The organism is Bradyrhizobium sp. SZCCHNR1051, from assembly GCF_032489615.1.
Taxonomy (GTDB): Bacteria; Pseudomonadota; Alphaproteobacteria; order Rhizobiales; family Xanthobacteraceae; genus Bradyrhizobium.
This window is the reverse complement of sequence record NZ_JAUEYJ010000012.1, coordinates 1-56,482: the sequence shown is the minus strand read 5'-3', so window position 1 is coordinate 56,482 and position 56,482 is coordinate 1. Positions and strand designations below refer to the sequence as shown.

The following is a 56,482-nucleotide window of genomic DNA, read 5'->3' as shown; positions in this document are numbered from 1 at the left end:
GGCCATCGCCGAGGTCACGCTCTACAACGTCTATGAGACGCTGACCAAGATCAACGAGGACGGCTCGGTGTCGCCGCTGCTGGCCTCGAGCTGGCAGGCCTCGTCGGATCTGAAGAGCTACACTTTCAAGCTCGTCAAGGGCGTGAAATTCCAGAACGGCGAGGCATTCGATTCCGCCGCCGTGAAGTTCTCGTTCGAGCGCGCCGGCGCCGCGAACAGCACCAACAAGGACAAGGCGCTGTTCCAGGCGATGGAGGCGGTCAACGCGCCCGATGCCGAGACGATCGAGGTCAAGCTCAAATATTCCGAGCCCAACCTGCCGTTCCTGCTCGGACAGGCCACAGCCGCGATCGTCGAGCCGAAGAGCGCGCCGACCAACGCGACGCAGCCGGTCGGTACTGGGCCGTACACGCTGGGTAGCTGGGCCAAGGGCTCGTCCCTGAGCTTGAACAAATGGCCGGACTATCGCAACGCCGCAGCCGTGAAGCTGTCCAAGGTGACGATCCGCTTCATCTCCGATCCGGCGGCGCAGGTCGCGGCGCTGCTGTCGGGCGACGTTGACGCCTTTCCGCGCGGCACCACGGCGCGCACCATCGCGCAGTTCAAGTCCGACCCGCGCTTCACCGTGCTGATCGGCGGCTCAAAGGCGAAGACCATCGTCACCATCAACAACAAGAAGAAGCCGCTCGACGACGTCCGCGTCCGCCGCGCGATCCTTGCCGCGATCGATCGCAAGGCGATGATCGAAGGCGCCGTCGACGGCCTGGGTACGCCGATCGGCAGCTTCTACGTGCCGGGCTCGCTCGGCTATGTCGACACCACCGACATCAATCCCTACGACCCGGAGAAGGCCAAGAAGCTGCTGGCGGAAGCCGGCATCGCCACGCCGCTGCAACTGTCGCTGCGGCTGCCGCCGCCGGCCTATGCGCGCCAGGGCGGCGAGGTGCTCGCGGCTCAATTGGCCAAGGTCGGCATCGTCGCCAAGATCGAGAATCTCGAATGGGCGGCGTGGCTGTCACAGGTGTTCAACGGACCGCATGATTTCGACCTGACCATCGTCTCGCATGTCGAGCCGTTCGATCTCGTGAAGTTCACCGATAAGAACTACTACTTCGGCTATCAGTCCGAGGCCTTCGACAAGCTGTATCAGAAGATCGTCGACACGCCGAACGAGGCGGAGCGCACCAAGCTGCTCGGCGACGCCCAGCGCATGCTGGCAACGGATGCGGCCGCCGGCTTCCTGTTCCAGCCGCAGTGGATCACGGTGATCAACAAGAAGCTGAAGGGCGTCTGGAAGGACGTGCCTCAGTTCGAGAACGATTTCGCGAGCTGGTCGTGGGAATGATCGTGAGCCCGTTTTGCTTGGCTGCGAAATAATTCCTGCGCAATGCGGTGCCCTCTCCCCTTGTGGAAGAGGGCATCGCCGGTCCATCCATATGTGCGGTCGCGTGACGGGTATCTTTCCACGAACGACACCATTAATTCTACAGATCAGTTCGGCCATTCGATGGGCGTAAAGCGCATCTGCCGTCGTCGCATTTCAGCCTGAAGCTCCTGGGCGTATTGCTTGGCCCGGTCTCCGATGAGACGATAGGGTCCCCCGATCCGACTATCAGCGGCAACTTGCTTTCGGACACTCTCATAATAGGCCAACAGACTTTCGTCGGTTGAATTCTCAAATCGCATCGATGCTCCCCGAAACACAACCTTAGGTGTCAAATTTTGCCACTATCGCCGCTGCACAGCAGTGACATAGGTTAAGTTCCGTTGCCCAAAAAAAGTTCCTTGTGTGTTCCGGATTATGACCGAGCGAATTTTGCTCCGGAGCCCGGGGGGGGGGGAACTTGGGACCGCGGGCTGCGTAGAATTTGGGGTGTCGGCGTCGACCGAGCGCTCAGGAACCTGCCGGTTTCGGCAGCGGTCGCGCGCATGGGACGAACAACGGTTTCGCGGCAGACGCGGCCGAGCTGTCAAGAAGGGCGAGGGCTGCGATGCGCACCGAAGTTCTCGTCGTCGGCGGCGGGCCGGCCGGCCTGATGGCCGCGATCTATCTGGCGCGGTTCCGACGGGACGTCGTGATCATCGACAGCGGCGCATCTCGGGCAGCCCTGATTCCCCGCAGTCATAATCTACCTGGCTTTCCTGACGGCATTTCGGGACATGAGCTGCTCGCGCGGATGGAGCATCAGGTGGAGGACCTCCGCGTCCCGATCATCCGCGGCACGGTGACATCGCTCGACAGGACCGGCGCGGACGTCGTCGCGACATATGCTGACGGTGCAATCGCCGCGCAGCGGGTGATTCTGGCGACGGGGATCGTCGACAGGCAGTTTCCTCTTCCCGACTGGATCGAGGCGGTTCGCCAGGGTGAGCTGCGCTACTGCCCTGTCTGCGATGGCTACGAGGCAGCCGACCGCAAGATCGCGATCGTCGGTGCACTCGGTCATGCTGCAGGCAAGGCGCTGTTCATGCGTGTCTACAGCGCCGACATCACGTTGATCCCGAGCGATGACGCGCAGAACGACGCAGCGCGGGAGGAGCTGGCCGCGGCCGGGGTTCGCGTGATGCCGCCTCTCCGGTCGCTTCAGCGCCGGAGCGGTGCCATCGAGGCGGTGTTCGCAGATGGCGCCAGCGAACCCTTCGAGGTCATCTATCCCGCGCTGGGGGCTGAGGTCCGCTCGGAGCTCGCCATCCGGATGGGCGCGCGACACACGGCCGAGGATTTTCTGGAGGTGGACGCCAAGCAGCGCTGCGGCGTCGACGGGCTTTATGGTATCGGCGACGTCGTCACCGACCTACACCAGATCTCGGTCGCGTTCGGCCATGCCGCGGTGGCCGCCTGCCACGCACATCATTCGCTGCCGATGCGCTATGTGTAACCTTCCGGCAGGACAATCATGCGAAGTCGATCACAACCTCAGATCGCGCTATCCTGTGTTAACGCGTTTGGTGTTGATCTGTCGGACCTTGGCGCATGGACAGGAAATCGGCATGTTTGGCGGCGGCGTCAAGCTGCCATGAGGAAGCCGCACGCGATCCGACACGCCGCGACCTTTGGCTGCAGGAAGCATCGAAATGGACGGCGCTGGCGGGCGAGCCGGCTGGCAACGCGGTCATCGTCTGCGAACAGGGCGCCTCTGCGACCAAGGAAGCCCGCGGCTGAGTGCAGCTATTGCAGCGTCGGGTCGAGCCGGTCACGCAGCCAGTCGCCGATCACGGACACCGCAAGCGTGGTCACGACGATGATGATCGCCGGCGCCAGCATGATCCACGGCGCGCGCGTGAGATATTCGCGGCCATAGCCGACCATGTTGCCGAGGCTCGTCATCGGCGGCTGCACGCCGAGCCCGAGGAACGAGAGGCCGGACTCCAGCAGGATGACTTCCGGAAACACCAGCGTCATCGACACGATCAAGGTCGAGGCGATGTTCGGCAGGATGTGCTTGAGATACACGCGCTGCGGCGTCGCGCCGAGCTGGCGCACGGCGGCGGCGTAGCCTTGCGCATTGGCGGAGATCGCGAGCCCGCGCGCGATGCGCGCATAGCGCTCCCAGCCGAACAGGCCCATCAGCCCGATCAGGAGCGGCAGCGAGTTGCCGAAGAAGGCGAGCACGGCGAGCGCGAGGATGAGGAACGGCATGCTGGCCTGGAAGTCCGCCAGCATCAGCACTGCCTGCTCGACGAGGCCGCGGAAATGCGCGGCGAGAAAGCCCAGCGTGGTGCCGGCGACGGCGGAGATCGCGGTGGCGCCGAACGCGATCAGGAGCGAGATCCGGATCGAGACGATCAGGCGCGACAGCACGTCACGGCCGAGTTCGTCGGTGCCGAGCCAATGCGCGGCGTTGCCGGGCAGCGCCAGGCGATTGCGCAGGTCGAACTTGGTGAAGCCATAAGGTGCGAACTGGTCGGCGAAGACGGCCAGCAGCAGCATTGCCGCGATCCAGCACGCGGCGATCGTGACGGAGACGGGAACGTCGGGCCAGCTCAGCCGCCGCGCGGCAGGTGCCTTCATCGCAACGTCGGTCATGCCTCCGCTCCCTTGCTGCGCAGCCGCGGATCGAGCAGGCCGTAGAGAAAATCGACGATCAGGTTGGACGTCACCATCGTCATCGCCACCAGCAGCAGGATGCATTGCACGACGGCGAGGTCACGATTGGCGACGGCGACGACGAGCAGGCGGCCGACGCCGGGCCAGGAGAATACGCTTTCCACCACGACCGCGCCCGCGATCAGGCTGCCGACCATGAAGCCGAGGATGGTAACGGTCGGAATCGCGGCGTTCGGCAGCGCATGGTCGGTGATGACCCGGCGCCAGGGCACGCCCTTGGCTGATGCGGTCCGTATATAGGGCTGGCCGAGGATCTCGAGCATCGCGCTACGCGTGAACCGCGCCAGCACCGCAGCGCCGCCGAAGCCGAGCGTCACGATCGGCAGGATGGCATGATGCCAGGAGTCCTGCCCGCCCGACGGCAGCCAGCCGAGCTGGACGGCGAAGATCAGCACCAGAATCAGCGCCAGCACGAAGCTCGGCACCGTGAAGCCGGCCACCGCCGTGATCATCACGGCGCGGTCGATGGCTGAGCCGCGGTGAAGCGCTGCATAGATGCCGGCGGGAATGCCGAGCAACACTTTCACCAGGAACGCCGGGATGGTCAGCGCCAGGGTCGCCGGGATGCGCTCGATGACGAGCTGGATCGCCGGCCGGCCGTCGCGCATCGAGCGTCCGAGCTCGCCCTGGCCGATTGCCTTGAAGTAATCGAGATATTGCATCCAGATCGGATGATCGAGGCCCCACGCCTTGCGGAATGCGGCGATCACCTCGGGCGGCGCCTCGGGCCCCATGATCATCAGCGCGGGATCGCCCGACAGCCTGAGCACGATGAAGGCGAAGGTGACGACGAGTGCGATCGTCAGCAGCGCGCGCGACAGACGGATCGCGAAATAGCGCAGCATTACGCGGCATCCTGGGTCTGTGACTGCGGCCCCGTCACGAGATGGCAGGCCACCTGGCGCTGCTGATCCAGCGCGGTGAGCGCGGGCACCTCATTGGCGCAGCGGGCGGTCGCGCGGCTGCAGCGCGGATGGAAGGCGCAGCCGGAGGGGCGCGCGGCCGGATTCGGCGGGTCGCCGGTCAGCACGATGCGTCCGGAGCTGCGGCGGCCCGGCGCCGGCGACGCCGACACCAGCGCCTGCGTGTAAGGATGCTGCGGCCGCGCGAACAGATCGTCGGCGTTGCCATGCTCGACGATGCGGCCGAGATACATCACCGCGACCTTGGTGCTGATCTGCCTGACGACGCGCAGGTCGTGGCTGATGAACAGCATGGTCAACCCGAGCCGGGCCTGCAGATCGACGAGCAGGTTGACCACCTGCGCCTGGATCGAGACGTCGAGCGCGCTGACCGGCTCGTCGCAGACGAGAAAGTCCGGCCTGGTCGCCAGCGCGCGGGCGAGCACGATGCGCTGACGCTGGCCGCCCGACAGCGCGCCGGGATAGCGCCGGCCATGGCTGTCGTTGAGATCGACGGCGTGCAGCAGCTCGCGCACGCGCGCCTCGCGCTCTGGCTGGGTCCCGATGTCGTGGATGTCGAGCGGCTCGCGGATCTGCTCGGCGACGGCAGGCCGGCGGTCGAGTGCGCCGAGCGGATCCTGGAAGATCATCTGCATGCGCGCGCGCTGGGCGCGCCACGCCGCCGAGCCAGGGGCCGCGATCGGCGCGCCGCCGAAGCGCACGCTGCCCTGGTCGGGCGGCTCGAGCCCGAGCACCATGCGCCCCGTGGTGGATTTGCCGGAGCCGGATTCGCCGACGATGCCGAGCGTCTCGCCCTTCGCAATCGCAAAGCTCAAGCCGTCAACGGCGTGGACCGATGCAGGACGCCCGAACAGGCCGGACCTCATCCGGTAGGTGCGCGAGATCCCGTGGACCTCGACCAGCGGCGCGGTCATTCGGCGGCGAGCTCCACCGGCAGACGCTGCGGCCGCAGGCAGGCCACCGCGCGGTCCGGCTCGATCGGCGCCAGTGGCGGCACGCCGGCATGGCAGCCGTCGCCGGCAAAGGTGCAGCGTGGCGCGAAGGCGCAACCGCTCGGCAGGGCGCGGGGATCAGGGACCGTGCCGGGAATGGCCTGCAGCCGCCGCCTGATGCCATCGAGCGGCGGCAGCGCACCGATCAGGCCCTGCGCGTAGGGGTGCCAGGGATCATCGAACAGCCTCGTCGCCGGGGCGCGCTCGACGATGCGGCCCGCATACATCACGCAGACGCGGTCGCAATTCTCGGCGACGACGCCGAGGTCGTGGCTGATCAGGACCATCGCCATGTTGAACTCGCGCCGGATGGCCGACAACAGATCGAGGATCTGCGCCTGGATCGTGGCGTCGAGCGCGGTGGTCGGCTCGTCGGCGATCAGGAGGTCGGGCTGGCCGGCGAGCGCCATCGCGATCATGATGCGCTGGACCTGGCCGCCGGAGAACTCGTGCGGATAAGCCGACAGCCGCCGCGCCGCATCGGGAATGCCGACGAGATTGAGCAGCCTGAGCGCCTCGGCCCGCGCGGCCTCGCCGCGCAGCCCGCGATGCAGCGCGAGGCTTTCGCACAACTGGCGGCGGATCGTGAGCACCGGATTGAGCGCGCTGGCGGGATCCTGGAAGATCATCGCGATGCGGCGGCCGCGCACCTGGTCGAGCACCTTGCCATCAGCACCCAGCAGCTCGCGGCCTTCGAGCTTGGCTGATCCGGACACTTTCGCCTTGACCGGCAACAGGCCGAGCGCCGCGAGCCACGTCACCGACTTGCCGGATCCGGACTCGCCGACGAGGCCGACGGCCTCGCCCTTGCGGATGTCGAGATCGATGCCATGCAGCACGGGCGTGCCGTCGAAGGCGACCCTGAGGCCGGAGATGCTGACCAGCGGCGCCACGGCATCACGCTCCGTAGTTGCCGGTGCGGAAGTCCATCGCGAAGGCCGGCGAGGCCTTCCACTTGATCGACTTCGGCTTGGCGGTGAAGGTCGCGTTCTGGTGCAGCACCGTGTAGGCCGGGTCCTCGCGCTCGGCGATCTCCAGCATGCGGCGGAACGCCTTCTTGCGAGCGTCGCGATCTGTCGAGGTCTCCAAGAACTCCGACAGCCGGTTCAGCTCGTCGTTGCTCCATTCGCCGACCTGCTGCTGCTGGCCGTTGGGGCCATGCTGGGCGACCAGCGACGAAACCGGATCGTTGAACGCGGCCGAGTTGGACCAGTCGCGCACGGCGCGGGTCGGGCCGCGCTCCAGGATCTGCGACCAGTTCTCCTTGGTCTCGATCTGCACATTGAGGCCGACCGCCTGCCACATCTCGACCAGCACCTGCGCGGTCGCGACCTGGTTGGTGTAGTAGTTGTTCAGCAGGCGATAGGGGATCGGGTCGCCCTTGTAGCCGGCCTGCTTCAGCAGGTCCTGCGCCAGCTTGGGATCGAATGCTGGCACGCTCCAATCGGCGACGAACATGTCGCCGTAGAACTCCCACTGCAGGCCCTTCGGCACGCGGGTGCGGCCGGCCCACAGGCTGTCGACGATGGCCTGGCGGTCGATCGCATGGGTGAAGGCGCGCCGCACCAGGGGATTGGCGAGCTGCGGATGATTCTTGTCGAACACGGTCAGGCGGTGGTTGAGGATGGTGCCGCCCTGGACCTCGAACGCCGCATTCTTCTCGATGCCGGCGATCTGGTCCGGCGGGATGTCGCAGGCGAACTGATACTCGCCGGAGAGAAGCCCATTGATGCGGCTCGCGACCTCCGGCACTTCGAGGAAGCGGATGCGCTTCAGCGGCGGACGGCCGCCCCAATATTCATCGTGCGCCTCGAGCGTCAGCGACACGTCGGGCTTGAACTCGACGATCTTGTAGGGACCCGTCGTGATCGGCTTGCGCGCCCAGTCGAGGTAGCTCGCGGCTTCCTCCCAGCCGCGCCGGCTCATGATGTCCGAGCCGTAGCGCATCAGGCGGCCTTCGATGGTCACGTCAGGCGTCGCGTTGACGAAGCGCACGGTGTATTTGTCGATGGCATCGACGCGGACGAGATCCGGCCAGATGCGGCGGGCCACGCCGATGACGTCCGGCGGCAGCTCCTTGCCGGGGCGCGGCGCCGGGATCTTCTCGAATGCCTTGATGGTGCTGCGGCTCTTGGCCTCGCTGTCGCCGAACATGCGCTCGCGGCTGAACGAGAACACGACGTCCTCGGCCGTCATCTCGTCGCCATTGTGGAACTTGACGCCCTGGCGCAGCTTCAATTCGACGGTCTGGTCGTCGATGCGCTTCCACTCGGTGGCGAGGCCGGGAACGGCTTCGAGATTGCCGCGGAAGTTCTTGGAGATCAGGCCTTCCCACAGCGACGAGTAGAACACGCGCTCGCCGACATTGGACTGCTCGCGCAGCACGTCGAGCACGTTCGAGTTGGTCACCTTCTGCACGGCGATGGTGACCGAGGGACGGGTGTCGGCTTGCGCGATCGAGACGCGCGGCAGGATGAAGCTGCCGCCGATCGCGGCGCCGGCGCCGAGCAGGCCGCGGCGGGTGAGCTTGGTCATGGCAATATCTCTGTGGTCTGAGGTTGTCCGAGAAATGAGGATGCGTTGGCTTATTGAGCGAGCTCGAGCGAGGCGAGATACGCTGCGCCGGCCTTGACGTGATCATGGTTGCGCAGTTCGAGGATCAGGCGCGGGTTGGAATTGAGTCGGGCGAGCGCGCGGAACACGGCGACCCAGCGGATATTGCCTTCGCCCGGCGCCCAGTGGCGGTCGGCGTAGCCGTCGGTGTCCTGCAGATGGACATGGGTCAGCATGTCGCCGGCAGAATCGACGTAGTAGTCGACGGGCGGCGCGCCGGTCGAATGGTGCGCGTAGTTGGCATGGCCGGTGTCGAGCGAGACCCGCACCTTGCTGCTGCCCAGCGCCTTCGCCAGTCCAACGCGATCCTGCGGGTTCTTGTCCTCGATGTTCTCGATCACGATCTCGCAGTTGGCCTGCTCGGCAGAGGCGATGACGTCGGTCAAGGTCGCCCTGACACGCTCGATCAGCGCCTCGCGATTGTCCGGCAGCATGTCGATGTTGTTGGCATCCCAAGTCGTGTACGGCGAGTGGATCACCATCTGGGTGGCGCCGAGAAATTCGGCGACCTCGAGCCCCTGCAGCAGGCGTTTGGTCACGGCGCGGCGGATCATCGGGTCGTGACTGTCGATCTTGAAGCCCCAGAACGGGCCGTGGATGCCCAGCCGACCCGAGTGACCTGACAGCATCGACTTGATCTCCTTGGCGGTGCTGCGCCAGTCGCTGTCGAGAAGGTCCGCGCGGAAGAAGTCCTGGATCTCGAGATCGCGTTGACGTTGGAGCAGCCAGTCGCGATGAGCCGGAATGGACTTGACGGAGAGGGCGGCGCCGAGCACCGGCAGCGTGGTGGTCATGTCGAGGAAACCCTTTCGAGGAAGCCCTTGGCCTGCGTGAGACCCGGCAAGCGCTAGCGGAGTTCGATGACGCTCCCATGAAGGGCTGTGGAGGACGTCCGCGACATGTTGTGCCTTCGTGGGCACGAGGCCGGTCGGCCTCGCAATCCCTGGGGTGGTCGCACGTTGTTCGCTGCTACTTGACGTAGCCGCGGGAATTGCAACAATGCGGCGAAAACGGGGAATTGGGATGACGGTACGGCGTGCGGTCCTTGGACTGATGGCTTCACTCCTGGCGCTGGCGACAGCTGCGTTGAATGAGCCTGCGCATGCGAAGGGGCCTTACGGCTCCATCTCCGTCGCGGGCTGGTCGGGCGGCGCCTACACCGACGACAACACCGGAAAATTCTCGAGCTGCATCGCTTCCGCCAGCTACAAGAGCGGCATCAATTTCGGTGTTCTCGCGCTGCCGACCTTCAACTGGGCTCTCGCCTTCATCCATCCCGGCTGGTCGCTGTCGCAGGGACAGAAGTTTCCCATCGTGCTCAGCTTCGACGGACGCAACTCCTACAATGTCGAGGGCTCGGTGTGGTCGGCCAACATGGTCGTCGTGCCGATGCCGAACGACTCCAGCCTGATCAAGGCGTTCAGGGCGGCACGGACGATGTCGGCCTTCGCGCAAGGCAATCTGTTCCAGTTCGATCTGAACGGCACGTCGGTGCTGCTGCCGTCGCTGGCGAATTGCGTGCGCATGATCAATGCCGGCGGAATGGCGGCCGCGACGAATTTCACCGTGCAGCACGGCGCTCCCTCGGCGCAGCGTCAGGGAGCGCCGCCCGCCGCCACCGCGACGGCGAGCACGCAGCCGGCGCGGGCGTCGGAGGACTCTCCCGAGCTGCAATTGGAAGCGATGCAGATCGCCTCCAACTTCATTCTCAAAGCCGCGCTGTCGCATCCGGCCATTCTGGGCGGGGGCGAACGGCCAGTGTGGTTGACATCGGGCGGGGTCGCCTGGAAGGCCGACAACGCCACCGGGTTCGTTCGGATCGTGCCGCCGCAGCGGAATGTCGACGGCCTCGAAGTCGCCGCCACGATCATCGGCAACGATGCCCGCGACTGCAAGGGCAAGTTCATCTCGGCGCGCAACAGCGAACTGGTCGACAGCGCCGTCGTGTTCCGCGGCATGTCCTCCTGCGAGGACAGCGAGAAGTCGGACATCGCCGAATACTTCATCTTCCCGCGCAAGGCCGGCGGCTTCGTCCTGTTCTCGGTGGTCACGCCGACCAAGCCGGTCGGTGGCGGCGGTGGCCAGCAGCTGCAGACCCGCGAGGAAGCCAACGCCAACTTCCGCAAGGCGGCCTATACGTCGATAGGGAAATAGGGCTGCCTTCCCTTCGCTACGCCGTCCGCGGGTCGATTTGCCGGCTCACCCTCGCGACCGCTTCGGCCGCCTGACGGCGCGGACCTTGCCGCTGCCGCCGCCGCCGCAATACAGCGTCTCGCCGCCGTCGGATTCCATGCCGGAGACGCCGGTGCCAGCAGGCATGTCGAGCTGGTCGAGCACCTCGCCGGTCGCGGGATCGATGCGCCTGATGTCGCTGACGTCGTCTTCCCAGGTGCCATGCCAAAGCTCGCCATCGACCCAGGTGACGCCGGTGACGAAACGCGTGCACGGGATGCTGCGCAGGATTTGCCCGGTCGCGGGATCGATCTGGTGGATCTTGCGATCGCGATAGGCGCCGACCCAGAGCGATCCCTCGGCCCAGGCGAGCCCCGAGTCCCCGCCGCCCGAGGGCGCAGGGATCGTTGCGAGCACGCGCCCGGTGTCGGGATCGACCTTGTGGATCCGATCCTCGGCGATCTGATAGAGATGCCGGCCGTCAAAGGCCGTGCCGGCGTGGGAGGTCACGTCCAGCGACTTCCGCACGGTCCCGTCGGCGGGATCGAACGCCTTGATGCTGCCGCCGGTCGCGATCCACACCTGCCTGCCGTCATAGCTGACGCCATTGACGCGCTCGGCGCCCTCGAAGGGGCCGTACTCGCGAATGATCTCTGCTGCTGCGCGTGTCATGTCTGCCGTTCTCTCGTTGCGACGGTCCGACGCTAGTCCAGGGGGGACAAGGCCGGGAGTAACAAGGCGGTCGCGAATGCCGGAACGACCGGGCAGGTCCAGCGTTGCGCGCGGCCGCGGCCGAAGGATTGAACCTTGCCGGCCAAGGCAAGCGCGTCGAGCGCGCGTTGCACGGTGCGCTGGCTCTCGCCCAGGGCCATGGCCAGACCCGAGCTCGACCATGCCTCCCCGTCGGCGAGGCAGGCAAGCACGGATGCGTTCTCGTCCTCCACCGGCGGTGCCAGCACCACGGCATCCCGATCCTGCAGCGGTCTCAGCGCAAAACCGTCCTTGGTCGCACCGACGTCGGCCAGGCCGCGAAGCAGTTGGCGCAGGCGTCCGATCTCGACGCGCAAGCGCGCGCGATGCGACTCGTCGGCTTCCTTGCCGCGGAAGGCGTGCGCGATCAGGTCCGCGCGCGACACATCGGCGGGGGCACGCTCTGCCAGCCGCCGCGCCAGCGCGAACAGCACTGGACGCCGCGTCAGCGGCACGACGCGCGCGCCGCGGCGCACGGCCAGCCGGCAGGCATCGACGATCATCACGTCCGATCGGAACAGCGCCTCGACGTCGTCGAGCTTCAGCAGCCGCTCCTCGCTGCGCTGGATCATGCGCGCCGCCGGCGCGGACAGGCTCAACGAGACCCGTTCGAGCTCTGCGTGCAGCTCCGGAATGCGCGTCTGCCGGGCGGTGTGTGCTGCGCGTTCCAACGCCGATCGCGCAGCCTTGGTCTGAAGGCGGCGGAGCGCAAGTCCCGCCACGATCAGTTCGTAGATCGTGCGCGCCGCCGGGAGCAGCGGCGATGGATCGAGCTCCGCCAGTCCGCGCTCGGCATCGTCGAGGTGCCCGATCAGCACCATGCGCCGGATCTCCAGGCTGCGGGCGTAGGCGGCATTGGTCCGGTCGCCGTGCTGGTCGAGGATCTCGCGCGCGGCGGCAAGTTCCTTGGTCGGCCAACTGAGATCCCGCGCGGCGAGCGCGATCTCGGCCTCCGCGACGGCGCAGCGGGCGCGAGCCAGCGTCGCCTTCGGCCCGAACGCGCGCGCGGCCTGCCGCAGCAGCGCCTTGGCGCGGACGACGTCGCCCAGCCGCGCCATGGCAATGCCGCGCAGCGCCAGCGCCGGAGGATCGTCGCGCAACGCGACTCGATTCAGCGCCCCTAGCGGATCACCCGCGGCGAGCGCCTGCGCCGCCGCCGCTATCAGCGAGTCCATGCCAATCCCGCCACACTTGTCACTCCAGGCCTCTCCCGCGCCGATCCTAGTGTCAGTTGCGGTCAACACGCAAAGGATGACGAAGATGACCATGCATATCACGGGAACTCGCGAAGACTGGATGAAGGCACGGCTCGACCTTCTGCAAGCAGAGAAGGAGCTCACCCGCCGCGCCGACGAGCTGGCGCTGCAGCGGCAGGCGCTGCCATGGGTGCGCGTCGACAAGGACTATCGCTTCGACACGGAGGACGGACCGGCGGCGTTGCCGGACTTGTTCAAGGGACGCTCGCAGCTGCTGGTCTATCACTTCATGTTCGGTCCCGACTTCCAGGCCGGCTGCCCGTCCTGCTCGATGATCGCCGACGGCTTCAACGGCTTTTCGGTGCATCTCGCCAATCATGATGTGATGCTGTGGGCGGTGTCGCGCGCGCCGCTGGCCAAGCTGAAGGCCTACAAGGCGCGGATGGGCTGGACCTTCCCCTGGGCGTCGTCGGCGAGCAGCGACTTCAACTTCGACTTCAACGTCGCGATCACCGAGGAGCAGCAGCGCCAGGGCGGCACCGACTACAACTACCGCACCAGTCCTCCGCTCGGGGCTGGCGACGTGCCGGCGATGGTGGCGGAGATCGCCGCCGGCACCGGCACGGATGGCGCGACCTTCATGCGCGATCGGCCGGGCATGAGCGCCTTCATCCTTGAGGATGGTGCCGTCTATCACACCTATTCGGCCTATGCGCGCGGCCTCGACGGGCTATGGGGCGCCTATCAATGGCTCGATCGCGCACCCAAGGGGCGCAACGAGCAGGGCGTCTGGTGGCGTCGCCACGACGAATACGGCCAGCGCTGACCACGGAGCAGAGCCATGGCGTTCCTCCCGACCAGGATGCGCGCGATGCCCGACATCGCCAATGGTCTCCGCTTCGCTGCGGCGCCGACCTTCGCGCTGATGGCCGTGCTGAACGCCATGGCGCGTGACGGCCGGTCGGACGTGATCTGCTCCGCCATGCCGGCGGGCGCGCCGCTCGGCGACATGACGGTGATGTATCTGCTGATGAGCGCATTCCACCTCGTGCCATGGTTGAAGCGCATCGGCCGCTACGTTGCTATTCGAGCGAGCGGACGATGTGCTGCTTCAGCCGTTGCGCCGGCAGCGACAGACCCTTGACCTCGAGCAGCGCGATCTCGGTGTCCTTGAGATCCGGCAGGTCATGGCCGTCGAGCACGTGCAGGCCTGCCGGCACCATGTCCTTCGGCAGCACCGCGAGCCCGAGCCCGGCCTTGACCGCGGCATGCGCGCCGGACAGGGCGGCGCAAGTGTAGGAGATGCGCCACGGCTTCCTCGCTCTGTCGAGCGCCGTGGTGGCGCGCTTGCGGTAGACGCAGGGCGGCGGCGACACCACCAGCGGCACTTTCGCGCCATGATGCAGGAAGTCGCGGCTGCCTGACACCCACACCAGCGGCTCGCGCCAGACGCGCAGGCCCTTGGCGCGCACCGACGGCTCCTGCTTGACCAGCACCAGATCGAAATCGCCGGCGCGGAAGCGGTCGACCAGGTTGAGCGTCAGGTCGCAGGTGACTTCGAGCGCGACAGACGGATAGGCCTGCGCGAATCGCGCGAGCACCTCGGGCAGATGGCGGGTCGCGAAATCCTCCGGCGTCCCCAGCCGCACCACGCCGGTCATCATCGGCTCGCCGAACCGCGCCACCGCCTCGTCGTTCAGGTCGAGCAGCTTCTGCGCGTAGTCCAGGAACAGCTTGCCCTCGGTGGTCAGTGCCACCGCGCGCGGCGAGCGCTCCAGCAGCTTGGCGTTGACCGCGCTTTCGAGCCGCCCGATCTGCAGCGAGATCGTCGATTGCTGGCGTCCGAGCCGCTCGGCGGCCTGGGTGAAGCTGCCGAGCCGCGCGATGGTCGCGAAGGTGCGCACGAGATCGATGTCGAGATTGGTCAGCGTCTTCGGCATGGGGCGGTCATGATTGAGAAACACAATGGTAAAGCTTTCAATTATCAATTTTACAAATCATCGCCCTTTGCTGCAAGTGCGGCCGGCGCCCATTGGGGGGCGCCCTTGGAGGGCGGAGGCCGGCACCGGAGGCCGTCCGCCCGATGCGGAGTAGGGCTTCATGGGGCTGACCGAGCTTGCGTTTCAGAATCTGCTGTCGCCGATGGTGTTGTTCTTCGTGGTCGGCCTGGCCGCCGCGCTGGCGAAGTCCGATCTCACCGTGCCTGAGGCGGTGGCGAAGCTGCTGTCGCTCTATCTCCTGATGTCGATCGGCTTCCGCGGCGGCGTCGAGGTCGCGCATCACGGCATGAGCTGGGATCTGATCGCCGCGATCTGCGCCGGCGTCCTGCTGTCCTATTTCACGCCGATCCTGGCCTATCTGCTGCTGACGCGAATGAGCCGGCTGTCGCCGGTCGACGCCGCGGCCGTGGCCGGACACTACGGCTCGATCTCGGCGGTGACATTTGCCGCCGTCACCGGCGCGCTCAATCTCGTGTCGTTGCCGTTCGCGGGCTACATGGTCGCGGTCGCGGCTGCGATGGAGACGCCCGCGATCGTCTCGGCGCTGCAGCTCGCGCGTCCGCATCGCAAGACTGAAACGGGGGACGGGCATTCGATGTGGCGCGAGGTGATGCTGAACGGCTCGGTGGTCACTCTGCTCGGTGCCTTCGTGGTGGGTATGATCACCGGCACCAAGGGGCTCGCGACGGTGAAGCCGTTCCTGGTCGATCTCTTCCCAGGCGTCCTCTGCGTGTTCCTGCTCGACATGGGCTTGATCGCAGGCCGCGGCCTGCAGCACGGACGCAAATATCTCAGCGTGCCGCTGTGCAGCTTCGCCGTGCTGATGCCGCTGATCGGCGCAGCGCTGGGCGCTCTGCTCGCAAGTGCCATCGGGCTATCGGCCGGCTCTGCCGCCGTGCTGATGACGCTCGCGGCGTCGGCGTCCTACATCGCCGTGCCCGCCGCGCTGCGGCTGGCGCTGCCGGAGGCCAATGCAGCGATCCCGCTGACGCTCTCGCTCGGGATCACCTTTCCGTTCAACCTGCTGGTCGGCATTCCGCTCTATATCGGCGCTGCGACGATGCTCGCCGGCGCCGTGAAATGAGGGAGGAGACGATGAAGACATTCGCCAAGAAGCGCATCGATCTGATCATCGAGATGCCGCTGCTGCGCCGGGTCACCGAGCGCTTCGATCAGGCCGGCGTGACCGGTTACTCCGTGCTGCCGGTGATCGCCGGGCGCGGCCAGTCCGGCCCCTGGTCGGCCGGCGGCCAGGTCTCGGAGGTCGGCCAGATGGCGGCCATCATGTGCATCGTCGATGGCGGCCGCGTCGATGCCGTGCTCGACGCCGTCTTTGCCGTGGTCCAGCATCAGATCGGCCTCGTCACCGTGTCCGATGTCGAGGTGGTCAGGCCGGAGCGGTTCTGATCCGGCGCGGCGGGGATCACGCCTCCGCCGCGACCTTCAGCGCCTCGGCGCGGATCTCCTCGACCAGCCGCTCCTTGAGCGCCACGAACTCCGGCGAGGTCTTGACCTTGTAGGAGCGCGGATGCGGCAGTTCGATCTTGATGTCGGCCTTGATGCGGCCGGGCCGCGCGCTCATCACCAGCACGCGGCTGCCGAGGAAGATCGCCTCCTCAATGTCGTGGGTCACGAACAGCACCGTCTTCTGGTCGCGCTCCCAGATGCCGAGCAGCATCTCCTGCATCAGCACCCGCGTCTGGTTGTCGAGCGCGCCGAACGGCTCGTCGAGCAGGAGAATCTTCGGATCGTTGGCGAGCGCGCGGGCGATCGCGCAGCGCTGCTGCATACCGCCGGAGAGCTGCTTGGGCCAATGGTTCTCGAAACCCTTCAGCCCGATCTGCTGAATGTAGCGGTCGGCGATGGCGTTGCGCTCGGCCTCGGCCACGCCGCGCTCGCGCAGGCCAAAGGCGATGTTCTCGCGCACGGTGAGCCAGGGAAACAGCGTGTAGGACTGGAACACCATGCCGCGGTCAGCGCCGGGGCCGGTCACCTCGCGGCCGTCGAGCAGCACCTTGCCGCTGGTCGGGCGGTCGAGGCCGGCGACGATGCGCAGCAGGGTCGACTTGCCGCAACCGGAGGGCCCGAGGATGGTGACGAAGTCGTTGGTGCCGATCGTGAGCTCGACCGGCTCCAACGCGCGTGTCGGCGCATGGCCCTGGCGGGCCGGAAAGGTGCGCGTGACGTTGTTGATGACGAGCGTGGTCATGCGAGCTTCCACGGGAACAGCCAGGCGTTGAACGCCTTGAACAGGAAGTCCGAGATCAGCCCGATCAGGCCGATGACGATGATGCCGAAGATGATCTGTCCGGTGTTGAGCAACGCCTGGCTGTCGGTGATCATGTGGCCGATGCCGGAGGAGGAGCCGATCAGCTCGGCGACGATGACGTAGGTCCAGGCCCAGCCGAGCACGAGGCGCAGGACCTCGGCGATATCAGGCGCAGCGGACGGCAGCAGCACCCGGCCGATGATGCCGCGGTCGCTGGCGCCCAGCGTATACGCAGCCTCGACGAGATCGCGCCTGGTATTGCCGACAGTCACGGTGATCATCAGGATGATCTGGAACACCGAGCCGATGAAGATGATCAGAAGCTTCTGGAGCTCGCCGATGCCGGCCCACAGGATCAACAGCGGAATGAAAGCGGAGGCGGGCAGATAGCGCGCGAAGGACACGAACGGCTCGAGGAACGCCTCGACCGGCTTGTAGGCGCCCATCAGTAGGCCGAGCGGGACGGCGATGGCAGCCGCGAGCACGAACCCGCCGACGACACGCCAGACGGTCATGCCGATGTCATAGAGGAAGCCGAACTTGGTCAGCAGATCCCAGCCCTCGCGCACCATTGTCAGCGGATCGGCAAGGAAGGTCTTCGACACGTAACCGCCGAACGTCGCCAGCGACCACGCCGCGACGAAGACGACGAAGAAGGCGAGGCCGAGCGCTGTTCTTGACCTGGCGCTGACGGGATCGAGAGGTCGGATCACGGAGAAAGGCTTTCGTGGTGGAGGCGGTACGCCCGGTGTCGCGGGCTGCTGGTGGTCGATTCGAATAAATTCACTTCCGAGGGCATGATGTCTCCACATCGTCATTGCGAGGAGCGAAGCGACGAAGCAATCCAGAGTCGCACCCCGGGCCCTGGATTGCTTCGCTACGCTCGCAATGACGGATCACTCAGAGCTTAGCTCCGAGTTACTTGATGAAGCTCGCATCATACAGATCCTCGATTTTCGGGATCTGCTTGATGATGCCGACTTCGAGCAGCAGCTCAGCGGCCTCCTTGTTGAAGGTCTTGAACTCCGTCTCGAAGAACTTCTGGCTCGCCGCTTTGTCCTGCCAGCGCAGATACTTCGCCGAGTTGCCGAACTGCTCGCCACTCTGCTTCACATCCGCGCCCATGATCTCGTACGCCTTGGCCTGGTCCTTGGCGATCATGTCCAGCGCCTCGAAATAGCTGTCGGCGAGCGCCTTGGCGGCCTTTGGGTTCTCAGTCAGGAACTTCGGCGTGCAGCCGAACGTATCCATCACCATTGGATAGTCCAGCGTGGTCGCGATGATCTTGCCCTTGTCGGGGGCGGCGCGCACCGTCGACAGATACGGCTCGTAGGTCATCGCCGCATCGTTCTGGCCGGAGACGAAGGCCTGCGCGGCGGCGGCCGGCTCCAGGTTCACGATGGTGACGTCCTTCACTGTCAGGCCGTTCTTCTTGAGCATCCAGGCCAGCCCGAAATAGGGCGAGGTGCCGGGCGCGGACGCGGCGACGGTCTTGCCCTTCAGGTCCTTGATGGAAGCGATGTCGTTGCGCACGGCCATGCCGTCGGCGCCGTAGCTCTTGTCGAGCTGGAAGATCTGCTTGGTGGCGACGCCGTTGGCGTTCCAGGAGATCCAGGTCTCCACCGTGGTCGCCGCGCACTGCACGTCACCCGCCGCGATTGCGAGGTGGCGATCCTTCTGCGGGATCTTCTTGATGGTGACGTCGAGGCCGTTCTTCTTGAAGATGCCGGCCTCCTTCGCCAAGGTCAGCGGTGCGAAGCCGGTCCAGCCGGAAATGCCGATGCCGACCTTGACGTCATCGGCGTAGGCGGTCGTCGAAGTCAGGAGCGCGGCCGTTACTGCAAGTAGCCCGAATCTGCGCATCGTCATCGTCCTTTGCGGTGGGAGGAAACTGGTCGCGCGGCTCGCGCGCCGTCAAGACTGCGCGGTCCGCCTGCGTCTGCAAGCGTGCTTGCAAATCTCGTGCTCAGGCCGGGCGCGCTTGATCGTTTCATTCGCTGCCCCTGAACCGCGCCACAAGCCGATGCTGCTCGCCGGGATAGACCAGCCGCACCGCTGTGAGCGGCTGGTTCTGGCGCCAGGTGTGCCGCTCGATCACGAGGCAGGGTGCGCCGATCGCGATGTCGAGCCCATCGGCGATCGCCTCGTCGGCGACGATGGCGCTGATCGCATGCTCCGCTTCGGTCCATGGCACGTGATGTAGCAGCCAGGAGCCGGGCGGATCGACCTTGAAATTGGCCTTGGCCGCGTCGGGGACGGCATCGAGGTCGATCAGGCGATCCTCGATCGCGAATGGCAAATTGTCGGCGCTGTGCCGGCAGCGGATCGCGATCACCTTGCATGGCGTCTTGACGCCGAGGCGCTCGCGATCGGCCGCGTTGGCGGTGCGGCGCGTCGATGAGATCAGCTCGTAGCCATAGGCGCGGCCGAGCGCGCCGATCTCGGCGCGGATGTCGGGGATCTTCAGCACGGCCGACAGGAATTGCGGTCGCCGCACGAAAGTGCCGGCGCGCCGCCGCCGCTCGATCAGGTCGGCCTGGGCAAGCTCCGACAGCGCCTTGTTCACGGTCATGCGCGAGCAACCATAGTGCTCCATGATCTCGTGCTCGAACGGGATGCGATGGCCCGGCGGCCATTCGCCGGTGAGGATGCGGCGCTCGATGTCCTGCCGGATCGTCTTGTAGAGCGTGCCGGTTGCCTGCTTGGCGCTGTCATCGGCGAGGCTCATGCGAGCAGCCTCCGCACGGCTCTGTTGAAGCCGCGCCGGGCCGTGTCGCGCGAACGATGGTGGCCGCCCTGGACGACCTTGGCGCCGCCGGCCCAGACGCAGTCGATCGCGTCGTTCGACGTCGCGAAGATCCAGCCGTCGAGCAGCGCATCTTGCGTCCGCCCCGCGAGCGAAGGATGCGTCAGATCGAACGTGACGATGTCGGCACGGCCGCCCACCTGCAGCCCGGCGAGAGATTGCGCCAGCGCCTGCGCGCCGCCGGCGAGCGCGGCATCGAGAAGCGTGCGGCCCGTCGACGCATCCGGACTTGACGTCAGCACGTTGCGCTCGCGATGCGTCAGCCGCTGGCCGTATTCGAGCTGGCGCAACTCATCGCTAACGCCGACCAGCACGTTCGAGTCGGTGCCTACGCCGATGCGTCCACGCGCGCGCAAGAAGTCGCGCGCCGGGAAGATGCCGTCGCCGAGGCTGGCTTCGGTGATGGGGCAAAGGCCGGCCGTCGCGCCGCTGCTCGCGAGTGCCGCCGTTTCATCCGGCGTCATGTGCGTCGCGTGGATCAGGCACCAGCGAGCATCGACGGCATGATGATCGAGCAGCCATTGCACGGGACGCTGGGCCGACCAGGCCAGGCAGTCCTCGACCTCCTTGACCTGCTCGGCGGCGTGAATGTGGATCGGGCCGCCGTCCGCAAGCGGCAACAGCGTGCTCAGCTCATCCGGCGCGACGGCGCGCAGGCTGTGCGGCGCGATGCCGAGATTGGCGCCGGCAAGAGTGCTGATAGCCCTGCGCGACGCCGCGAGCAGCCTCTCGAAGCGATCGACATCGCAGATGAAGCGCCGCTGTCCCTCATGCGGCGCGGCGCCGCCGAACCCGCCATGCGCATAGAAGCTCGGCAGCAGCGTCAGGCCGATGCCGGATGATTGAGCTGCACCGGCGATGCGCACCGCCATCTCGGCGATGTCGGCGTAAGGCGTGCCATCGCGATCATGATGTAGATAATGGAATTCGCCGACCCGCGTAAAACCGCGCTCCAGCATCTCGACATAGAGCAGCGTCGCGACCGCCTCGACATCGTCAGGGCTCATCGCCAGCGCGAAGCGATACATCGTCTCGCGCCAGGTCCAGAACGTGTCGGTGGAAGGACCGCTGATCTCGGCAACCCCTGCCATGCCGCGCTGGAACGCGTGACTGTGCAGGCTGGCGATGCCGGGGATCGCGACCTCATGTTGCTCGTCGGCGGAGGTCGGAGGCACGCCCGCGGTGACCGACGCGATTGTGCCGTTGCTGATGACGACCTGCACGTCCTCGGCCCAACCCTTGGGCAGAAGCGCGGATGCGAAGTGCAGTGACGCCATGATCGATAAGCCCGCTGGACAGGACGGCGGAAGCGAGTTTATGTATAGACATATCGCCCGTCAAGCTTTCGTGAAGTTGGGAGGCAGCAGCATGGCCGAGCGCTTCGATCGGATCTGGCACAATGCGCGGCTCGCGACGCTGCGCGAGGGGCAGCCGGGCCTCGGCGTGATCGAGCAGGGCGTGGTGGCCGCGCGCGGCGGCCGCATCGCCTTTGCCGGCCCGCAGTCCGATTTTCCAGCCAATGCGGATGCGCCCGAGCGCATCGATTGCGAGAGCCGCTGGATCACGCCGGGCCTCGTCGATTGTCACACCCATCTCGTCTACGGCGGCGACCGCGCCCATGAGTTCGAGCTGCGCTTGGCGGGCGCGAGCTATGAGGAGATCGCCCGCGCTGGCGGCGGCATCGTCTCGACCGTCGCTGCAACGCGCGCCGCCAGCGAGGAGGCGCTGGTTGCATGCGCTCTGCCGCGGCTCGATGCACTGCTCGCCGAGGGCGTCACCACGATCGAGATCAAGTCCGGCTATGGCCTGGAAACCGCAACCGAGCTGCGGCAATTGTCCGCAGCCCGCGCGCTCGGCAGCAGGCGGCCGGTCGGCGTGCGCACCAGCTTTCTCGGCGCCCACGCGCTGCCGGTGGAGGCTGGCGGCGACAAGGACCGCTACATCGATCTCGTCTGCAATGAGATGCTGCCGGCGGTCGCAAGGTCGGGCCTCGCCGATGCCGTCGATGCGTTCATGGAAAACATCGCCTTCTCTCACGCGCAAACGTCGCGGGTATTTGCTGCGGCGAAAGCGCTCGGCCTGCCGGTCAAGCTGCATGCCGACCAACTGTCCAATCTCGGTGGCGCTGCGCTCGCCGCCGAATTCGGCGCGCTGTCGGCCGATCATCTCGAGCACACCGACGATGCCGGCGCCGCCGCGATGGCGCGCGCCGGCACGGTCGCAGTGCTGCTGCCCGGCGCCTACTACTTCATCCGCGAGACGCAGAAGCCGCCGGTCGAGCTGTTCCGCAAACATGGCGTGAGGCTGGCGCTCGCCACCGACTGCAATCCAGGCTCGTCGCCTTTGACCTCGCTGCTTCTCACAATGAACATGGCCGCGACCTTGTTTCGCATGACCGTCGACGAGTGTCTTGCCGCAGTGACGCGCGAAGGCGCCCGCGCACTTGGTCTGTCGGCTGAGACCGGCACGCTCGACGCCGGCAAATGGTGCGATCTCGCGATCTGGGACATCCGCCGTCCCGCGGAGCTGGTCTACCGCATGGGCTTCAATCCCCTGCATCAGCGCGTCTGGAGGGGCCGATGAGCACCATCATTGCAGCGCCGGGCCGCATCGGCCTGTACGATCTCGCGCAGATCTACGCCGGAGCCGCGGTCGCGCTCGATGCTTCCTATTGGCCTGACGTCGAGGCGGCGGCCGCGATCGTCGCCAAGGCGGCGCAAGGCGCCGAGCCGGTCTATGGCATCAATACCGGTTTCGGCAAGCTGGCCTCGAAGCGCATCCCGCCCGACCAAACCGCGCAGCTCCAGCGCAACCTGATCCTCTCGCATTGTTGCGGCGTCGGTCCGGCGACGCCGCAACCAATTGTGCGGCTGATGATGGCGCTGAAGATCATCTCGCTCGGCCGCGGCGCTTCGGGCGTGCGGCGCGAGATCATCGAGCAGCTCCAGGCGATGCTGGCGCACGGCGTGTCTCCGTTCGTGCCGCAGCAGGGCTCCGTCGGCGCCTCCGGCGATCTGGCGCCGCTCGCGCACATGACGGCGGTCATGATCGGCGAGGGCCAGGCCTTCCACGATGGCCGGCTGGTGCCCGGGCGCGAGGCGCTGGCGCACGCCGGCCTGACGCCGGTCACGCTCGGGCCGAAAGAAGGCCTCGCGCTGATCAACGGGACGCAGTTCTCGACGGCCTATGCGCTCGCTGGCCTGTTGCGCGCGCATGATCTGCTCAACGCCGCGCTGGTGGCCGGCGCGCTGTCGGTCGATGCCGCGATGGCCTCGACTGCGCCGTTCCGCCCCGAGATCCAGGCGCTGCGCGGTCATCCCGGTCAGATCGAAGCTGGCCGCGTGCTGACGGAGCTGCTCGATGGCAGCGCCATCCGCCTGTCGCATCTGGAAGGCGACGAACGCGTGCAGGATCCGTATTGCCTGCGCTGCCAGCCGCAGGTCGCAGGCGCCGCGCTCGATCTGTTGACGCAGGCGGCGCGCACACTGGTGACCGAAGCCAATGCCGTCACCGACAATCCGCTGGTGCTGGTCGGGACCGGCGAGATCATCTCCGGCGGCAACTTCCATGCCGAGCCGGTGGCGTTCGCTGCGGACCAGATCGCGCTGGCGCTGTCCGAGCTCGGCGCGATCAGCGAGCGGCGCATCGCCACGCTGGTCGATCCCGCGCTGAATTTCGGCCTGCCGCCGTTCCTCACGCCGGAGCCGGGACTGAACTCCGGCTTCATGATCGCCGAGGTGACGGCGGCGGCTTTGTTCGCCGAGAACAAGCAGCGCGCGCTGCCATGCTCGATCGACTCCACGCCGACCAGCGCCAACCAGGAAGATCATGTGTCGATGGCCGCGCATGCGGCGCGGCGGCTGCACGACATGGCCGACAATCTCGCTGCTATCATCGGCATCGAGCTGCTCGTCGCCGCCCAAGGCATCGAGCTGCGAGCGCCGCACGACACCAGCGCGGCGCTGTCGGCCGTCATCGGTGCGCTGCGCGTGCACGTGCCGGCGCTGGAGAACGACCGCTACATGGCCGACGATCTCGCCAAGGCGGCCGCGCTCGTCGGTGGCGGTGTGTTGGCCACGGTTGCAACGCATGCACTCGGACGCGATCCGTTTCCCAAGCTTGGATGAGAGGGACCCATGAACCGACGCCTGGACAATGCGCGGGTGATCCGCGCCCCCATTGGCAGCGACATCAGCGCCAAGAGCTGGCTCACCGAAGCGCCCTTGCGCATGCTGATGAACAATCTCGATCCTGATGTGGCCGAGAAGCCGAGCGAACTGATCGTCTATGGCGGCATCGGCCGCGCCGCGCGCGACTGGGACAGCTTTGATCGCATCGTTGCCTCCTTGCGCAAGCTCGAAGCCGATCAGACGCTCGTGGTGCAGTCCGGCAAGCCGGTCGGCATCTTCCGTACGCACCCGGATGCGCCGCGCGTGCTGATCGCCAACTCCAACATCGTGCCGCATTGGGCGACGCTCGATCATTTCAACGCGCTCGATAAAATGGGCCTGATGATGTACGGCCAGATGACGGCCGGCTCCTGGATCTATATCGGCAGCCAGGGCATCGTGCAGGGCACCTATGAGACCTTCGTCGAGGTCGGCCGCCGTCACTACAATGGTGATCTCGCTGGCAAGTGGATCCTGACCGCGGGCCTCGGCGGCATGGGCGGCGCGCAGCCGTTGGCCGCCACGATGGCGGGCGCGTCGATGCTCGCCGTCGAATGCCAGCCGAGCCGCATCGAGATGCGGCTGCGCACCGGCTATCTCGATCGCCAGGCGGCCACGCTCGACGAGGCGCTGGCACTGATGGCCGAGGCCGCCAACACCAAGAAGGCGGTGTCCGTCGGCCTGCTTGGCAACGCCGCCGAGATCTTCCCGGAGCTCGTGCGCCGCGGCGTGCGCCCCGACATCGTCACCGACCAGACCAGCGCGCATGATCCGATCAACGGCTATCTGCCGAAGGGCTGGACGCTGGCCGAGTGGGAGGCCAAGCGCGCGTCGGAGCCGAAGGCCGTCGAGCAGGCGGCGAAGACCTCGATGGTCGGCCACGTCCAGGCGATGCTGGATTTCCACGCCATGGGCATCCCGACGCTCGACTACGGCAACAACATCCGCCAGATGGCGAAGGACATGGGCCTCGCCAACGCGTTCGATTTTCCCGGCTTCGTGCCGGCGTATATTCGTCCCTTGTTCTGCCGCGGTATCGGTCCGTTCCGCTGGGCTGCGCTGTCGGGCGATCCGCAAGACATCTACAAGACCGACGCCAAGGTGAAGGAGCTGCTGCCGGACAACAAGCACCTGCACAACTGGCTCGACATGGCGAGGCAGCGCATCAAGTTCCAGGGGCTGCCGGCGCGGATCTGCTGGGTGGGGCTCGGCGATCGTCATCGCCTCGGGCTTGCGTTCAACGAGATGGTCGCCCGTGGCGAATTGAAGGCGCCGATCGTGATCGGGCGCGACCATCTCGACTCCGGCTCGGTCGCGAGCCCGAACCGCGAGACTGAGGCGATGAAGGACGGCTCGGATGCCGTGTCGGACTGGCCGCTGCTCAACGCGCTCCTGAATTGCGCGAGCGGTGCGACCTGGGTGTCGCTGCATCATGGCGGCGGGGTTGGCATCGGCTATTCGCAGCATGCCGGCATGGTGATCGTGGCGGACGGCACACCGGACGCCGCGCGGCGGCTGGAGCGCGTGTTGTGGAACGATCCGGCCACCGGCGTGATGCGCCATGCCGATGCCGGCTACGAGGACGCGATCGCGTGCGCCGAGGCCTACGGCCTCGACCTGCCGAGCCTGGCACGCTGAGGGCGTGCATTCCTCACGGGTTGAAGTGCGGCCCCTGATTGTGATCTCATGCTGACAACGCGAAGGGAACTCGTCGCGGTGCAGGGGAAGCTCATGGGGATCGCCTTCCGTTCTCGGCCATCGTCGGCCAGGACGAGATGAAGCTGGCGCTGATGATCGCTGTCGTCGATCCGAAGGTCGGCGGCGTGCTGGCCTTTGGCGATCGCGGCGCCGGCAAGTCGACCGCGGTCCGCGCGCTCGCAGCGGGCAACTAGCTCCCCTTTTCGGTTTCCTCGTCGTCGCTTTCTTCTGGTTGGCTGAGGTCATACCGATCGAGCTTGGCGTAAAGGCTTTGGCGGCTGAGACCAAGAATTTCGGCGGCCGACGTCCGATTCCCATTGGCGAGCTCGAGCGCCGCACGGACGTAATGCTGTTCAACGACCTCGACCGTGCTCTTCACCAGCTTGCGCAGCGGAGTCTTGCCGACGGATTCGTTCAGGGCGGCCAGCGCGACCCTGAGGTTGTCATGCTCCGCAGTCGGCGACAGCCGCCTGGCGACGTTGCGCAGCACCAGCGCAATCCGGGGATGGCCGTCCAGACCATAGGCCGCAGCCGAGATCTCGACCTCCGTTTCGGTGCCGAGCTCGCCTTGGATGGTCGTGGATAGCAGCCGAACGGTGCCGTGGCGCTCGACGTTGGAGATCAGGACCGAAAGGTCGGCGCCGGGGCGCGTCAACCAGCCGCTCAGCTTCTCGCCGATGACCGCCTCCGTCGACCCGATCTCGACCAGTTCCAGAAACGCGCGATTCGCGCGCTTGATGGCACCGCCGCCGTCGATGCTGATGACGGCGTCGGGGAGGTTGTCGATCAGCGCTTCGGGATTGTCCGGCACGAGGCCGGGCTGCGCAGCCTTGTCGATCGGTGCCATCTGCAGCAGGAACATCGGCCCGGCATTGCTGGTCATCAGGGATCCCCTGAGCATCCAGGGGACGGCCTCTTCGCCGAGATGGACCACGATGCCGGGCGCCTTGCCCTGGTCGCGCACGCGTCTCAGCATCTGTTCAACCAGCTCGCGGTCCGTGGCTGGAATCTCCTGCAGAAACTCGCGGCCGACCAGATTGTCCCTGCGGCGGCCGGATGTCCCCAGCGCGGAGGTCGCGGTCCGGTTGGCTTCGACGATGCGCAGATCCCGGACCTTCGTCAGCAGTACGGCCTCGTTGGAATCCTCGATCACGAGCCGGTAGCGCGTTTCGATCTCGCGCAGCTTCCAATAGTCGCGCTCGATGGTCTGCTGGGCCGAGATCAGCCGGGCCTGCAGCTCGGCCACGGCCTGCAGGTTCTTGCCGATCGCGAGCATGCCAGCCCGACCGCCGAGCAGTACAGTCGTGAATTCCATCGGAAGTTCGAGGCCGCTGGGGAAGCGCTGCGTGATCTGGCGGAATGCGGAAATGCCGGTCCGCTTGGTGTCCTGCATGATGCGTTCGATCTTCTCGCTCGCACCGTCGACGATCTCGGACCAGGGACGGCCAAGCCACACGTCGACATTTTCGGATGACATGTTGGGAGACAGCGTCGCCTCACGGATCACGCCGTCCATGTCGAGCAGTAATGTCACGTCGGCGCGTGGACCGTGAAATTCGGCCATGGTCTAGGCACCCGTTGGAGACGCTCAAGGACCACGGCCGACGCCGTCGGCGCGCATCTTGAAGGCGCTAGGTCGCATCCCGCTAACGTCTTGAGAGACTCGACAGTCCATGCTGCGCCCTCAGTGTCAAGGCTTATTTACAAGCACATACTTCCAACTGTATCCCTGCGCCCGCCGCATGCTCAAACTGCGGCTTGACCGCTCGTTTTCAGCGATCATTTCATCGACACATGGCATGACAAGTATTCATTGCACTAATCACTGTAAGGGATAGCTGCGCGAGGACTCGGAAAATCGCGACAACGCAGGATGCTGAGAGCGGGTGTGGTTGCGACGGTCGTGTTGGCAATTTCGGCCGACGGCACTCTCGGCGATCTGGGCCGAGATGGGGCTGGCGCAGGCCGCGTGAGGTCTGGTGCGCGCGCACATCGACGTGCGCGCGCACGGTGCCACCACGCCGGTCCCTCACCGTGCCGTCAACGGGGCAGGAACCGTGCGCCCTCCTTGCCGAGGAAATCCAGCATGGCCTGCGCCGGCGGCAGCAGCAGCTTGTCGGCGCGCCGTACCGCATGCCATTGCCGGATCACGGGCAGTCCGGGCACCTTCAAGGTGACCAGGCGGCCCTCGCCGAGCTCGTGCGACACCGTGTGCTGCGAGATGAAGGCGATGCCGAGGCCGGCGATGACGGCCTGCTTGATGGTCTCGTTGCTGTCCATCTCCATGCTGGTCTTGAGATGCAGACCGTGCTTCTCCAGGAAGGTCTCCATCAGCATGCGGGTTCCCGAGCCGCTCTCGCGCGTGATGAACACCTCGCCCGCGAGCTCTGCGGCCGCGATCCGTTTTCGGCGCGCGAGCCGGTGCCCCGCCGGCGCGACGATGACATGCGGATGCTTGCCCATCGGCCGCATGTCGACGGGAATGTCCGCCGGCGGCCGTCCCATGATGGCGATGTCGAGATCGTATCCTCTGAGCGCTTCGCGGATGGTGTCGCGATTGCCGATCCGCAGGGTGACGTCGATCTTGGGGAACCGTCGCGAGAATTCCGCGATGGCGAAGGGAACGAAATATTTCGCCGTGCTGACCGCGCCGATCGCGACCCTGCCGCCGCTGCGCCCCGCCAAAATGTCGAGCGCCTGCTCGCAATCCTGCAGCGCCGCCTCGACGCGTTCGGCCAGCGCCAGAACGCTGCGTCCGGCTTCGGTGAGGATCATGCCGTCGGTGGTGCGCTGGATCAGCGGCAGGCCGGCGAGCTCCTGAAGGTTGCGAATTTGCAGCGTGACCGCAGGCTGCGTCAGGTGAAGACGGCCGGCCGCGGAGGTGACCGATCCGGATTCCTGCACGGCTGCGAGCGCGCGCAGCTGGCGAATGGTGAGGTCGCGTGAGAAGCGCCGGCTCATGGAACCCTCGATATAAGGAAAACTTTTGTCGATCCAAAGATAAAGAAATTTCCCTAATCACGCAAACCGGGCCTTGATGGGGGTGCGGCACGACCCCTTCGTGCCGCACGCATCAAGCTCTCCAAAGAATGGGCTGATGGCAAGGGAGTGGCCCATGGATCATCATCAGACATTGCAGGCACATCTGGCGGCGCAGGGTGCCGACGCCGATTGTGCCGCGGTCATCGAGGCTCTGGCCGAGGCGGCGCGCGAGCTTGCGCGGCAGATCGCTATCGCGCCGCTGTCCGGCGTCGACGAAGGCGCCGCCACCGTGAACGCCGACGGCGACGTCCAGAAGGCGCTCGACATCGTCGCCGACAATCTGATGCGGGATGCGCTGCGCCGGGCTCCTGTCGCCGGCATCCTGTCCGAAGAGGTCGATCGGCCGGAAACGGTCAACGCTGCTGCCCCACTTTGCGTGGCGATCGACCCGCTCGACGGCTCCTCGAACCTGCAGAATAACATCTCGGTCGGCACCATCTTCTCGATCCGGCCGCGCGGCCGCGACGTGCTCTCCAGCTTCTTCGAGCCCGGCACCGCGCAGCGTGCCGCCGGCTTTTTCGTCTACGGACCGCAGACCTGCCTGGTGCTCGCGATCGACCGCCGCGTCGATCTCTACGTCCTGCATCCGACCTTGCACGAGTTCATGCTCGCCAAGTCCGGAATCCGCATCCCGCAGGATACGCCGGAGTTCGCCATCAACGCCTCGAACCGCCGGCACTGGAGCGGGACGGTGCGCAACTATGTCGACGAATGCCTGGCGGGCGCCGCGGGCCCGCGCGGCCGCGACTTCAACATGCGTTGGATCGCCTCGCTGGTCGCCGAGGCCTATCGCATCCTGATGCGCGGCGGCGTGTTCCTCTATCCGGCCGACTCCCGCCCCGGCTATCGTGAGGGCCGGCTGCGGCTGGTCTACGAGGCGCATCCGATGGCGCTGATCATGGAATGGGCCGGCGGCTCGGCCTCGAGCGGCCGTTCGCGCATTCTCGAACTGTCGGCGCGCTCGCCGCATCAGCGCGCGCCGCTGATCATGGGCGACGTTCGCCTTGTTCGCGACGTCGACCAGCTGCACGAGGGTGTCGAGCCGCTGTTCGAAACCAGCGATGCGCCCCTGTTCGCGCGGCGCGGCCTGTTCCGCTGAGCCTGCCTGCCGAACGCGCCTTCCGGAGAAAAGTCATGTCACGTCGTCATCCCATCATCTCGATCACGGGCTCGTCGGGCGCCGGCACCACGTCCGTCAAGAAGACCTTCGAGAACATCTTCCGCCGCGAGAACGTCAAGGCGGCCTACATCGAGGGCGATGCCTTCCATCGCTACAATCGCGAGGAGATGCGCCGCAAGATGGTCGAGGAGGCCGAACTCGGCAACAAGCACTTCAGCCATTTCAGCCCCGACACCAACCTGTTCGAGGAGCTCGAGAAGACCTTCCGCGATTACTCCGAGACCGGCACGGGCATGACGCGCCACTACGTCCATGACGAGGAGGAGGCGCGGCTCTACGACACAAGGCCCGGCAACTTCACCGACTGGACGCGGCTGCCGGAAGAGTCCGATCTTCTGTTCTACGAAGGCCTGCATGGCGCTGTCGTCACCGAGACGGTCAACATTGCCCAGCATGCGGACCTCAAGATCGGTGTCGTTCCGGTCATCAATCTCGAATGGATCCAGAAGCTGCACCGCGACCGTGCCTCGCGCGGCTATACCACCGAGGCGGTCACCGACACAATCCTGCGGCGCATGCCGGACTATGTGAACTACATCATTCCGCAGTTTTCCGAGACCGACATCAACTTCCAGCGTGTACCGACGGTCGACACGTCGAATCCCTTCATCGCGCGCTGGATTCCCACGCCCGACGAGTCGATGGTCGTCATCCGCCTGAAGAATCCGCGCGGCATCGACTTTCCCTATCTGCTCTCGATGATCCAGGGCAGCTTCATGTCGCGCGCGAATTCGATCGTGATCCATGGTTCCAGGCTCGATCTCGCCATGCAGCTCATTCTCACCCCCATGATCATGCAACTGATGGACCGAAAGAGGCGCACGCTATGACCGCCACCGCCGTGCAGACGCTGGCCCCCAAGACTGATAGCAAGACCGATATCAAGGCCGATCCCAGCCATGCGGAGATGGCGAATGCCATCCGCTTCCTCGCGATCGACGCCGTCGAAAAGGCGAAGTCGGGCCACCCCGGCATGCCGATGGGCATGGCCGATGTCGCCACTGTGCTGTATCAGCGCTTCCTGAAGTTCGATCCCGCCGATCCGGCCTGGCCCGATCGCGACCGTTTCGTGCTGTCGGCCGGACACGGCTCGATGCTGCTCTATGCGCTGCTGCATCTGACCGGCTATGAGGCGGTCACGATCGATGAGCTGAAGAAGTTCCGGCAATGGGGCGCCAAGACGCCCGGGCATCCGGAATATGGCCACACGCCGGGCGTCGAGACCACGACCGGTCCGCTGGGGCAGGGCATCGCGACGGCGGTCGGCATGGCGCTCGCCGAGCGCCTGATGAACGCGCGCTATGGCAACGATCTGGTCGATCACTACACCTATGTGATCGCCGGCGACGGCTGCCTGATGGAGGGCATCAGTCACGAGGCGATCTCGCTCGCGGGGCATCTCAAGCTGAATCGTTTGATCGTGCTGTTCGACGACAACGGCATCTCGATTGACGGCTCGACCGGACTGGCATGCTCCGACGATCAGCTCGCGCGCTTTGCCGCCTCTGGCTGGACGACCTGCCGCATCGACGGCCATGATCCGGAAGCGATTGCTGCGGCGATCGCAGCGGCGCGGCAGAGCGATCGTCCCAGCATGATCGCGTGCCGGACGACGATCGGCTTCGGTTCACCCGGACGGCAGGGCTCGGAGAAGGCGCATGGCGCGCCGCTTGGGCCGGAGGAGGTCGAGAAGACCCGCGCGGCACTGCACTGGCCCCACCGTCCGTTCGAGGTGCCGGCCGACGTGCTGGTGAGCTGGCGCGAGATCGGCGCGCGAGGCCGCAGCGTGCGCCAGGCCTGGAAGGAGCGTGCGCGCAAGCTGTGCACCGCGGACCGGTCGCCCTGCCACGACGCGCTGAACAAGAAGCTTCCGGCCACCTATACCGAGCGCATGGCGCAGTTCATCGCGCAGCTCACGGCCGAGCGGCCGAAGATCGCCACCCGCCAGGCCTCGCAGAACGTCATCGATGTCATTGCGACGGTGCTGCCCAATCTGCTCGGTGGCTCGGCGGATCTCACTCACTCCAACCTCACGAAGGCAAAGACGCACAAGTCCGTCACGCCCGCGACCATGGACGGCAACTACATCCACTATGGCGTGCGCGAGCATGCGATGGCCGCGGCCATGAACGGCATCGCGCTGCATGGCGGCTTCATTCCCTATGGCGGCACCTTCCTCGCGTTCGCCGACTACAGCCGGCCGGCGATTCGCCTGGCCGCGCTGATGGGCATCCGCGTCATCCACGTCATGACCCACGATTCCATCGGCCTCGGCGAGGACGGCCCGACGCATCAGCCGGTCGAGCATGTCGCGAGCTTGCGGGCCATTCCGAACCTCCTGGTATTCCGCCCGGCCGACGCGGTCGAGACGGCGGAAGCCTGGGATTGCGCGCTGCGTGCGGAGACCTCGCCGTCGGTGCTGTGCCTGTCGCGGCAGGCGCTGCCGGCGTTCCGCACCGAGGCATCGGATCACAACAAGGTAGCGCTCGGCGCCTACGTGGTCATCGAGCCCGAGGCCGGTCGCGACGTGACTTTGATTGCGACCGGCTCGGAGGTGGCCATCGCGCTGGAGGCGGCCAAGCTGCTGGCGGCCGAAGGCGTCCAGGCGGCGGTGGTGTCGGCGCCGTGCTTCGAATTGTTCCGCAAGCAGTCGGCAGAGTATCGCGCCGAGGTGCTCGGCCATGCGCCACGCATCGGGGTCGAAGCTGCGATCGAGGGCGACTGGGCGCGCTGGCTCGGTGATGCCGGCGAGTTCGTCGGCATGCAGGGCTTTGGCGCCTCGGCGCCGGCCGAGGTGCTGTACCGCGAATTCGGCATCACGCCTGCGGCGGTCGCCGATGCGGCCATGCGCAACATCATCCGGGCGCGGGCTTCCTGAGCCGCGTCACAGAATAGAGCATCGAAACAGGGACGGAGATCAACATGGCGCGGATCACGCTCAGACAATTGCTGGACCATGCTGCCGAGCGCAGCTATGGCGTGCCGGCTTTCAACATCAACAACATGGAGCAGGGGCTCGCGATCATGGAGGCGGCCGCGGCGGTCGACGCCCCCGTGATCATCCAGGCCTCGCGCGGCGCGCGCTCCTATGCCGGCGACATCATGCTGTCGAAGATGATCGACGCGCTGGAGGAGATGTATCCGCAGATTCCGCTCTGCCTGCACCAGGACCACGGCAACGACGAGGCGACCTGCGCCACCGCGATCAAGTACGGCTTCACCTCTGTCATGATGGACGGGTCGCTCAAGGCCGACGCCAAGACCGCGGCGGATTATGACTACAATGTCGACATCACCCGCCGTGTCACTGACATGGCGCATTGGGTCGGCGCCTCGGTCGAGGGCGAACTCGGCGTGCTCGGCTCGCTCGAGCATGGCGGCGGCGAGCAGGAGGATGGTCATGGCCTCGAGGGCAAAGTCAGCCGCGAGCAGCTGCTGACCGATCCGGACCAAGCCGTGGATTTCGTCCGCGCCACCAAGGTCGATGCGCTGGCGATCGCTATGGGCACCTCGCACGGCGCCTACAAGTTCTCGCGCAAGCCGGACGGCGAGATCCTCGCCATGAATGTGATCGAGGAGATCCATCGCCGGCTGCCGAACACGCATCTGGTGATGCACGGCTCGTCCTCGGTGCCCCAGGCGCTGCAGGACATGTTCAATCAGTTCGGCGGCGAGATGCCGCAGACCTGGGGCGTCCCGGTCGAGGAGATCGTGCGCGGCATCCGCCACGGCGTCCGCAAGGTCAATATCGACACCGACTGCCGGCTGGCGATGACCGCGATCTTCCGCAAGGTCGGCGCGTCGTCGAAGGTCGAGTTCGATCCGCGCAAGTTCCTGAAGCCCGCGATGGATTCGATGCGCGAGTTGTGCCGCGAGCGGTTCGAGCAGTTCGGCGCTGCCGGCAATGCGTCCAGGATCAAGGTCATTCCGCTCGCCGAAATGGCCAAGCGCTACCGCTCCGGCGCACTCGATCCGCGAGTTGGGGGAATGACTGAAGCTGCCTGACATCCACGGCCATAACGAACATTCAGGAGGAACACATGAACGACCCATCGATCACGGTGCGCGGCAAGGATCGCTACAAGTCCGGCGTCATGGAATACAAGCGCATGGGCTACTGGGAGCCGTCCTATCAGCCAAAGGACACCGACGTGATCGCGCTGTTCCGCGTCACGCCGCAGGACGGTGTCGACCCGACCGAGGCTTGCGCCGCGGTCGCCGGCGAATCCTCGACCGCGACCTGGACCGTGGTGTGGACCGACCGCCTGACGGCGGCCGAGAAGTACCGCGCCAAGTGCTACCGGGTCGAGCCGGTGCCGGGCTCGCCGGGCAGCTACTTCGCCTACATCGCCTATGACCTCGACCTGTTCGAGCCGGGCTCGATCTCCAACCTGACGGCCTCGATCATCGGCAACGTGTTCGGCTTCAAGCCGCTGAAGGCGCTGCGGCTGGAGGACATGCGGCTGCCGGTTGCCTATGTTAAGACGTTCCAGGGGCCGGCGACCGGCATCGTCGTCGAGCGCGAGCGGCTCGACAAGTTCGGCCGGCCGCTGCTGGGCGCTACCGTCAAGCCGAAGCTCGGCCTGTCCGGCCGCAACTACGGCCGCGTCGTCTACGAGGCGCTGAAGGGCGGGCTCGACTTCACCAAGGACGACGAGAACATCAACTCGCAGCCGTTCATGCATTGGCGGGAGCGCTTCCTGTACTGCATGGAGGCGGTCAACAAGGCGCAGGCGGCCACCGGTGAGATGAAGGGGACTTATCTCAACATTACCGCAGCGACCATGGAAGACATGTATGAGCGCGCCGAGTTCGCCAAGGAGCTCGGGTCATGCGTTGTCATGATCGACCTCGTGATCGGCTACACCGCGATCCAGTCGATGGCGAAGTGGGCTCGCAAGAACGACATGATCCTGCATCTGCATCGTGCAGGACACTCGACCTATACGCGGCAGCGCGCGCACGGCGTGTCGTTCCGCGTTATCGCCAAGTGGATGCGGCTCGCCGGTGTCGACCACATCCATGCCGGCACCGTGGTCGGCAAGCTCGAGGGCGACCCGAACACCACACGCGGCTACTACGACATCTGCCGCGAGGACTTTAATCCGATGCGGCTCGAGCACGGCGTGTTCTTCGACCAGCCCTGGGCCAGCCTGAACAAGCTGATGCCGGTGGCGTCCGGCGGCATCCATGCCGGCCAGATGCACCAGCTGCTCGACCTGCTTGGCGAGGACGTCGTGCTGCAGTTCGGTGGCGGCACCATCGGCCATCCGCGCGGCATCGCCGCCGGTGCGACCGCCAACCGCGTCGCGCTGGAGGCGATGATCCTCGCCCGCAACGAGGGCCGCGACTACGTGCATGAGGGCCCGGAGATCCTGGCCAAGGCGGCGCAGACCTGCACGCCGCTGCGCGAGGCGCTGGAGATCTGGAAGGACGTCACCTTCAACTACGAATCGACCGACTCGCCGGACTTCGTGCCGACCGTCACGCCCGCCGCCTAGTCATTATTCGATGCGCCGCCGCGACGCGGGCCGGAGCCCGCTCGCCCGCATCAGCCACATCAGGAGACATCAACATGCGCGTGACCCAAGGCTGCTTTTCTTTCCTACCCGATCTGACCGACGAGCAGATCACGGCCCAGATCCAGTATTGCCTCGAGAAGAATTGGGCCGTGAACATCGAGTTCACCGACGATCCGCATCCCCGCAACACCTATTGGGAGATGTGGGGCCTGCCGATGTTCGACCTGCGTGACGCCGCCGGCATCATGCGCGAGCTGGCCGAATGCCGGAAGATCTATGGCGACCGCTACATCCGCATCTCGGCCTTCGACTCCACCCACGGCTGGGAGTCGACCCGGCTGTCCTTCATCGTCAACCGGCCGCAGAACGAGCCGGGCTTCCGGCTCGACCGGCAGGAAACCGTCGGGCGCAATCAGCGTTATTCGACGCGGTCCTACGCGGCCGAGCGCCCCGAAGGCCAGCGTTACTGATCCCTGGCGGGCGGAGGTCGCTGCTGCGCCTGCAGGTCTGCGGCGTGGCAGGGATCTCCGCCCGGAGCGGCCATATCACCTTCTATTTGCCGTTGCTTCGTTGCTGCCAGGTTCGAAGGTACGGCGATCTGATGCGAGCGTCCCGAACGGAGCACGAGCGGATGATGCAGGCCACGCAGGCGGACACCACCCAGGCGACGCCGGTCGATACCGTCGACCTGCGCCGCGAGTTCGAGAGCGTCGATATTGCGCCCGTGCTGGAGCAGCTCGACCGTGAGCTGGTCGGGCTCGCGCCGGTCAAGACGCGGATCCGCGAGATCGCCTCGCTGCTGATGATGGAGCGGATCCGCCGCAAGATGGGGCTGGCGACGACGTTTCCGACCCTGCACATGTCGTTCACCGGCAATCCCGGCACCGGCAAGACCACGGTCGCGCTGCGCATGGCGGGCATCCTGCACCGGCTCGGCTTCGTCCGTCGCGGCCACGTCATCAGTGTCACCCGCGACGATCTCGTCGGCCAATATATCGGCCACACCGCGCCAAAGACCAAGGAAGTGCTGAAGAAGGCGATGGGGGGCGTCCTGTTCATTGACGAGGCCTATTATCTCTACCGTCCCGAGAACGAGCGCGACTACGGCCAGGAGTCGATCGAGATCCTGCTGCAGATCATGGAGTCGCAGCGCGAGGACCTCGTGGTCATTCTTGCCGGCTATGCCGACCGGATGGAGAAGTTCTTCCAGAGCAATCCCGGCTTCCGCTCGCGCATCGCCCACCACATCGACTTCCCCGACTATTCGGAAGCCGAGCTACTGACGATCTCCGAGATGATGCTGGAGGGGCAGAATTATCGCTTCACCCCGGAGGCCCGCGCCGCTTTCGAAAAGTACATCGCCGTCCGGCGCACCCAACCGTTGTTCTCGAACGCGCGCTCGATCCGCAACGCGCTGGATCGGATCCGCCTGCGTCAGGCCAACCGGCTGGTGTCGCGGCTCGACCGCGTGCTGACGTCCGATGACGTGATGTCGATCGAAGCGAGCGACGTGCTGGCGAGTCGCGTGTTCGCCAAGGGTGCCGACGCAGGCGACGGCAGGGCGGAGGCGCAATCATGAGTCTCGCTTTGGTGATGAACGCGCCGCTCGACGATCTCAGGCGCCGCATCGCCGACGCCGGCGCGCTGATCTTCGATGTCGACGGCACCATGGCCGAGACCGAGGAGATCCATCGCGAGGCCTTCAACGAGGCGTTCGTCGCGGTCGGCATCGACTGGCACTGGGGCCGCCGCATCTACAAGGAGCTGCTGCGCGTCGCCGGCGGCAAGGAGCGCATTCGCGCCTTCGACCAGATGGGGCGCACGGGGCCGCCGCTGAGCGACGCCGTCATTGCCCGGCTTCATCGCATCAAGACGGAGCGGTTTGCCGCGCTGATGGCCGACAAGGGATGCCCATTGCGCCCGGGCGTTCAAGCATTGCTGGGGGCTGCCTCGGCACGCGGGCAGCGGCTCGCGATCGCGACGACGACCACGCGCGCCAATATCGATGCCCTGCTGGCGCCCGTGTTGGGCGTGGATTGGGAGGCAGGATTTGCCGCCGTCGTGGCGGCCGACGATGTCGCGCGCAAGAAGCCTGCGCCCGATGTCTACCTGGAGGTCTTGTCGCAGCTCGATCTACCCGCGGCCAGTTGCATCGCGATCGAGGACTCCGGTAACGGGTTGATGGCTGCGACCCGCGCCGGCCTTCCCGTGCTGATCACGCGCAGCCTCTACTTTCATGACGACACGTTCGACGGTGCGCTCGCTGTGCTCGACGACCTCGTGGAGTTTGTTGCCTGAGGTATTTTGAGGTGCCTGTGTTGATGCATTGCCGATTATGTACGCCACCATGCGCATAGCCGCGTGGCGTAGTTGTTCTATTGCCGTCTCGACAAGAACGTGTAATCCCTTAACGATATGTCTTCATGTCGAGTCGAGGTCGTTGAGTATGGCCCGCACGCAGGCCAAATTGAAACGTACGGACGTTGCACGCACGGAAGCGTTTCGCGGGCGGGTGGGACGGCCCCCGAAGGCGTTGGCTGGAAACATCGAGGAACGTATTCTGGACGCTGCGCGCGCGGTGTTTCTCGAGCGCGGCTTTGACGGCGCCAGCATCGACGAGATCGCCGAACGCGCCCCCGCCAGCAAGCCGACGATTTATGCCCGATACACCGGCAAGGCCGCCTTGTTTGCCGCCGTCGTCGAGCGCTCCATCAACGACGTGATGAATCTCGGGGCCTACACGCCGGTCGCCGGCACTGCACAGGAAAAGCTGGTTGGACTTGCCATCGCCATCGTCGATCGCGCGCTGAAGGAATCGCTCGGATTGTTACGGGTCACGATCGGGGAGGCCTACCGGTTTCCCGATCTCAGTTGTCAGTTTCATGACGTCTCGCGCAAGCGCGCCACCCATGCCGTGGCGGCGCTGCTCGCCGAGACGATCGGCGTCTCGGCCATGACCGCCCGCCGGACGCCGTCGAAGGCGTCGGCGGCCTCCGCCGAGATCTTCATCGACCTGATCGTCATGCCGGTGATCATGCGCTCGCTGATGGGCGAGAGCGAACGGACGATCCGCAGGGAGCTGCCCGGCTTCGTCCGTGACCGGGTCAAGATTTTCCTGGCGCTGCAGCCGAAGGCCTGAGCAGCGCGATCAGCGCCGCCGCAGCAATGACGGTTCGAGCGTCACCTGCTTGAGATCGTTGCCGCTGACGACGACCACGATGAAGGCGAGCTTGCCGTCCTTGTTCATCAGGCCGCCACTGATCGCCCGGCCGGCCGCCGAGCGCTCGGCGATCCGAATCGCATCCGACATCTTGAGCCGGACCGTGGTGAGGGCGGCCAGGCTGTTACGGTCGCTTTCGCTCAGTCCGTCCACGGTCGAGAACAGCACGCTGTTGCGCACCTTTGCCGTGGTGCCATCGATGTCGGATTCCCAGATCCGTCCGCGCTGCAGGGTTCGGACCTTGTAGATGGGGGCGTCGAGCCCACCCTCGAAGCTGATGTCCGCGGTCTTGGAGCCAGGATGAATCCTTTCGGCGATTCGCAGCGCCTGGTGCAGTGACACCTCCGTCCGCCTGAACTTGTCGAGCTCGCGATCAATCGTCTCCTGGCTCAGCGCCGGATCGGTGGAGGCTTGCGGATCACCCTCCGTCTGCATGCCGGTGCCGGTTCCGGCGACGGCGTGCGCCAGGGGAGTCCATGACAGCAGGATCAAGGTCAACAGAATGATTCGTTTCATGACGGCCTGCTGTCTCCGATCTCGGTCGGTGCTTGTAGAGCATTCCCTTGGGAAACGGTTGCGATAAAACGAAACTGTATCGTTTTATAATTGTCGGCGGCGCGGTTGTCAAGGTAACGGCGCCGGCGGCGTCTGGGTCCAGAAGCGACCCGAGCGCGCGCCGTCATAGCCGAGGGTGTAGAGCGAGCGCATGTAGTCGGTGTCGAAGCCGACGCCTTGGCCCTCGGGGACGGACGGGTCGATCGCCGTCATGTTGAAGGCCAGGCCATTGTGCCGGGCGAACTGATAGGTGGCCGAGAGGTAGCTCCGGATCTCGCGTTTGCTCTTCATGGCCAGCGAGCGGATCGCGATCGCCTTGGCGCTGTTTTCGACCGGCTGGAAATCGGTGGACGTCCGACCGTTCATGATGATGTAGATGGCGGGCCTCGCTGAGGTCATGCGCCGCGATGATCCGGGCTGCATCAGCAGACGGTCCGGAAAGGTGAACACCTGGGTCGAGACACCGCCGTCGACATGCATCTCCTCGATCGGCTTGCCGTCGGAGGAGGCCGCGATCAGCGACGGCGGAAACGCCACGGGAACGCTGGCGGACGCGGTCAGGACCTGCCGGAACAGGTCGAGCGCGCGCGGCGTCCGCGCCGAGGCGATCTCACCCATGTTCCACAACACCGGGCGCCCCGCGTCCAGGTCGGTGGTCACGACGAACAGTCTCCGGCCCTTGGCGTGTTCTCTGGCGATCGCCGCGAGCAGGTCCGGCGTCGTGTAGTGGCTGATCGCGTCGCGGAGCGGCTGCCCATCGAACAGGGATGAGCCGAACACGGCGTTGAGCGCGTTGGGGGAGGCCGCGAACGAGCTGGCGAGCCCGCTCGTATACATCTCCTTCAGCGTCGCATCGTAGGCTGGCCCGAGGAAGGCGAACGGAGCGATCAGCGCGCCGGTGCTGACGCCCGAGACGATCGTGAATTCGGGACGAGCGCCGCTTTCGCTCCAGCCGTTGAGAACGCCGGCGCCGAATGCGCCGTCGCCGCCGCCGCCGGACAGCGCAAGATAGGCGAAGGGCTTGCCCGGTTGCGGCTGCGGCTTGAACGCGGCGTTGTCGAAGCTCGCGGCCGGCGCATCGGCCCACATCCGGATCGCGCGAAAGCCGTCGATCGTGGCGCGTTTGGCATCGTCGGCCGAATAGGCCGCGCGCTGAACGGCGGCACAGCCGCCGAGCAGGAGAGCCAGGCTGCAGAACGCGGCCAGACTCCCTGCCGCTCGGATCCAACGCGATCGCACGTCCCACCTATCCGTTCACTAAACGAAACCGTATAGTATTGTTATTGCGATTTGATCAAGCCCGAAGGCGATCGACGCGTATCCGCGGATCACGATTGCGGGAGCTGGATCTTGGAACCTGCACGGCAGCCTGGGCCGATCGTCCTGCTGCTCGATCGCAGGCGGCGCTCGGCGCGTTCATCTGCGGCTCACGCGCCGCCGGCTATGATTTTCTTCCATTTCCGATAGGTTGTCGCCGTTTCAACCAGGGGCGGCCGATATTGCCGCGCAGCGGCGTCCGATGTTCCGACAGGGTCACGATGCAGGCCGCATCGGCGGACGCGACCAGAGGAGTCTGAATGATCAACCGGCGGGCCATGATCACCTTCACGTTCACCGCCGCGACGCTGCTCGCAGCCTGCGGCGGCGTTGCGCAGGCGGCGCAGTGCGGCTCGTCGCCGGCGGGGTTCGAGGTGTGGAAGCGCGAATTCAGCGAGGAGGCGAGGGCGAAGGGCGTCGGCGGCACCGCGATCGCCGCGTTGATGCAGACCAACTACGCCTCGGCGACGGTCGCCGCCGATCGGGGCCAGCGCAGCTTCCAGCTCTCGCTCGATCAGTTCCTCGCCAAGCGCGGGGCTGCGGCGATCGTCGCGCGCGGCCGCCAGCTCAAGCAGTCGCAGGCGGCGATGTTCGCCTCGATCGAGCAGCGCTACGGCGTGCCGCCCGGACCGCTGATCGCGATCTGGGGCATGGAAAGCGCGTTCGGCAGCCAGCGCGGCAATCAGCACATGCTGTCGTCGATCGCGACGCTCGCCTATGATTGCCGCCGTCCGGAGTTCTTCACCGACCAGCTCTATGCCGCGCTCAAGCTGATCGACCGCGGCGTGCTCTCGGGCAACACCCGCGGCTCGATGCATGGCGAGGTCGGGCAGACGCAATTCATGCCGAAGAACATCCTCGCTTACGGAGTCGGCAATCTCGACGTCGCCGCCAACGCGCTGGCCTCGACCGCGAACTTCCTGCGCGCCAACGGCTGGAAGGCAGGCGCCGGCTATCAGCCGGGCGAGCCGAACTTCGCCGCCATCGAGGCCTGGAACGCCGCCGGCGTCTATCAGAAGGCGATCGCGCTGATGGGCCGCCAGATCGATGGCGGCGGCTCGGCCGCGGCGCGCTGACAGGCTTGCGACTGGCAAGCATGTCGAAATGAAAGAAGCGGCGCTTCATCACTGAAGCGCCGCCTCTCATTATTCTCGGTCAGTCAGCTTCTCGACTTAGGCCTTCAGCTCGAACCGATCCAGGTTCATCACCTTGGTCCAGGCGGCGACGAAGTCCTTGACGAACTTCTGCTTGGCATCCGAGCTCGCATAGACCTCGGCGAGCGCCCGCAACTGCGAGTGCGAGCCGAAGATCAGGTCGGCGCGGGTGGCCGTCCACTTGATCGCGCCGGACTTGCGGTCGCGGCCCTCGAAGGTGTGCTCGCCCTGATCGACCGGCCGCCACACCACGCCCATGTCGAGCAGGTTGGCGAAGAAGTCGTTCGTGAGCGTCTCGGTCTGCGCCGTGAACACGCCATGCTTGGAGCCGTTGGCGTTGGCGCCGAGCACGCGCAGGCCGCCGACCAGCACGGTCATCTCCGGCGCGGTCAAAGTGAGCAGTTGCGCCTTGTCGACCAGCAGCTCCTCGCCCGACAGCCACTGCTGGCCGCTGAGATAGTTGCGGAAGCCGTCATATTTCGGCTCGAGCACCGCGAACGACTCGACTTCGGTCTGCTCCTGCGAGGCATCGGTGCGGCCGGGCACGAACGGCACGGTCACCTCGACGCCGGCCTTCTTGGCCGCCGCTTCGACGCCGGCATTGCCGGCCAGCACGATCAGGTCGGCGAGCGAGATCTTCTTGCCGCCGGAGGCCTGCGCGTTGAACTCCTTCTGGATGCCCTCGAGCGTCGAGAGCACCTTGGCGAGCTCGGCCGGGTTGTTGACCGCCCAGTCCTTCTGCGGAGCGAGACGAATGCGCGCGCCATTGGCGCCGCCGCGCTTGTCCGAGCCGCGGAAGGTCGAGGCCGAGGCCCAGGCCGTCGACACCAGTTGCGACACCGACAGGCCAGAGGCGAGGATCTTCGCCTTGAGCGACGCGACGTCGTTGTCGTCCACGAGCGGATGGTCGACCGGCGGCACCGGATCCTGCCAGATCAGATCCTCCTTCGGCACCAGCGGGCCGAGGTAGCGCACCTTCGGACCCATGTCGCGGTGGGTCAGCTTGAACCAGGCGCGGGCGAAAGCATCGGCGAACTGATCCGGGTTCTCCATGAACCGGCGCGAGATCTTCTCGTAGGCCGGATCGAAGCGCAGCGCGAGGTCGGTGGTCAGCATCGACGGCGCGTGGCGCTTGGACTTGTCATGCGCATCCGGCACGGTGTTGGCGCCGGCGCCATGCTTCGGCTTCCACTGGTGCGCGCCGGCCGGGCTCTTGGTCAGCTCCCATTCATAGCCGAACAGATTCCAGAAGAAGTTGTTGCTCCACTTGGTCGGCGTCGTCGTCCAGATCACTTCGATGCCGGAGGTGATGGTATCGCCGCCCTTGCCGGAGCCGTACTTGCTGGCCCAGCCGAGACCCTGCTGCGCGATGTCGGCGCCTTCCGGCTCGGCCCCGACCAGCGACGCATCACCCGCGCCGTGGGTCTTGCCGAAGGTGTGACCGCCGGCGATCAGCGCCACCGTCTCTTCGTCGTTCATCGCCATGCGGGCGAAGGTCTCGCGGATGTCGCGCGCGGCAGCCAGCGGATCGGGATTGCCGTTCGGGCCTTCCGGGTTGACGTAGATGAGGCCCATCTGCACGGCAGCGAGCGAGCCTGCGAGCTCGCGGTCGCCGCTGTAGCGCTCGTCGGCGAGCCACTTGCCCTCGGGGCCCCAATAGATGTCCTGCTCGGGCTCCCAGGTATCGGCGCGACCACCGCCGAAGCCGAAGGTCTTGAAGCCCATCGATTCCAGCGCAACGTTGCCGGTCAGCACGAACAGGTCGGCCCAGGAGATCTTCTGGCCGTACTTCTGCTTGATCGGCCACAGCAGGCGGCGCGCCTTGTCGAGGTTGGCGTTGTCCGGCCAGCTGTTCAGCGGCGCAAAACGCTGCTGACCAGTGCCGGCGCCGCCACGGCCATCGCCGATGCGATAGGTGCCGGCGGCGTGCCAGGCCATGCGGATGAACAGCGGACCGTAATGGCCGAAATCGGCCGGCCACCAGTCCTGCGAATCCGTCATCAGCGCGTGCAGATCCTTGACCAGCGCGTCGAGATCGAGGCTCTTGAATTCCTTGGAGTAATCGAACGCCTCGCCGAGCGGATCGGAGAGGTTCGAGTGCTGATGCAGGACCGACAGATTGAGCTGGTTCGGCCACCAATCCTTGTTCGAAAATCCCTTCAAGCCGCCCGAGAACGGGCACTTGCTGACGTCATCCATGTTTGCCTCCTGACGTGATCGTCATGGTTCCCCCCTGGGGTGGGAGCCGGGACCCTACGCGGCTACTTCGATCAGGGGAAATTGAGATTGATGATCATAACGATAAGATTATCTGATGAATGTGGTGTGACGCTGTCCAAACGCATATGGACGCGGTGCGTTACCTCCGCATCTCAAGATTGTGGTCAGGAAAATTGACTTCGCGGCGCTGATCGATAAGATAATCTGATGATACATTTGACGATGCGGCAGCTTCGCTATTTCGACGCGCTGGCGCGTCTGGGGCATTTCGGCCGCGCCGCCGAGGCCTGCGCGATCTCGCAGCCGGCGCTGTCGATGCAGATCAAGGAGATGGAGGAGGCGCTCGGCGGCGTGCTGCTGGAGCGCAACGCCCGCCAGGTCGTGCTGACCCGGTTCGGCGAGCAGCTCGCCGAGCGCGTGCGCGAGATCCTGCGCTCGGTCGATGAGCTCGGCGACTTCGCCCGCGCCTCGCGCGACAAGCTCACCGGCCGGCTCCGGCTCGGCATGATCCCGACGATTGCGCCTTATCTGCTGCCCAAGGTGATCGGGAACCTGACGCGCAAACATCCCGAGATCGACATCCACGTCCGCGAGTCCAAGACGCCGACCTTGATCGAGGAGCTGATCGAGGGCCGCCTCGATGCCGCCATCGTCGCGCTGCCGGTCTCGGAGCCGTCGCTGACTGAGGTCGCGCTGTTCGCGGAGAACTTCCTGCTGGTGCGGCCGCCGGAATATGAAGGCGCGGCGGTGCCGAGCAGCGAGATGCTGCGCGAGATGCGGCTGCTGTTGCTGGAGGAGGGGCACTGCTTTCGCGACCAGGCGCTGTCGTTCTGCAACATGCAGGCGCCGCGCGAGATGCTCGATGCCTCCTCGCTGTCGACCCTGGTGCAGATGGTCGGCGCCGGCATGGGCGTGACGTTGATTCCGGAGATGGCGGTCGGCGTCGAGACGCGCTCGGCGTCGGTGTCGCTGGCGCGCTTCGCCGATCCGCAGCCGCAGCGCACGGTCGGCATGGTCTGGCGCAAGACCAGCCCGCTCGCCAAGCAACTGATGCAGATTTCCGAGATCGTCGGCAGCGCGGCCCAGGGTCTGCGCAAGCAGGCCTCGGCCGGGCAGGGCCGCAAGCGGCGAGGGTGATCCCAGCCGTCGTGCGTTTCCTCCCGGAACGTCCCGCGATGCGGAGATTTGTCCGTCTCCTGCCGGAGAAGGAGAACGGGCGGCAGCAGCTCTCTACGGCTATGTCGGCGTTGGCTACGGGCCGTACTACGGTCGTCCATACGAGGCCCGTCCATATTGGCGGCACCGCTATGACGTTGGGTGGTCATTGGCCGGCCCGTGGTGGTGAGATCGGCCGATTGATCCTCTGACACGAGGTCGTCTGCGCGCCAGATCGCGCTGGCGATCTAGCGTGACGGCTAGCCGGCTGACGAGACCTCCCCTGCGCCCCGCTGGGTCGGAACGCGCCGTCGTGATGGCCCCTGATGTCCTGCTTTCCCATGGCATAAGTCTTGTATCGATCTCCGCGAGCGGTTGAACGTCCGACGCGCATGCGGTGTGGCGATGCCGTCGGATTGTGATCTCGGTCGGTCGGTTCGCCGCTCGCGCGGCTTGCTGGTCGAGACCGCGTGCCTGGAGAACGGTCCATGTCTGAGCCGCGCAATGCCCGGGAGTTCTGGGCTGCCACGATTATCGATTGGCTCATCGAGAACGCGAGCCTCAGGCGGGAGCGCGTCGACCTCGCGCGGAAGTTCACCCAGGAGCCCTACAATCTAAGCGTCGTCAGGGTTCTGACCATGATGGACGAACTCGTTGCGCGCCACAATGCAGCGAGCGGCGCCAGCCTCGTGCTGTCGCAGAACTGGCGCCTGGCGCATCGCAGCGACACGGTCGGTGACTTCATCGCGGCTTTCCTGCAACTGGTACTTCCCGAGGGGCGCGGCGCCACAACGGACGACGCCGCGAGGGACAACGGCGTAGCGACGCCCGGCGACGCGTCGGAAAGCCGACAAGGCCGGACGCAGTCGCGCCGCATCGATGCGCTGCGGGCTAGTCCGGGCGGCGACTGGAAGCCGGTCGATTTCGAGATCATCGCCTCGCAATACGCGATCAAGTTTCGCAAGATCACCGGCACCCACGAGGTGTTCCTGCATCCCGCGGTCCCGAATTGCGTGACGATCCCGCTGAAGGCGAGGATCAGGCCGCCGCATGTCCGGGCCTTTGTGGCGATGATCGACGGAATGGACGAGGCGGCGCGATGAGCGATTCCCGCGTCTATGCCTATGAGGTCACGGCGCTCGGCGCCGAGGATGGCGGCGGCTTTCTCGTCACCTTCCCTGACATTCCCGGGGTCATCGGCATCGGCGCCCACGCTGAGGAGGCGGTTGCCGACGGTCAGCAGGCGCTGTTGGCATGTCTCGACGCGCTCAAGGCCGTCGATCGGGGGCCGCCGGTCCCGGCCGCGGCGCGAGCTGCCGTGCCGCTGGCGTGATTCTTGATGTGAGGTCCGGGACGCCAATGCGACGGGAGACAGCATGCCATTGACAGAGGACGCCATCCAGGTCGGCAAGTGCTACAAGACGAAGATCGCCGAGAGCTACAAGGTGCTGTCGATCACGCGCGGCATCGTCACCTATCAGACGCTGACCTCGCCCTTGCGCATCAACACCGGCATCAAGGCGTTCGCCGACGCCGTCTACAAGGAGATCAACTGTCCGCGGCAGGGCTAGCGATCCGGCGGCGGCCGTATCGTGCGGCACGCGGACCGGGGGCAGGCGGCAGGCTCGGGGCGGACAGAGAGCGCACCACCTCTCCTCCGTCATTGCGAGGAGTGTCAGTGACGAAGCAATCCAGACTGCCTCTACGGAAAGACTCTGGATTGCGTCGCTGCGCTCACAATGACGTGGAGAAGGCTCGCCTTTGTTCTCGCGCTGCGGAGGTAGGAATGAAAGTCGAACAGCGCGATGACGGCGTGCTGGCCGTCGTCGACGAGGAAGGCCGCGTCTGGGCGCAATGCGCGCGGTCCTCGCAACATGCCGATGAGACGGATTACGTGATCGAGGGGCCCCTCAGTGGATTCGTCTATGAGGACGGCACGTTCACGGCGGACAGCGAGCAGGCCTTCCGCGCCTGGCTCGCCGACCGCCTGATCAGCGACGAGATCTTCCATGTGAAGGACAGGGAGACCGCGTTGGCTCTGTGCCGGCGTATCGCGATCGCGGCCCGCGAGATCCTGAAGGACAAAGCAGGCCCGGCTCATTGTTGAGTGTCCCTGCGTTCCGCTGCGCCATCGCAGATCGCGATCCGGGCCTCAGCCGAGGTCCGGCCTTCCTCGCGCGCTCTCCTCATTCAGAGGGACATGATCGATGCACGACCTGGGCGCAGTGCGCCGCGCGGGATGAGCGGCAAGGTATCGATCGGCTTCGTCGATTTTGCTGCGTTCTCGTTCGATTTCGATTGAGTTCGTTGCGGTTTGTTCGGATCGTTTCTGGTGCGAGACTGGTGCGGCCCGTCGGGGGCAACATCCTCTCTAGGCTGAAACAGGGGTTCGATTCCCTAGAGAACCTTAAGATCACTTGGCAATCAGGGGGGCCACCTCGTGTTGTCCGGAAGCCATCATTGGTACACAATGCATTTTCCGAGAGCTGGCAAACGCTGAGTCCTCAAGAAACGACCGGCTGGAGGCTTGCCTGGGCCGTAGAGCCATCCTGCACACAAGCGGCTGAGCTTCGCTATTGGGAGGGAAGTCCCGCCCAGTCTAACTGAGGGAGTGTCAGTCAAACTCACCCGTCAGATAACGACCTTCCGCCACTTGCAGCGCATGATCGTCTCGGTGTTGCCGGATGGATTGATGTCGGTGCCGACAATGACCGTGCCATCGGCGGCGACGCCGTTGTGCCGGCCTGAGATATTAATCCGGAAGCAGTCGGCGGACAGGGATCGATCGCATACCAGTGGCCGCAGTCTGGCGAACCGCGTTCTGACGCGGGAAGCAGGAAAACGCGAGAGTGTTGCCCCGCAACAGCCGCCCTTTGCGGGTCAACGTGGAGAGCAGAGTACAGATTCTGTAACGAGTGCAGTTAACGCGTAAGGAGGCCTTGCGGTAGCGTAGGCTTCCCGGCTGCGCTATTTCAGCGTCGACAGATAGGCGACGACGTCGGCCCGCTCCTTCGCGTCCGCCAATCCCTTGAAATACATCTTGACGCCGTGAACGTCCCCGCGCGGATCGGCGATATAGGCATCCAGCGCGGTCGTGGTCCAAGGCGCGCTGTTTTTTTTCATGCCCTCGGAATAGGCGTAGTCGGGTACAGCCGCCGGTTGCCGTCCGACGATGTTCCAGAGGCTCGGGCCGACCTTGTTGATGCCTATCTCGGCAGAGTGGCAATTCTGGCAGATGCGCTGGAAGATGCCCTTCCCAGCGACGGGATCTCCATCCAGCGCCTGGGCGCTCGACGCCAGACTTGCGAGAACAACGACAAGAGCGATGCGGCGGAGCATGCGAATCCTTCCCTTTTGATCCGGAGCGGGCGCGGGCCAGCCCCGCGGCCAGGCCGGTGAGCAGATCGGTGCAGATGATCTGACGACAGCCCGGCCCAAGTCCTTGTTCTGGATCAAGCCGCGCAGTTGCCGTTGCTGCTCAATTGGCTTAATCTTCTAAAAAAACGAACGATCACCAACACGAAACCCAAGTGTCGTTCTGGGAGGTGCCCGGTGGGAGACGCCGATCCTCGGCCCGCGCGTCCGTCTGGCGTGATTGCGGCGAAGTCGAAGGCTGCGACGGAGGCCGCCGCGGCGGCCGACATCTGCGGCCAGTTGCCGGCTGACGGCTTGGCCATGGTGCTGATCTTCCTGTCGCCCCACTACGACCCAAACGCGTTCATGGCGGAAGTGACGACCCGTCTCGCAGACATCCCCGTGTATGGTTGTACGACGGCTGGAGAGCTGTCGCCCGATGGCTGGGACGACAACAGCGTCGTCGCTCTCGGCTTTGCCGCCGATGATTTCACGGTATTCGCACAGCCCATCTTCGGGCTGTCGGGCTTCCGCGTCGACGAGGGCCGCCGCCTTGGCGTCCAGTTGAGGCAGGATCTGTCGCGGCACGGCGGTCGCGACGATGACGGCGTGTTCGGGCTCGTCCTGATCGACGGCATGTGCCAGCGCGAAGAGGCGATCATGTCGGCGATCTATGCGTCGCTCGACAATATCCCCTTGGTCGGCGGGTCGGCCGGCGATGGTCTGCGCTTCGAGCGCACCTGGGTCTTTCACGACGGCAAAGCGCATACGGACATGGCGGTGCTGATCCTGATCAGGACGTCATTGCCGTTCCGGCTGTTCAAATGTGACAATTTCGAGCCGACCTCGACCAAGATGGTGGTGACGGAGGCCGATCTCGAACAGCGTATCGTCAAGCAGCTCAATGCCGAGCCGGCGGCGGAGGAATATTGCCGCGCGGTGGGCATCGCGGATTCCGAGCTCGACCCATTCCTGTTTGCAGCCCATCCGGTGCTGGTGCGCGTCGGCGGCTCCTATTTCGCGCGCTCGATTCAGCGCGTCAGCCCTGACGGCTCGCTGCGGTTCTTCTGCGCGATCGACGAAGGAATGGTGCTGACGGCGGCAAGGTCGCGCAACTCCGTGGCCGCCGCCCGCGAGATGCTGGCCGAGGTTCGAGATGACATCGGCGAGGTCTCGATCTTCATTGGTTTCGAGTGCATCCTCCGGCGTCTCGACGCTGAGCAGCATCAGTTCGCGCGGGAAATGTCCGAGCTCTATCGCGATAACCGGATCGTCGGGTTCCATACCTATGGTGAGCAGTACGGTTCAATGCACGTCAATCAGACGCTGACCGGCGTCGCGATCGGCAAGCGTCCAGGGGCGCAGCAATGACTGTCGTCGGGTCTCCGGAAGACCTGCAGCGCGAGGCGGCCAAGCTCAGGAAGATCAACGCCGCGCTGATGTCCCGGGTCGAGCGCTCGATGGACCAGCAGTTCAATGCGTTCTCACTGTTCGAAACGGCGATCGCACTCGATCAGCAGGTGCGCGAGCGGACGCGGCAGCTGCGCGATGCGCTGCGTTCGATCGAAACGGCCAACAAGGACCTGTTTCGCGCCAAGCAGCAGGCCGAAGCGGCCAGCTCCCTGAAATCCTCGGTTCTCATCTCCGTCACGCATGATCTGCTTCAGCCACTCAACGCGGCGCGGCTGACGCTGTCGACCTTGGCGGACGAAGTCTCGTCCGATCGTGGCACAGCCATGGTCGGCCAGGTCGACCATTCGCTGGCCATGCTGGAAGATCTGCTGCGGTCCCTGCTGGAGATTGCCAAGCTCGATGCCGGAGCCCTGCGGCCCGACGTGAGGCCCGTTCTGATCTCGAGCCTGTTCGAGCCGCTCGAACGCGAATTCGCCCCGATCGCGGCCAAACGCGGGTTGTCCTTGCGCATTTGTCCCTGCTCGGTCGCGGTGGTCTCGGATGCTATGATGCTGCGGCGCATCTTGCAGAATCTCCTCGCGAACGCTCTGCGCTACACGCGGCGAGGCGGCGTCGTCATGGGATGCCGGCGCGGACCGGGGGCTGGCCGGGTTCGCATCGAGGTCTACGATACCGGCCCTGGCATTCCCAAGCCGCAGCAGGAAGCGATCTTCCTCGAATTCCAGCGCGGTCATTCGAGCGCCGAGGACCAGGCCGGCTTTGGGCTCGGCCTGTCGATCGTCCGTCGCTTCGCCAATGCATTGGACCATGAGGTCAGGCTGGCTTCGCGGGTTGGCCATGGATCCACATTCAAGCTCGCGCTCGACCGGGCAGACCCGGCAGCCGTACCGCCGGATCCGCATCCTGCTGAGCACGTCGAGCACGATTATGGCGGGCTCGAAGGCGCCAAGATCCTGTTGATCGAAAACGACCTGGCCACCGCCGATGCCATGGTCGGTCTGCTGGAGAAATGGGGCTGCGACGTCGTGGCCACGGTCTCGTCGAAGGACGCGCTGCGGCGCCTGAGTGCGCTCGGGGCGGCCCCCGAGGCGATCATCGCCGATCTTCACCTGGATGGCGACGAGAGCGGGCTTGCCGCCATCCGGGACATCCGGCAATTCCTCAGCCGAGATGTTGCGGCCATGATCGTCACCGCTGACTATTCCGAAGATGCAGCCAGGGAAGCGAGCCAATACGGGCTCGAGATCCTGACCAAGCCGGTCAGGCCTGCGGAGCTTCGCGCGCTGTTGTCGTTCCTGCTGTCATGAGCGCGTCAACGCCGCTCGCCCGCGCCGGCATGCGTGGCCCGCTGATGAGGTTCACGAAGTCGATCTTTTCCATCTCGATGATGGCCTTGGTCCGGCTCATCACGCGGAGCTTTCGCAGGATCTCAGAGACGTGGACCTTCACTGTCGTCTCGCAGATCCCGAGCTCGAAGGCGATCTGCTTGTTCTGCAGTCCGCGGCGGATCAGGTCGAGCACGCGCAGCTGCTGCGGCGTCAGCTCGTGAAGACGCTTCAGGAGATCTTGAGCGGGAAGTCGGCCACGGCGCACGCCGGCGCAGAGGGAGCCACCTTCAACGTGGACCTCGCCGCGCAGCACCGCCTTGATCGCGTCGGCCAGTTGCTGCTTCGAGGTTGATTTCGAGATGTAACCGGAAACACCCAGCGCGAGAACGTGGGCGACGAGGCGCGGGTCCTGATGCGCGGAAACCACCAGGATCGGTGTGCGCGGCGCGGTCTTGCGAATGCGGATCACGCCGGAGAGCCCGGTCGTTCCGGGTGTTGAGAGGTCGAGCAGGATCAGGTCGAATCTCGGAGGCGATGACAGAAGATCGACGGCCATGTCGATGGATGTTGCCTCGCGCATCTCGGCATCAGCCAGAGCGGCGCGGATCGCACTCTCCAGCGCCTCGCGAAACAGCGGATGGTCCTCGACGATGAGCAATCGAGCCACGTGCCTGTCACCCCCCGGCCGGATCGGAGATCCGGTTTGTTCATTGTCGCGGATCCGACATTCAAACCAGTGCGCGCGCTGCGTCTTCGAAAGAACGTCAGGGCCGGAGCACCAGCGATAGCGCGTCGGTCGGCCTCAATCAACGACCAAGACGCCATCAACGGTGTGACGCCTGCGGCGGCCGTCACCTCCTGCAGCGCAGCAATAGCGCTACGGGTGCTTTCTGCGCGAGGCGTTGCGCGATCCCTGGCGGTCGGCCGGAACGGGCAGCGCGATCTTGCCGATCTCGATAACGGCCTTGTTGCGGCTGAACAGGCGGAGTTTTCTCAGGATCTCCGTGATGTGCGCCTTGACGGTCGACTCCGCGAGCTGAAGCTCGCCCGCGATTTCCCGGTTCTGATAGCCACGCCTGATCAGGTCGAGGACGCGAAGCTGTTGCGGGGTCAGCTCCTCGAGGCGCGCCTGCAGCGCGCGGGCGGAGCCGTTGCCGTGGCGCTCGGCCACTGGCACGAAGTCCTTCGGGACCGAGATCGAGCCGCTGAGCACGCGCTCAATCGCGGACGTCAGCTCACGCTTCGAGGTCGACTTCGGCAGATAGCCGGCGGCGCCGAGCGAAAGCGCCTCGCGCACGACGTTGAGGTCTTCATCACTCGAGACGATCGCGACCGGAAGCCGGGGATGCGTGGCACGAAGCCGCAGGAAGCCCGAGAAGCCCACGGCATCGGGCAGCGTCAGGTCGAGCAGCGCCAGGTCGATGTCGGGTTCTAGCGCGAGGGTGTTGAGCGCATCGGCAATCGACAGCGCCTCGAAGATCTCGGCGTCAGGATGCGCCAGACGCACCGCATTGCCGAGGGCTTCGCGAAACAGCGGATGATCGTCGATGATCAGAAAGCGCGTCATGTCCGCCCCCTCACTTGCCCTCTGTACGCGCCGGGTGATCCGGCAGATCGAGCGGCCGGTGTCCGCCTCCTTCAATTGGCCGTTTCGGACGACTGCACGGTCCGTAGGAACGCATAGATGCTCTCGAACTGCTCGTCGGTAAAGACTTCCTTCCAGGCCGGCATGCCCTTGGACGGACGGCCTTCATGCACGGTGGTCCAAAACTTGTCGCGCATATCCTCGCCATAACGGGTCTGCAGCCGCCGCAGGTCGATCTTCCGTTCCGCCTGCACGGCGTCCGGTCCATGACAATGTGCGCAGGTGCCGTTGAAGATCTCCTTGCCGGCGCTGACCGCCTCGGTCTTGGAATCGCTCGCAGCAGCCGCGTCCGAAACCCTGATCACGGCCGCCTCGGCGACCGGCTGGCGGAGAAGCTGAGCAGGGCCGGCCAGCGCGGCCAGCTTGATTGGGCCAGGCAGCGCGCCGAGCCTGATCGGTGGTTCGCTCGGCAGCCCGTATTTGCCAGCCAGCTCGGCTATCAGCGGTGCGAGCTGCGGCAAGGCGGCGTCGATCTGATCGCGCAACTGCGTGGAGCTCTTGGCAAAGCCGATCGCGGCATCCCAGGACAGACCGTCGCCTTCGACCGGCTGGATCCGGAAGCTGCTCTCGTAGGTCGTCTTGTTCAGCCAGCCTGCAACCGGTCCCCAGACGAAGGCGACGTCGGCCTTGCCCTGTGCCAGCGCCACCATGCCCTCGTTCGGCGTCAGCACCGTCACCTTCTCGATGTCATCGCGCTGGGCGAGCAGATTTTGCGGCGTGGTCTGGTATTGCACAGCGACGCGCTTGCCTCGGAGGTCGTCGATGCTGTGGACGACGAGCGTTCCGCGGCTGACAAGCGCGTAGGTCTCGGTCGCGATCTTCTTCGAGAAGATCACCGTCGGTCCCATGAAATCCGAGGACAGCGGCAGGCCGATCATCGCGTCGCACTGCTTGCCGAGCAGCGTCACGCGCACGGTTCGCTTGCCGAAATAGGATTTGTACCAGTCATACGTCACGGGCCGTCCGAGCTGCTGTGACAGGGCCTGGCCGACCTCGAGGTAGAATCCCGGCTGCGTTGGATTGTCGCTCGAGAATGGAAGATTGGTCGGATCCGCACAGAGCCGCAGCGGGTCCGCCTCGTTGGCCAGGCCCGCCGACGATGCGGCCAGCACGGTGGAGGCCACCAAGGCGACGAGTGCCGTCGCGCTTGCTGCCAGTTCGGCGGCGGCCCGCCACTTCGAGCCAGTCTGACGGCGATTCAGGCGCATCCTCGATCCCTCGGGTCTTGTTTATCTGTTTGTACGGTTCGGTCTCGCGGCCGGGCCGTCTTCGTCCGCTTGATGCGGATTGGCTAAACGCTGCGCGTGTCCCCGCGGCCGGGGCACGCGCAGCCGTCGCGAGCGTTGCGGCTATTGGACCGCGAACACGAACAGGGCGCCGCCCTCGGGAGCCGCGTTCGTCATCTTCTTGCCGATCTCGCCCAGGAACGCCGGGATCGAGGCGGTGCGGCCGACGACGACAGCTACGTACTGCTTGCCGTCGACGGAGTAGGTCACTGGACCGGCGCCGATGCCGGAGCCGAGATTGCGCTTCCACAGGATCTTGCCGGTCTTGGCGTCGATGGCGCGGAAATCGCCGTGCAGATTGCCGGAGAACACCAGGCCGCCGGCGGTGCTGAGCGTGCCTCCGTTGAACGGAAGGTCTTCCTGGATCGACCACACCTTCTTGTTGTTCACGGGATCCCAGGCAATGAGCTCACCGAGGAAGCCGCCGGGGCCTTCCTTGGTCGGGAATTCCGCACCGAGATAGAACACACCGCGCTTGTACGAGACGTCGCTGACCGACCAGTCCATGCAGACATTGTTCGCCGGGATGTAGACCAGCCCGGTGTCCGGATTGTACGACATCGGCTGCCAGTTCTTGCCGCCGATCAGGTTCGGGCAGACGTCCTTGACGGGATGTCCAGGGCCCGGCCGTTTGTCCGGATCCTCGACCGCGCGCAACGTCGAGATGTCCCATTTCTGCGCCCAGTTGGCGAAGACGTACTTCTCGGCCGAGATCACCTTGCCGGTCTCGCGGTTGGCCACGAAGAAGAAGCCGTTGCGATCGGCCTTCATCAGCGTCGGGACAGCCGCACCGCCAACCTTGAGATCGGCGAGAATAGCCTCGTTGACGCCGTCATAGTCCCAGGCATCGGCAGGCGTCGTCTGGATGTGCCACTTGATCTTGCCGGTGTTCGGATCGAGCGCCAGCGTGGACGCCGTATACAGATTGGTCAGCTTGCCGAAATCGCCATTGCCGGTCGAGCGCACAGCGGTGTTCCAAGGACCGGGGTTGCTGGTGCCCCAATAGACCGTGTCGCTCTTCGGATCGTAGGAGCCGACCAGCCAGGCCGCGCCGCCGCCATGCAGGCCGGTGTCGCCCTTCCAGGTCTCGCTGCCGGGCTCGCCGGGCGCAGGCACGGTAAAGGTCTGCCAGACCAATTTGCCGGAGTTGATGTCGTAGGCCTGCAGCGAGCCGCGCACGCCGTACTCGCCGCCGCCGAAGCCGGTGATGACCTTGTCGCGCACGACCAGCGGCGGCGAGGTGATCACCGAGCCCTGCTTGTAGTCGACCACCTTGGACGTCCACAGCTCCCTGCCGGTGGCGGCATCGAGCGCGGTCAGCTTGCCGTCGAGCCGGCCGACGAACAGCTTGCCGTCGGCATAGGAGATGCCGCGGCTGTTCACGTCGCAGCAGGCATATTGCAGCGTATCGTCCGGAATGTCCGGCTCATAGGTCCATTTGCGCGCGCCGGTCGCGGCATCAAGCGCATAGACGTATTTCGGCCCCCACGACGTCGAGACGTAGAGCGTGTTGCCGATCACGATCGGCGAGGCCTCGTTCGAGCGTAGCGAGGCCAGCGAGAACGAATAGACCAGCGACAGCTTGCCGGCGTTCTCGGTGTTGATCTCCTTGAGCGGGCTGAACCGGGTGTTGCCGTAATCATGGCCCGCCATCGCCCAGGCCCCGGGCTCGCCGGCGGCCTTCAGCGCCGAGTCGTTGGCGCGGACGCCAAGCGTGCCGGCGACGAGGAAGGCAACCGTCGAGATGCTAGCCAAGAATCTCCTGCTCGTGAAATTCATCAGTTCCCTCCGCATATTTCTTTGTTGTGGCACGTGCGCGCCAAGCCCCAGATGTGCAGTCGCGCTGCAAGCATCGGGAGCGATTACAGCATCAGCTCTGCCAGGCTCTCATAGGCGGAAGGTAGTAGGCCGTGGGGCCGCCGTTGAACGTCGATTCTCCAGCAGTTTCGCAGGCTTATGAAGTCCGGACGCCAAATGTCCGACTTCAAAACGATGGTCAATCGCGTGATCAAGGAAGCGGGTATCGACAAATTCACGATACGTGACTTGAGGCGCAGCTTACGCACCGTCATGCCGCGCGCGTCTACGTCCCATCAATAAAAAAGCCCGCCGGCAATCTGGGCCATCAGCGCGAGAGCAGGGGTGGTCCGGCAGAGGGCAGCGGACGAGGCACTGACGACTGCACAGCCGCTGACTGTGCCCTGGGTTGCGAGGGTTTATGCTGCGGGATCGGGGCCGCCTGCTGCTGGGACGGCGACGAAGGCGGGGTTGTCGACATTCTCTGTCTGATGTCGTCTGCGACAGCTTGCAGCGTCGCAATGCTCTGGGCCATCTGCTCTTGCTTGCCGGCGAGTTGCTCGACGCTGCGCCGCACGACATCGAGATTGAACGCCAG

54 protein-coding genes and 1 pseudogene (1 of these 55 cut by a window edge) are annotated in these 56,482 nt (G+C 65.6%); 29 read left to right on the top strand and 26 right to left on the bottom strand.

The genetic code is table 11. The features are described from left to right. A protein-coding gene (locus QW868_RS16245; RefSeq protein WP_315798202.1) for an ABC transporter substrate-binding protein crosses the window boundary here: on the top strand, positions 1-1,345 show its 3' portion. It extends 146 nt beyond the left edge of the window; the window shows 1,345 of its 1,491 coding nt (coding positions 147-1,491); its start codon lies beyond the left edge, outside the window; its stop codon occupies positions 1,343-1,345. Between the two features lie 146 nt (positions 1,346-1,491). Here the strand turns inward: QW868_RS16245 and QW868_RS16240 are convergent, their stop codons facing one another. Further along, entirely contained in the window at positions 1,492-1,686 is a 195-nt protein-coding gene (locus QW868_RS16240) for a hypothetical protein (protein ID WP_315755179.1), read from the bottom strand. Positions 1,687-1,991: 305 nt separating this feature from the next. On the opposite strand from QW868_RS16240, the gene QW868_RS16235 reads away from it, so the two are divergent. Together QW868_RS16235 and QW868_RS16230 are read left to right on the top strand one after the other, a co-directional pair. Beyond that, entirely contained in the window at positions 1,992-2,879 is an 888-nt protein-coding gene (locus QW868_RS16235; RefSeq protein WP_316230938.1) for an NAD(P)/FAD-dependent oxidoreductase, read from the top strand. 95 nt (positions 2,880-2,974) lie between these two features. Further along, entirely contained in the window at positions 2,975-3,163 is a 189-nt protein-coding gene (locus tag QW868_RS16230) for a hypothetical protein (protein ID WP_316230937.1), read from the top strand. Positions 3,164-3,169: 6 nt separating this feature from the next. On the opposite strand, the gene QW868_RS16225 is transcribed toward QW868_RS16230, so the two are convergent. The 6 genes from QW868_RS16225 to QW868_RS16200 are packed head-to-tail and all read right to left on the bottom strand — an operon-like array spanning position 3,170 to position 9,430. Continuing rightward, positions 3,170-4,012: an ABC transporter permease gene (locus QW868_RS16225; protein ID WP_410051301.1), complete on the bottom strand. Its 843-nt coding sequence runs from the start codon at positions 4,010-4,012 to the stop codon at positions 3,170-3,172. Between the two features lie 11 nt (positions 4,013-4,023). Further along, complete coding sequence (locus tag QW868_RS16220) at positions 4,024-4,953, bottom strand: ABC transporter permease (RefSeq protein WP_316230935.1); 930 nt, start codon at positions 4,951-4,953, stop codon at positions 4,024-4,026. Beyond that, positions 4,953-5,945, bottom strand: coding sequence for an oligopeptide/dipeptide ABC transporter ATP-binding protein (locus QW868_RS16215; RefSeq protein WP_316230934.1), 993 nt, complete (start codon positions 5,943-5,945; stop codon positions 4,953-4,955). Before QW868_RS16215 ends, QW868_RS16220 begins: the two co-directional genes overlap by 1 nt. Continuing rightward, positions 5,942-6,916, bottom strand: a complete 975-nt coding sequence (locus QW868_RS16210; protein WP_315778103.1) for an ABC transporter ATP-binding protein — start codon at positions 6,914-6,916, stop codon at positions 5,942-5,944. The genes QW868_RS16215 and QW868_RS16210 overlap by 4 nt, the downstream gene beginning before the upstream one ends. Before the next feature lie 4 nt (positions 6,917-6,920). Further along, positions 6,921-8,558: an ABC transporter substrate-binding protein gene (locus QW868_RS16205; RefSeq protein ID WP_316230933.1), complete on the bottom strand. Its 1,638-nt coding sequence runs from the start codon at positions 8,556-8,558 to the stop codon at positions 6,921-6,923. Positions 8,559-8,608: 50 nt separating this feature from the next. Then, a complete protein-coding gene (locus QW868_RS16200) occupies positions 8,609-9,430 on the bottom strand; it encodes a sugar phosphate isomerase/epimerase family protein (protein ID WP_316230932.1) in 822 nt (273 codons plus the stop codon). Positions 9,431-9,659: 229 nt separating this feature from the next. Here QW868_RS16200 and QW868_RS16195 point away from each other — a divergent pair, with 229 nt between their 5' ends. Beyond that, positions 9,660-10,790 carry a hypothetical protein gene (locus QW868_RS16195; RefSeq protein WP_316163112.1) on the top strand — a complete coding sequence of 377 codons (1,131 nt, stop codon included), beginning with the start codon at positions 9,660-9,662 and terminating at the stop codon, positions 10,788-10,790. 45 nt (positions 10,791-10,835) lie between these two features. On the opposite strand, the gene QW868_RS16190 is transcribed toward QW868_RS16195, so the two are convergent. Then, a complete protein-coding gene (locus QW868_RS16190) occupies positions 10,836-11,480 on the bottom strand; it encodes a PQQ-binding-like beta-propeller repeat protein (RefSeq protein ID WP_316230931.1) in 645 nt (214 codons plus the stop codon). A gap of 32 nt (positions 11,481-11,512) precedes the next feature. Further along, a complete protein-coding gene (locus QW868_RS16185) occupies positions 11,513-12,733 on the bottom strand; it encodes a helix-turn-helix domain-containing protein (RefSeq protein ID WP_316231005.1) in 1,221 nt (406 codons plus the stop codon). Between the two features lie 85 nt (positions 12,734-12,818). On the opposite strand from QW868_RS16185, the gene QW868_RS16180 reads away from it, so the two are divergent. Both QW868_RS16180 and QW868_RS16175 read left to right on the top strand, forming a co-directional pair. Continuing rightward, positions 12,819-13,580: a DUF899 domain-containing protein gene (locus tag QW868_RS16180; RefSeq protein WP_316230930.1), complete on the top strand. Its 762-nt coding sequence runs from the start codon at positions 12,819-12,821 to the stop codon at positions 13,578-13,580. A gap of 15 nt (positions 13,581-13,595) precedes the next feature. Further along, positions 13,596-13,898 carry a hypothetical protein gene (locus QW868_RS16175; RefSeq protein ID WP_315778109.1) on the top strand — a complete coding sequence of 101 codons (303 nt, stop codon included), beginning with the start codon at positions 13,596-13,598 and terminating at the stop codon, positions 13,896-13,898. Here QW868_RS16175 and QW868_RS16170 read toward each other — a convergent pair. Beyond that, entirely contained in the window at positions 13,837-14,694 is an 858-nt protein-coding gene (locus QW868_RS16170; RefSeq protein WP_315733767.1) for a LysR substrate-binding domain-containing protein, read from the bottom strand. The two genes, QW868_RS16175 and QW868_RS16170, sit on opposite strands and share 62 nt — an antisense overlap. 160 nt (positions 14,695-14,854) lie before the next feature. On the opposite strand from QW868_RS16170, the gene QW868_RS16165 reads away from it, so the two are divergent. Continuing rightward, positions 14,855-15,838 carry a sodium-dependent bicarbonate transport family permease gene (locus tag QW868_RS16165; RefSeq protein ID WP_316230929.1) on the top strand — a complete coding sequence of 328 codons (984 nt, stop codon included), beginning with the start codon at positions 14,855-14,857 and terminating at the stop codon, positions 15,836-15,838. A gap of 11 nt (positions 15,839-15,849) precedes the next feature. Then, the gene (locus QW868_RS16160) at positions 15,850-16,161 is read left to right on the top strand and encodes a DUF190 domain-containing protein (RefSeq protein ID WP_315733763.1); all 312 of its coding nucleotides are present in this window, start codon (positions 15,850-15,852) and stop codon (positions 16,159-16,161) included. Between the two features lie 16 nt (positions 16,162-16,177). Here the strand turns inward: QW868_RS16160 and QW868_RS16155 are convergent, their stop codons facing one another. The 5 genes from QW868_RS16155 to QW868_RS16135 all read right to left on the bottom strand — a co-directional run bounded on the left by QW868_RS16155 (position 16,178) and on the right by QW868_RS16135 (position 21,106). Continuing rightward, positions 16,178-16,963, bottom strand: coding sequence for an ABC transporter ATP-binding protein (locus tag QW868_RS16155; RefSeq protein ID WP_316230928.1), 786 nt, complete (start codon positions 16,961-16,963; stop codon positions 16,178-16,180). Next, complete coding sequence (locus tag QW868_RS16150; protein ID WP_315755491.1) at positions 16,960-17,733, bottom strand: ABC transporter permease; 774 nt, start codon at positions 17,731-17,733, stop codon at positions 16,960-16,962. The genes QW868_RS16155 and QW868_RS16150 overlap by 4 nt, the downstream gene beginning before the upstream one ends. A gap of 208 nt (positions 17,734-17,941) precedes the next feature. Further along, positions 17,942-18,886 carry an ABC transporter substrate-binding protein gene (locus tag QW868_RS16145; protein ID WP_316230927.1) on the bottom strand — a complete coding sequence of 315 codons (945 nt, stop codon included), beginning with the start codon at positions 18,884-18,886 and terminating at the stop codon, positions 17,942-17,944. A gap of 127 nt (positions 18,887-19,013) precedes the next feature. Then, complete coding sequence (hutC, locus tag QW868_RS16140; protein WP_315785525.1) at positions 19,014-19,751, bottom strand: histidine utilization repressor; 738 nt, start codon at positions 19,749-19,751, stop codon at positions 19,014-19,016. Beyond that, positions 19,748-21,106 carry a formimidoylglutamate deiminase gene (locus tag QW868_RS16135; RefSeq protein ID WP_315733755.1) on the bottom strand — a complete coding sequence of 453 codons (1,359 nt, stop codon included), beginning with the start codon at positions 21,104-21,106 and terminating at the stop codon, positions 19,748-19,750. The genes hutC and QW868_RS16135 overlap by 4 nt, the downstream gene beginning before the upstream one ends. Positions 21,107-21,197: 91 nt before the next feature. On the opposite strand from QW868_RS16135, the gene hutI reads away from it, so the two are divergent. The 4 genes and pseudogenes from hutI to QW868_RS16115 all read left to right on the top strand — a co-directional run. Beyond that, positions 21,198-22,412 carry an imidazolonepropionase gene (hutI, locus tag QW868_RS16130; RefSeq protein ID WP_316230926.1) on the top strand — a complete coding sequence of 405 codons (1,215 nt, stop codon included), beginning with the start codon at positions 21,198-21,200 and terminating at the stop codon, positions 22,410-22,412. Continuing rightward, positions 22,409-23,956 carry a histidine ammonia-lyase gene (gene hutH / locus QW868_RS16125; protein ID WP_316230925.1) on the top strand — a complete coding sequence of 516 codons (1,548 nt, stop codon included), beginning with the start codon at positions 22,409-22,411 and terminating at the stop codon, positions 23,954-23,956. The genes hutI and hutH overlap by 4 nt, the downstream gene beginning before the upstream one ends. A gap of 9 nt (positions 23,957-23,965) precedes the next feature. Next, the gene (gene hutU, locus QW868_RS16120) at positions 23,966-25,636 is read left to right on the top strand and encodes a urocanate hydratase (RefSeq protein ID WP_316230924.1); all 1,671 of its coding nucleotides are present in this window, start codon (positions 23,966-23,968) and stop codon (positions 25,634-25,636) included. A gap of 107 nt (positions 25,637-25,743) precedes the next feature. Next, positions 25,744-25,881 (top strand): annotated as a pseudogene (locus QW868_RS16115) (magnesium chelatase ATPase subunit I); the annotation flags it as partial. Positions 25,882-25,886: 5 nt separating this feature from the next. On the opposite strand, the gene ppsR reads toward QW868_RS16115, so the two are convergent. Beyond that, positions 25,887-27,260, bottom strand: coding sequence for a transcriptional regulator PpsR (gene ppsR / locus QW868_RS16110; RefSeq protein ID WP_316230923.1), 1,374 nt, complete (start codon positions 27,258-27,260; stop codon positions 25,887-25,889). 476 nt (positions 27,261-27,736) lie between these two features. Beyond that, on the bottom strand, positions 27,737-28,657 hold the full coding sequence (locus tag QW868_RS16105) for a LysR family transcriptional regulator (RefSeq protein WP_315733745.1): 921 nt from the start codon (positions 28,655-28,657) through the stop codon (positions 27,737-27,739). Between the two features lie 136 nt (positions 28,658-28,793). Between QW868_RS16105 and QW868_RS16100 the strand changes: the two genes are divergently transcribed. From QW868_RS16100 to QW868_RS16060, 9 genes are all read left to right on the top strand, one after another. After that, on the top strand, positions 28,794-29,837 hold the full coding sequence (locus QW868_RS16100; RefSeq protein WP_315733743.1) for a class 1 fructose-bisphosphatase: 1,044 nt from the start codon (positions 28,794-28,796) through the stop codon (positions 29,835-29,837). A 35-nt stretch (positions 29,838-29,872) separates the two neighbouring features. Continuing rightward, a complete protein-coding gene (locus tag QW868_RS16095) occupies positions 29,873-30,748 on the top strand; it encodes a phosphoribulokinase (protein WP_315733741.1) in 876 nt (291 codons plus the stop codon). After that, entirely contained in the window at positions 30,745-32,796 is a 2,052-nt protein-coding gene (tkt, locus tag QW868_RS16090) for a transketolase (protein WP_316230922.1), read from the top strand. The genes QW868_RS16095 and tkt overlap by 4 nt, the downstream gene beginning before the upstream one ends. Positions 32,797-32,840: 44 nt before the next feature. Beyond that, on the top strand, positions 32,841-33,923 hold the full coding sequence (gene fba / locus QW868_RS16085; RefSeq protein ID WP_315733737.1) for a class II fructose-bisphosphate aldolase: 1,083 nt from the start codon (positions 32,841-32,843) through the stop codon (positions 33,921-33,923). A gap of 35 nt (positions 33,924-33,958) precedes the next feature. Beyond that, positions 33,959-35,419, top strand: a complete 1,461-nt coding sequence (locus QW868_RS16080) for a form I ribulose bisphosphate carboxylase large subunit (RefSeq protein WP_315733736.1) — start codon at positions 33,959-33,961, stop codon at positions 35,417-35,419. A 74-nt stretch (positions 35,420-35,493) separates the two neighbouring features. After that, complete coding sequence (locus QW868_RS16075; RefSeq protein ID WP_315733734.1) at positions 35,494-35,910, top strand: ribulose bisphosphate carboxylase small subunit; 417 nt, start codon at positions 35,494-35,496, stop codon at positions 35,908-35,910. Positions 35,911-36,074: 164 nt separating this feature from the next. Beyond that, positions 36,075-37,019, top strand: coding sequence for a CbbX protein (gene cbbX, locus QW868_RS16070; RefSeq protein WP_315735640.1), 945 nt, complete (start codon positions 36,075-36,077; stop codon positions 37,017-37,019). Beyond that, positions 37,016-37,738 carry an HAD-IA family hydrolase gene (locus tag QW868_RS16065; RefSeq protein ID WP_316230921.1) on the top strand — a complete coding sequence of 241 codons (723 nt, stop codon included), beginning with the start codon at positions 37,016-37,018 and terminating at the stop codon, positions 37,736-37,738. The genes cbbX and QW868_RS16065 overlap by 4 nt, the downstream gene beginning before the upstream one ends. 148 nt (positions 37,739-37,886) lie before the next feature. Continuing rightward, on the top strand, positions 37,887-38,579 hold the full coding sequence (locus tag QW868_RS16060) for a TetR/AcrR family transcriptional regulator (protein ID WP_315735638.1): 693 nt from the start codon (positions 37,887-37,889) through the stop codon (positions 38,577-38,579). A gap of 9 nt (positions 38,580-38,588) precedes the next feature. Here the strand turns inward: QW868_RS16060 and QW868_RS16055 are convergent, their stop codons facing one another. Beyond that, the gene (locus tag QW868_RS16055) at positions 38,589-39,176 is read right to left on the bottom strand and encodes a PepSY domain-containing protein (protein WP_315778465.1); all 588 of its coding nucleotides are present in this window, start codon (positions 39,174-39,176) and stop codon (positions 38,589-38,591) included. A 108-nt stretch (positions 39,177-39,284) separates the two neighbouring features. Further along, positions 39,285-40,454, bottom strand: a complete 1,170-nt coding sequence (locus QW868_RS16050; protein WP_316230920.1) for a patatin-like phospholipase family protein — start codon at positions 40,452-40,454, stop codon at positions 39,285-39,287. Between the two features lie 338 nt (positions 40,455-40,792). On the opposite strand from QW868_RS16050, the gene QW868_RS16045 reads away from it, so the two are divergent. Beyond that, positions 40,793-41,608 (top strand): lytic transglycosylase domain-containing protein, encoded by an 816-nt coding sequence (locus QW868_RS16045; protein WP_410051300.1) that lies wholly within the window; start codon positions 40,793-40,795, stop codon positions 41,606-41,608. A 96-nt stretch (positions 41,609-41,704) separates the two neighbouring features. On the opposite strand, the gene katG is transcribed toward QW868_RS16045, so the two are convergent. Then, entirely contained in the window at positions 41,705-43,885 is a 2,181-nt protein-coding gene (gene katG, locus QW868_RS16040; RefSeq protein ID WP_316230919.1) for a catalase/peroxidase HPI, read from the bottom strand. 228 nt (positions 43,886-44,113) lie between these two features. On the opposite strand from katG, the gene QW868_RS16035 reads away from it, so the two are divergent. The 5 genes from QW868_RS16035 (at position 44,114) to QW868_RS16015 (ending at position 47,168) form a co-directional block, all read left to right on the top strand. Continuing rightward, entirely contained in the window at positions 44,114-45,043 is a 930-nt protein-coding gene (locus QW868_RS16035; protein ID WP_316230918.1) for a hydrogen peroxide-inducible genes activator, read from the top strand. Positions 45,044-45,549: 506 nt separating this feature from the next. Further along, positions 45,550-46,164 (top strand): hypothetical protein, encoded by a 615-nt coding sequence (locus QW868_RS16030; protein WP_316230917.1) that lies wholly within the window; start codon positions 45,550-45,552, stop codon positions 46,162-46,164. Then, positions 46,161-46,394 carry a type II toxin-antitoxin system HicB family antitoxin gene (locus QW868_RS16025; protein ID WP_315755216.1) on the top strand — a complete coding sequence of 78 codons (234 nt, stop codon included), beginning with the start codon at positions 46,161-46,163 and terminating at the stop codon, positions 46,392-46,394. The genes QW868_RS16030 and QW868_RS16025 overlap by 4 nt, the downstream gene beginning before the upstream one ends. Positions 46,395-46,437: 43 nt before the next feature. Beyond that, positions 46,438-46,632: a hypothetical protein gene (locus QW868_RS16020; RefSeq protein WP_315733718.1), complete on the top strand. Its 195-nt coding sequence runs from the start codon at positions 46,438-46,440 to the stop codon at positions 46,630-46,632. 215 nt (positions 46,633-46,847) lie between these two features. Then, complete coding sequence (locus tag QW868_RS16015; RefSeq protein WP_315733716.1) at positions 46,848-47,168, top strand: hypothetical protein; 321 nt, start codon at positions 46,848-46,850, stop codon at positions 47,166-47,168. Positions 47,169-48,028: 860 nt separating this feature from the next. On the opposite strand, the gene QW868_RS16010 is transcribed toward QW868_RS16015, so the two are convergent. Then, entirely contained in the window at positions 48,029-48,400 is a 372-nt protein-coding gene (locus QW868_RS16010; RefSeq protein ID WP_316230916.1) for a c-type cytochrome, read from the bottom strand. 213 nt (positions 48,401-48,613) lie between these two features. On the opposite strand from QW868_RS16010, the gene QW868_RS16005 reads away from it, so the two are divergent. Then, on the top strand, positions 48,614-49,786 hold the full coding sequence (locus QW868_RS16005) for an FIST N-terminal domain-containing protein (RefSeq protein ID WP_315785564.1): 1,173 nt from the start codon (positions 48,614-48,616) through the stop codon (positions 49,784-49,786). After that, positions 49,783-51,135 carry an ATP-binding protein gene (locus tag QW868_RS16000; RefSeq protein ID WP_316179719.1) on the top strand — a complete coding sequence of 451 codons (1,353 nt, stop codon included), beginning with the start codon at positions 49,783-49,785 and terminating at the stop codon, positions 51,133-51,135. The genes QW868_RS16005 and QW868_RS16000 overlap by 4 nt, the downstream gene beginning before the upstream one ends. On the opposite strand, the gene QW868_RS15995 is transcribed toward QW868_RS16000, so the two are convergent. From QW868_RS15995 to QW868_RS15975, 5 genes are all read right to left on the bottom strand, one after another. After that, positions 51,089-51,823: a response regulator transcription factor gene (locus QW868_RS15995; RefSeq protein ID WP_315785566.1), complete on the bottom strand. Its 735-nt coding sequence runs from the start codon at positions 51,821-51,823 to the stop codon at positions 51,089-51,091. The two genes, QW868_RS16000 and QW868_RS15995, sit on opposite strands and share 47 nt — an antisense overlap. Before the next feature lie 210 nt (positions 51,824-52,033). Then, entirely contained in the window at positions 52,034-52,723 is a 690-nt protein-coding gene (locus tag QW868_RS15990) for a response regulator transcription factor (RefSeq protein ID WP_315755223.1), read from the bottom strand. Positions 52,724-52,794: 71 nt separating this feature from the next. Continuing rightward, positions 52,795-54,009 (bottom strand): c-type cytochrome, encoded by a 1,215-nt coding sequence (locus QW868_RS15985; RefSeq protein WP_316230915.1) that lies wholly within the window; start codon positions 54,007-54,009, stop codon positions 52,795-52,797. Positions 54,010-54,150: 141 nt separating this feature from the next. Continuing rightward, positions 54,151-55,842, bottom strand: coding sequence for a PQQ-dependent methanol/ethanol family dehydrogenase (locus tag QW868_RS15980; RefSeq protein WP_316230914.1), 1,692 nt, complete (start codon positions 55,840-55,842; stop codon positions 54,151-54,153). Positions 55,843-56,212: 370 nt separating this feature from the next. Next, positions 56,213-56,482: hypothetical protein (locus QW868_RS15975; RefSeq protein WP_316230913.1), on the bottom strand; the 270-nt coding region annotated here is incomplete at its 5' end.

Coding starts and splice junctions, on each gene's coding strand:
- QW868_RS16030 (WP_316230917.1), top strand. CDS start 45,550: ATGTCTGAGCCGCGCAATGCCCGGGAGTTCTGGGCTGCCACGATTATC.
- hutH (WP_316230925.1), top strand. CDS start 22,409: ATGAGCACCATCATTGCAGCGCCGGGCCGCATCGGCCTGTACGATCTC.
- QW868_RS16010 (WP_316230916.1), bottom strand. CDS start 48,400: ATGCTCCGCCGCATCGCTCTTGTCGTTGTTCTCGCAAGTCTGGCGTCG.
- QW868_RS16170 (WP_315733767.1), bottom strand. CDS start 14,694: ATGCCGAAGACGCTGACCAATCTCGACATCGATCTCGTGCGCACCTTC.
- QW868_RS16045 (WP_410051300.1), top strand. CDS start 40,793: ATGATCAACCGGCGGGCCATGATCACCTTCACGTTCACCGCCGCGACG.
- tkt (WP_316230922.1), top strand. CDS start 30,745: ATGACCGCCACCGCCGTGCAGACGCTGGCCCCCAAGACTGATAGCAAG.
- QW868_RS16065 (WP_316230921.1), top strand. CDS start 37,016: ATGAGTCTCGCTTTGGTGATGAACGCGCCGCTCGACGATCTCAGGCGC.
- QW868_RS16155 (WP_316230928.1), bottom strand. CDS start 16,963: ATGACCACGCTCGTCATCAACAACGTCACGCGCACCTTTCCGGCCCGC.
- QW868_RS16075 (WP_315733734.1), top strand. CDS start 35,494: ATGCGCGTGACCCAAGGCTGCTTTTCTTTCCTACCCGATCTGACCGAC.
- QW868_RS16165 (WP_316230929.1), top strand. CDS start 14,855: ATGGGGCTGACCGAGCTTGCGTTTCAGAATCTGCTGTCGCCGATGGTG.
- QW868_RS16200 (WP_316230932.1), bottom strand. CDS start 9,430: ATGACCACCACGCTGCCGGTGCTCGGCGCCGCCCTCTCCGTCAAGTCC.
- cbbX (WP_315735640.1), top strand. CDS start 36,075: ATGCAGGCCACGCAGGCGGACACCACCCAGGCGACGCCGGTCGATACC.
- QW868_RS16175 (WP_315778109.1), top strand. CDS start 13,596: ATGGCGTTCCTCCCGACCAGGATGCGCGCGATGCCCGACATCGCCAAT.
- QW868_RS16105 (WP_315733745.1), bottom strand. CDS start 28,657: ATGAGCCGGCGCTTCTCACGCGACCTCACCATTCGCCAGCTGCGCGCG.
- QW868_RS15990 (WP_315755223.1), bottom strand. CDS start 52,723: ATGACGCGCTTTCTGATCATCGACGATCATCCGCTGTTTCGCGAAGCC.
- QW868_RS16095 (WP_315733741.1), top strand. CDS start 29,873: ATGTCACGTCGTCATCCCATCATCTCGATCACGGGCTCGTCGGGCGCC.
- QW868_RS16025 (WP_315755216.1), top strand. CDS start 46,161: ATGAGCGATTCCCGCGTCTATGCCTATGAGGTCACGGCGCTCGGCGCC.
- QW868_RS16015 (WP_315733716.1), top strand. CDS start 46,848: ATGAAAGTCGAACAGCGCGATGACGGCGTGCTGGCCGTCGTCGACGAG.
- ppsR (WP_316230923.1), bottom strand. CDS start 27,260: ATGGCCGAATTTCACGGTCCACGCGCCGACGTGACATTACTGCTCGAC.
- QW868_RS16220 (WP_316230935.1), bottom strand. CDS start 4,953: ATGCTGCGCTATTTCGCGATCCGTCTGTCGCGCGCGCTGCTGACGATC.
- QW868_RS16060 (WP_315735638.1), top strand. CDS start 37,887: ATGGCCCGCACGCAGGCCAAATTGAAACGTACGGACGTTGCACGCACG.
- QW868_RS16080 (WP_315733736.1), top strand. CDS start 33,959: ATGAACGACCCATCGATCACGGTGCGCGGCAAGGATCGCTACAAGTCC.
- QW868_RS16100 (WP_315733743.1), top strand. CDS start 28,794: ATGGCAAGGGAGTGGCCCATGGATCATCATCAGACATTGCAGGCACAT.
- fba (WP_315733737.1), top strand. CDS start 32,841: ATGGCGCGGATCACGCTCAGACAATTGCTGGACCATGCTGCCGAGCGC.
- QW868_RS16215 (WP_316230934.1), bottom strand. CDS start 5,945: ATGACCGCGCCGCTGGTCGAGGTCCACGGGATCTCGCGCACCTACCGG.
- QW868_RS16180 (WP_316230930.1), top strand. CDS start 12,819: ATGACCATGCATATCACGGGAACTCGCGAAGACTGGATGAAGGCACGG.
- hutU (WP_316230924.1), top strand. CDS start 23,966: ATGAACCGACGCCTGGACAATGCGCGGGTGATCCGCGCCCCCATTGGC.
- QW868_RS16195 (WP_316163112.1), top strand. CDS start 9,660: ATGACGGTACGGCGTGCGGTCCTTGGACTGATGGCTTCACTCCTGGCG.
- QW868_RS16035 (WP_316230918.1), top strand. CDS start 44,114: ATGATACATTTGACGATGCGGCAGCTTCGCTATTTCGACGCGCTGGCG.
- hutI (WP_316230926.1), top strand. CDS start 21,198: ATGGCCGAGCGCTTCGATCGGATCTGGCACAATGCGCGGCTCGCGACG.
- katG (WP_316230919.1), bottom strand. CDS start 43,885: ATGGATGACGTCAGCAAGTGCCCGTTCTCGGGCGGCTTGAAGGGATTT.
- QW868_RS16160 (WP_315733763.1), top strand. CDS start 15,850: ATGAAGACATTCGCCAAGAAGCGCATCGATCTGATCATCGAGATGCCG.
- QW868_RS15985 (WP_316230915.1), bottom strand. CDS start 54,009: ATGCGCCTGAATCGCCGTCAGACTGGCTCGAAGTGGCGGGCCGCCGCC.
- hutC (WP_315785525.1), bottom strand. CDS start 19,751: ATGAGCCTCGCCGATGACAGCGCCAAGCAGGCAACCGGCACGCTCTAC.
- QW868_RS16145 (WP_316230927.1), bottom strand. CDS start 18,886: ATGCGCAGATTCGGGCTACTTGCAGTAACGGCCGCGCTCCTGACTTCG.
- QW868_RS16235 (WP_316230938.1), top strand. CDS start 1,992: ATGCGCACCGAAGTTCTCGTCGTCGGCGGCGGGCCGGCCGGCCTGATG.
- QW868_RS16240 (WP_315755179.1), bottom strand. CDS start 1,686: ATGCGATTTGAGAATTCAACCGACGAAAGTCTGTTGGCCTATTATGAG.
- QW868_RS16135 (WP_315733755.1), bottom strand. CDS start 21,106: ATGGCGTCACTGCACTTCGCATCCGCGCTTCTGCCCAAGGGTTGGGCC.
- QW868_RS16055 (WP_315778465.1), bottom strand. CDS start 39,176: ATGAAACGAATCATTCTGTTGACCTTGATCCTGCTGTCATGGACTCCC.
- QW868_RS16230 (WP_316230937.1), top strand. CDS start 2,975: ATGGACAGGAAATCGGCATGTTTGGCGGCGGCGTCAAGCTGCCATGAG.
- QW868_RS16020 (WP_315733718.1), top strand. CDS start 46,438: ATGCCATTGACAGAGGACGCCATCCAGGTCGGCAAGTGCTACAAGACG.
- QW868_RS16185 (WP_316231005.1), bottom strand. CDS start 12,733: ATGGACTCGCTGATAGCGGCGGCGGCGCAGGCGCTCGCCGCGGGTGAT.
- QW868_RS16190 (WP_316230931.1), bottom strand. CDS start 11,480: ATGACACGCGCAGCAGCAGAGATCATTCGCGAGTACGGCCCCTTCGAG.
- QW868_RS16205 (WP_316230933.1), bottom strand. CDS start 8,558: ATGACCAAGCTCACCCGCCGCGGCCTGCTCGGCGCCGGCGCCGCGATC.
- QW868_RS16225 (WP_410051301.1), bottom strand. CDS start 4,012: ATGAAGGCACCTGCCGCGCGGCGGCTGAGCTGGCCCGACGTTCCCGTC.
- QW868_RS16000 (WP_316179719.1), top strand. CDS start 49,783: ATGACTGTCGTCGGGTCTCCGGAAGACCTGCAGCGCGAGGCGGCCAAG.